Genomic DNA, 52,067 nt, shown 5'->3' on the forward strand with positions numbered 1-52,067 from the left:
GCACCGACCGGCCCCCGCAGCACACCGGTCGCACACTCACCGGCAAGCCGCTCGACCACCGCACCGGCACTCCAACCCGGATCGACGGCGACCGGCCGCCCGACCGCCCCGACCGATGGCCGGAACCCGACGGCCGCGCCCGTGCCGGCGGCGGTTCCCGCGTCGGACGGCGGGCCGCTCGCGACGGTGTTCGTCATCCGAGCACCAGGTCCCGGGTGAGGGCCTGGAGGTGGAAGCGGGCGGCGGCGAGGTTGCCCTCGGCGCGGTCGAGCCAGAGGTGGAGCACGAGTTGGCTGTCGAAGGCGGTGTCGATGAAGCAGAGCAGGTGGTAGCTGCTGCCGGCGGTCAGGATGATGTCCTGCACCGGCGCCTCGCGGTCCTCGGCGGCGGTGAAGGTCGCGGCCTCAACGGCCGCCCGTACCAAGTCGGTTGCTTCGGCGGCCGTGGTGTCGTGGTCGCCGGTCGGACTGACTCCGAGGCTGCCCAGGGCGAGCCCGCTGCTCCAGTCGATCAGACTGGCGGCGCGGGCCCCGGCGATCGCCATCGCCCGGGTCAGGCACTCGTCGATACCCGGCACTGGGGCTCCTTCTGAGGGTTCGGGGAGGAGACGGTATGGCGGGTGGGGCCACCGCATACCGGCTGGAATGCCACGACCGGTGGCATGTCCGACTCGGAAGGGTAATGGTGGATTCGCCGCCATGAACGTGCCAGTGGCATATTCACACCATAAGGACACACTTTCAGACACTCTCTGCAGATACGCCGGCTCCGCACTCCGGTCGAGGCGTCGGTCCCGGGCGGGGCCCGATCGGTGTGCGCAGGGGCAGCGACCGACGTGCCGCATGCGGACCGCCCGCTCGGGCGGGTCCACTGGTGGACGCCTTCGTCTCGGCCGCCCGGGCGGTGAGCGGGAGCCGCCCCGCGTTCGCGGCCGCAGGGCAGCCGGCCGCCGCCCGGCCGGCGGGCCGGTGAGCGGTCCGCTCGGACGCGGTCGTGAAACGCGTCCGGCGGGGATCGGTCGTGACGGCGTCGGTCAGCGCGGCGGGGCCTCCGGCAGAGGGAGGGGCGGAACCGCGCCGGTGGCCCGCAGATGCAGGTACGCGGTGGCCAGTTCCTCGTAGGCGCGGGCCATGGCGTCCCGGCGGGCGGCGTCCCCGTCGTCCGTGACGCGGCGGTCGGTGCGGCGCAGCGCGGCGGCTTCCCGATGGAACCGGCTGACCTCCGCGGCGAGCCAGGCGTCCGGGCCCAGGACGGTGACCGGGGTGCGGACGAAGCTGCGGGCGGCGGCGCTCCAGAGGCGGGCGGCACAGGACTCGGGCGAGCGCGCGCACTCCTCGTCGTTCTCCCGGTCGCCGGTCCGGTCACCGATCCGGTCGCCGGTTCGGTCGCCGGTCCGGGCGGCGTCGGCGAGGACCAGGGCGTGGGCGGTCAGGGCGCGGGCCATCTCGTCCAGGACCTCCAGCGCCTCGGCGCCGCCGAGGTCGGTGCTGACCTCGATGTGCTCGGGCTGCAGGCGTTCGATCCCGCTCAACGGGACGCCGCTGATCCGGCACACCTCCGCCGGGTCGAGGCCGGCCGCGAGCGCGCCCAGGACCAGCGGTTCCAGCCGGTCGGTGATCGCCTGCTGCTGGAGGAACCAGTCCCGCAGCGCGTCCCGGGCCTCGTGCCCGTCGCGGAAGTGCAGGGCGGGCTGCTCGGGTGCGTGCCGGGCGGTGCCGTGCTCGATCCGATCGGCCAACGTCCTTCCGTCGAAGGCGAGTCGGCGTTCGGCGGCGGACTCGTCGACGGACTCGTCGACGGGGTGGTCGACGAGGCGTCCCGCTCCGGCGCGGTCGCGGCGCAGCGGGTCCCGGGCGGTGGGCTCGGCGGTCAGGTGGTCGGGCGGGGGCGGCATGGCGGGCGAGCCTTCCGGGCGGACGGACGGTGAGGGGCCGGCGCGGCGGGGCCCGCCGGTACGGGGCGGGCCCCGGTGCGCGGCTGCCGCAGGTCGTCGCCGGGGCGGCTGCCGGGCCCGGTCGTCCACGGTCGACCTGCCGGGTGGCCTGCGGGCGTCACGCGGGGCGGACGGTCAGGCGCGGTCCGCGCCCGCGTAGTGGTCGGTCCACGCCAGCGGGGCCCCGGCGTACTTGGCGGCGCGGACGTCACCGGAGCGGGCGTGCCCCTCGAACAGCTCGACGCGGGCGGCCCGGCCGCACAGCTCCCCGAGGGCCGCGGACGACTTCGGGTCGCGGACCTCCTGGTACGTGACGGTGCGCAGGTACATGCCCACCCACAGGCCGCCGGTGTAGCGGGCCGCGCCGCGGGTCGGCAGGACGTGATTGGTGCCGATGACCTTGTCCCCGTAGGACACGCAGGTGCCCTCGCCGAGGAAGAGGGCGCCGTAGGCGTGCATCTTCTCCAGGGCCTCGCGGGGGTTCTCGGTGAGGACCTGGACGTGCTCGTAGGCGAAGGAGTCGGCGATGCGGTAGGCCTCGTCGAGGTCGTCGGCCAGGACGATCTGGCCGTGGTCGCGCCAGGCGGGGCCGGCGATGTCGCCGGTCTGCAGCCCGGGCAGGATCTCCTCGATGTGCCGCTGCACCGCGGTGGCGACGCGTTCGCTGGTCGTGATCAGGACGGCGGGGGAGTCCGGGCCGTGCTCGGCCTGCGAGAGCAGGTCGACCGCAGCGATGAACGGGTCGGCCGTGTCGTCGGCGACGACGAGGATCTCGGTCGGGCCGGCGAACAGGTCGATGCCGACCTCGCCGAACAGCTGGCGCTTGGCCTCGGCGACGTAGGCGTTGCCCGGGCCCGCCAGCATGTCGACGGGCGTCATGGTCTCGGTGCCGACGCTCATCGCGGCGATGGCCTGGACGCCGCCGAGGATGTGGATCTCGTCCGCGCCGGCCAGGTGCATCGCGGCGACGGTGGCGGCGGGGATCTCGCCGCGGATCGGCGGGGTGCAGGCGACCACGCGCGGTACGCCGGCCGCCTTGGCGGTCACGACGGTCATGTGCGCGGAGGCGGTCAGCGGGTAGCGGCCGCCGGGGATGTACGCGCCGACGGACCGGATCGGCACGTGGCGGTGGCCGAGGAGGACGCCGGGCTCGGACTCGATCTCGATCTCGGACATCGAGGCGCGCTGGGCCTCGGCGAACCGGCGGACATTGGCCTGGACGGTCTTGATGTCCTCGATGACCTGCGGGTCGAGGCTGTTCATGATCTCGGCGAGCTGCGCCTCGTCCAGCCGGAAGGACTCCGGTTCCCAGTGGTCGAAGCGCGCCGAGAGCTCGCGGACCGCCGCGTCGCCGCGGCTGCGGACGTCGGCGATCAGCTCGCGGACGGTCTGCGCGACGGCGTCGTTGCCGGAGGGGGCGGTGGACGGGGTGACAGCGGCCTTGATGGTGCGGGACACGCCGAGCTCCTCATTCAGGTGTGGATACGTATCCATTGGATACGTATCCACAGCATGGAAGGCGGATGACTCGATGGTCAAGGGGTGATTCATGAGCAGTTCGGAAACCGTTCACGCGAACAGGGCGCGGACGGTCCGCGCATCCGGTGGCCGGATGTGCCGCGGGACGGGGCGCGCCGCGGGGGCGGGCGCCCCGGGATCAGGCGGGCGGCGCCGTGGTGGAGCGCGGGACGAACTCCACCGGCAGGACCTCGTGCCGGTGCGGCAGGTCCGGGTGCTCCAGCCGGTCCAGCAGCAGCTCCACGCCGACCTGGGCGATCCGCTCCAGCGGCTGGCGCACCGTCGTCAGGTCGATGCGCTCCCACGCGGACAGCGGCACGTCGTCGCAGCCCACCACGCTCAGCTCCGCCGGTACCGCGACGCCCGCCGCCGCGGCCGCGTTCAGCGCGGCGTACGCCATCACGTCGTTGTGGCAGAACAGGGCCGTGGGCGGTTCGGCGCTCGCGAGCAGGCTGCGCACCGCGGCGTACGCGGTGGCGTAGTCGTAGGCTCCGTCGGCCTCCGCGAGGGCGACGCCCCCCGTCGCCGCCACCTTGTCGCGGAAGGCGCGGGAGCGCTGCTGGGCGGTGCTCGCCCCGGCCAGGCCGCGCACCATCGCGATCCGGCGGTGTCCGAGGTCCAGCAGGTGCCGCGCCGCGAGTTCGCCGGCGGCCGTGTTGTCGGCCTCGACCTGATCGGCCGGGAAGTCCGGGAGCGTGCGGTGGCACAGGACCAGCGGGATCCCGTGCGCCAGCAGCCGATGGGCGAGCGGATCCCGCTCGACCGCCGAGCTGAACACGACCCCGTCGACGCCTTCGCGGCGCAGGAGCGCCAGCCCCTCCTCGTCCGACATCACGTCGGTGACCAGCGACAGGCGCAGGCCGTGCTCGTGCAGGACGCGCTCGATCGCCTTGACCATCACGGGGTAGAACGGGTTCGTCAGATCGCGGATCACCACGCCGATCAGGCCGGACCGCGCGCCCACCAGGCTCCGCGCCGCCTGGCTGGGCTGGAAGTCGTACTTCGCGACCACCTCCAGCACGCGCCGCCGGGTCTCCGGGGCGACGCTCCCGCCGTTCAGGACGCGGGAGACCGTCGACTGTGCGACTCCGGCCTCCCGTGCGATCTGCACGCTCGTGACAGTGGGCCGTCGCGCCATGGGTTCCTACCTCCGGATCAGGTCGAGGCCAGCATAGGGATCCCCGTCCGGCCTTCGCTCCCGCGGTCGCGCGCCGGGCCCGGTCGCGCCGCCAGTGCGGCCGTCAACTCCCGTTCCGTACAAGCAAGTTGTGCGGGTCAGGAGACCGCATCGCAAAACCGGCCCCGGGTTTCTCGCATCGTGGAAAAGCATTGACGCATGATGGAAAACCCTGCTAAACGTTTCCCCCCCGGCCTTGAGTCGTACACCACGATGTACCCGAATGAGGAGGATCGTTGGGCTACTACGTCGGACGACGTCTGCTGGAAGTCGTCCCCACACTCTTCCTGATCGTGACGATCGTCTTCTTCCTCGTATTCATCGTGGGGGACCCGGTCGCGCTGATGCTCGGTGAGAACGCCACGCCCGAGCGGATCGCGGCGATTCGCGACGCGATGGGACTGGACGACCCGCTACCGGTCCAGTACTGGCATTACATCGTTTCCGCCGTCACCGGAGACTTCGGCGACTCGTACCAATACCATGAACCCGCCCTGGGAATCGTCCTGGAGCGTCTTCCCGCCACACTGATGCTCGCCATCGGGTCGATCGTCCTGGCCTTGGTCATCGCCATTCCGATGGGGGTTTGGGCGGCGATGCACCGGGGCGGTGCCGTCGACCACCTCGTTTCCTCGGTGTCGGTCGTCGCCAAGGCGGTGCCGAGTTTCTGGCTCGGCATTATGCTCATCATGCTGATCTCCGTGAACCTGGGCTGGCTCCCGGTCTCCGGCAGCGGCACCTGGGCCCACCTGGTGCTTCCCATGGTCACGCTCGGCACGGGCACCGCGGCCGAGATCACCCGGCTCGTGCGTTCGAGCATGGTGGAGATCCTCGGACAGGACTACATTCGAACCGCGTACGGCAAAGGCCTGCGTGAATCGTTCGTCGTCTTCAAACACGGCTTCAGCAACGCCTTCATTCCCGTCGCGTCGATCACCGTGCTCCAGTTCTCCGCGCTGCTCAGCGGCGCACTCGTCACCGAGGCCGTATTCGCGTGGCCGGGTCTCGGGCAGCTCCTGGTCAAAGCGGTGACCCAGCGGGACATGCCCATCGTGCAGGCGGCGGTCTTCGTCGTCGCGGTGATGGTCATCGGGCTGAGCATTCTGTCCGACATTTCCTTCAAGCTCGTGGACAGGCGGATCAACCTTGACTGAATCCCTCAGCCTTCCGCAGGCGCGCACCCGCGCGCGGACCGGGAAGGCCTTCCGGAACATTCCCTTTCCGGCCGTCGTCGGAATGGTTCTCGTGATCGTGCCGGCCGTCGTCGCGATATTCGCACCGTGGATCATGCCGCACGACCCCGCGGCGATCGACCCGTCGCGGGCGCTCATCCCGCCGCTCCCGTTCGAGGGGAGCGACCCGGCCTATCTGCTGGGCACCGACAACCTCGGCCGCGACATGCTCAGCCGCCTCATCGACGGCTCGCGCATCTCGCTGCTGGTCGGGGTGCTCGGTGTGGTCCTCGCCGGATCGATCGGCCTGGTGGCCGGCCTGCTCGCCGGCTACTACGGACGGTTCGTCGACGCGGCGATCATGCGCCTGGTGGACGCGCTCCTCGCCATCCCCGGCATCCTGCTGATCCTCGTCATCCTCGGCGTGGTGAAGCCCGGCCTGACGACGCTCGTCGTCGTGCTCGGCCTGACGAACTGGGTGGTCTACGCCCGTCAGATCCGGGCGGAGGTCCTGGAGATCCGCGAGCGCCTGTTCGTCGAGGCGGCGAAGAACTTCGGGGTGTCGCACACGCGGATCCTCGTCCGGCACATCACGCCGAACGTCATGCCGACGTTCATCGTCCTCTCCACGCTGAGCGTGGCGACCATCATCATCACGGAGTCGTCCCTCAGCTTCCTGGGCCTGGGGGTGCAGCCCCCCGACGTCTCCTGGGGGCTGATGCTCACCAGCGGACGCGACTACATCACCAACGCGTGGTGGCTCAGCACGCTGCCGGGCCTGGCGATCGCCGGCACGGTGCTCGGAATCCTGCTCCTCGGCGACTGGCTGCGGGACGCGCTCGACCCGCGACTGGGGGTGTGAACCATGCACGGAAACGAACCCATGCTCAGCATCCGCGACCTCCGCGTGAAGGCGGAGAAGCACGACCTCACGCTCGTCGACGGCGTGTCGCTCGACATCGGTGCCGGCGAACGGGTGGCCCTGGTGGGCGAATCCGGATCCGGCAAGAGCCTCACCTGCATGTCGATCATCAAGCTGCTGGCGAGGGGACTGCGGATCTCGGGCGGCGAGATCGCCTGGCAGGGCGAGGACATCACCCGGGTCTCCGCGGGCCGGATGCGGCAGCTGCGGGGCCGGGAGATCTCGATGATCTACCAGGAGCCGCTGACCTCGCTCAACCCGGTCCTCTCGATCGGGAACCAGCTGGGCGAGGCCGCCAAGCACGTCTCCGCGTCGCGCGCCGATGTGCTGTCGATGCTCGACCGGGTCGGATTCGACAAGCCGGAGCGGGTGCTGCGGCAGCGCCCCCACGAGCTGTCGGGCGGGATGCGCCAGCGCGTGATGATCGCGATGGCGCTGCTGGGCCGGCCCCGGCTGCTCCTCGCCGACGAGCCCACGACGGCGCTCGACGTCACGGTGCAGGACCAGGTGCTGAAGCTCATCTACGACATCACCGTCGAGACGGGCACCGCCCTGCTGCTGGTGAGCCACGACCTCAACGTCGTGCGCCGGATCGCGGACACGGTCGCGGTGCTGTACACCGGGCGGATCGCGGAGAGCGGGCCGACCGAACGGGTGCTGTCCGAGCCCAGGCACCCGTACACCGACGCCCTGCTGCGCTCGGTCCCCTCGCTCGGGTCGAAGGCCGACCGGCTCACCGCCATCCCCGGACGGGTGCCGACGCCCGGCGAGTGGACGGACGGCTGCCGGTTCGCCTCGCGCTGCGAACTCGCCACCGGGGCCTGCGCCGAGAAGCCGATGTTCACGGAGTTCCAGGCGCAGGCAGCGGCCTGCTGGCACACCGACAGCCTGATCGAGTCGAAGGGCGCACGATGACCACCGACACCGCGCTGCCGGACACGTCCTCGGACGCGGCCGTCCACGTCACGGCCCTGTGCAAGACCTTCCGCGTCGCGGACGGGTTCTTCGGCCGCAAGAAGGACTTCGCCGCGGTGCGCGACGTCGACCTGTCCGTGCCCAAGGGCGCCACGCTGGGCGTCATCGGGGAGTCGGGCTCCGGGAAGACCACGGTCGCCCGGATGCTGGCGGGACTGCTGACGCCGACCTCGGGTGACATCCTGGTCACCGGCGCACCGGTCTTCGACGCCAAGGGGCGTACGACGGCCGCGGGGCGCACCGCGGCGCAGATGGTGTTCCAGGACCCGTACTCCGCGCTGAATCCGCGGATGAACGTGCGCTCCATCCTCGCCGAGCCGCTGACCGTGGCGCCGCGCGCGAGCCGGCCGGAGATCGCCCGGCGGGTGGCCGAACTCACCGACCAGGTCGGCATGTCGGCCTCCGCGCTGGAGAAGTACCCGCACGAGTTCTCGGGCGGGCAGCGGCAGCGCCTGGTGATCGCCCGCGCACTGGCGCGCAAGCCCCAGGTGCTGATCTGCGACGAGCCGGTCTCCGCGCTCGACGTCTCGATCCAGAGCCAGATCCTCAACCTCCTCAAGGACCTCCAGGACGAGCTGGGCCTGACCTACGTCTTCATCGGCCACGGGCTGGAGAGCGTCCACTTCATGAGTGACCGGATCAGCGTCATGTACAAGGGCGCGGTCGTCGAGCACGGCACGGCGGACGACATCCTCCACCGCCCCGGCCACGAGTACACCCGGCGGCTCATCGAGTCCTCGCGGGCGCAGCCCTTCAAGACCCGCTGACCGTCCCACCGCAGCCGGGCCCGCCGGCCTCAGCGGGAGCAGACGAAACGTTTCGTGAAAGGACCGACCATGAAGAAGAGACTCACCGCGGCACTGGCCGTGGCCGCCCTGCCGATGGCCGGGTGCATGCCGGTGTCGAGCGGCGCGGCCGAGGGCGGCGGGCAGAAGGACACCCTCGTGTTCGCCCAGAACGTCGATCCGCGCAACCTCGACCCGCAGAACGCCGTGCAGACGTCGGCGGACCGCATCAACCGGAACATCTACGACCGGCTGTTCACCAGGGACCGGTCGATGAAGATCGTTCCCCAGCTGGTGACCGACTACAAGCAGGTCGACGAGGAGACCTGGACGTTCCAGCTCCGCCAGGACGTCAAGTTCCAGGACGGGTCGCCGCTGACCGCCAAGGACGTCGTGTTCACCATCCACCGCCTGAAGGACCCCGCGCTGCTGGAGGCCCGGTGGTACGAGCAGATCGCCGACGCCACGGCGGTCGGCGACCACGAGGTGCGGATCAAGACCAAGGGCGCGATGCCGACCCTGCTCGCGGTGCTGGCGAAGAGCGGCGCCGACATCGTCCCGTCGGCCTTCATCGAGAAGAACGGCATCGACGCGTTCGTGAAGGCCCCCTTCGGGTCCGGCCCGTACAAGTTCGTCGACTGGAAGCGCGACGACCGCGTCACCCTGGAGCGCAACGACGCCTACTGGGGCGGCGCCCCGAAGTGGAAGCGCGTCGAGGTCCGCACCATTCCCGAGAACTCCACGCGCGTCTCCGAACTCCTCACCGGTGGCGTCGACGTCGCGACCGACGTCCCGGTGATCGACTGGAAGCGCGTCGACGCGGGCAAGACCGCGATGGAGCTGGGTGAGACGACCCGGGTGATGCTGCTCGTCCTGCGCCTGGACGACCAGTACGCGACGAAGGACCCCCGGGTCCGCGAGGCGATCGACCTCGCGATCGACAAGAAGGCGATCGTCGACACGCTCTTCGGCGGCAAGGCGACGCCGGTGCGCACGCGCGCCCCGAAGACGGTGTTCGGTGGGGACCCGTCCCTCTACAACACCTCCGCGTACGACCCCGAGCGGGCGAAGAAGCTGGTGCAGGAGGCGGCCGCGGACGGCCGCGGCGTGAAGCTGCACTACAGCGCGTCGCGCGGAACCTACCCGATGGACGCCGAGCTCGCCGAGATGGTCACCGCGATGCTCAAGAAGGCCGGCTTCACCGTCGAGCTGGAGATCCTGGAGGGCGGCGCCTTCGGGGACATCTACAGCAAGTACACCAACAAGGACGTCTACCAGGTCGCCTTCGCGGACGGCCTGATGGACTCCTCGTACGCGCTCCAGGGCTTCTCCACCGTCCTGGGAAAGCCCCGGATGGGATACAGCAACCCGAAGGTCGACGAGCTGCTCGCCCAGGCCAACCGGACGATGGACGAGGCCCAGCGCAAGACGGCGTACTACGAGGTGCAGAAGATCATCGCCGACACGGACCGGCCGATGGTGTCCCTGTACACCCAGCCCGCGGCGTTCGGCGTCTCGAAGGACGTGAAGTTCACGCCGCGCGCCGACGACGGGTTCGTGTTCGACGACGTGGCGCTCGCGAAGTAACGCCGGGGATCCGGCCGGCGCGGGTGCCGTCCGGAACCCCCTGCCGAATCGATGTGGGAAGGAGAAATCACCATGGGGGCCATTGATTCGAACGGCGGTGGCCGGCGAACGCCCGGCGCCGTGCAGTCGATCAGCAGGGCGTTCGCGGTCCTGGAGGCCGTGGTCGACAGCGAGGACCCGATCGGGGTCTCCGACCTGGCCCGGTGCAGCGGCCTCCCGGTCGGCACGGTCCACCGCCTGGCCCAGACCCTCCACGAACTCGGCTACGTCCGCAAGGACGAGCACAGCAAGTACCTGCCCGGGCCGCGCCTGTTGAAGCTGGCCAAGAGCAACCAGCAGGCGATCGCGGTCGTCGCCCAGCCCTACCTCGACGACCTCGCCAAGCGCTACGGGGAGTCGGTCGCCGTCGGCACGCTGAACGGGGACTACGTCGTCTACCTGGCCAAGACGCCGGGGTCGCGGTCGATCAGGATCTACACGAGCCTGGACGAGCCCGTGTACCCGCATTCCTCGGCGATCGGGAAGATGCTGCTCAGCGAACTCGCCGAGGACCGGGTCCGCCTGATCCTCGGTCACACGCGGATGCCGCGCTTCACCGACTCGACCATCACCGATCCGAACGCCCTGCTCGCCGAGCTGGCCGCCGTGCGCGCCCGCGGGTTCGCCGTCAACGAGGGGGAGCAGGAAGCGGGGATGCGGTGCGTGTCCGTCGCCATCCCCTTCGAGGGGCAGCAACTCGGGTTCTCGCTCTCCGCCCCGACCCTGCGGATGTCCGACGCGGTGCTCGCCGAGATCGTCACGGGCCTGAAGCGGGCCGCCATCGCCCTCGCCGCGGAGCTGGACGGCGCACGAGGCCTTTCACAGAAGGAGATCCACGGCAAGTGAACAGCGTCACGACCACGAACAGCGTCACGACCACCAACAACGGCAAGGACACCTCGTCCACCGTCGTCATCGGCGGAGGGATCGCCGGTGTGACCACCGCCTTCCACCTGGCGCGCCGCGGAGCCCGGGTCACGCTCGTCGACGACGGCGGGTTCGGCCAGGCGACCGCGGCCAGCGCGGGGATCATCGCTCCCTGGGTGTCCTCCTCCGAGGGCGGCTTCTACGAGGCCTACGCCGCCGGCGGCAACTACTACCCCGAGTTCCTGTCGCAGCTGGAGACGCTCGGGATCCCCGAACTCGGGTACCGCCGATCCGGCGCGCTGATGGTGAGTGCGGACGCCGCCGAGGTCGACGCCGTCGAGGAGCGGATCGCCGGCCGCGTGCGCGACGCCGGACCGGTGGCGGGAACCGTCGAACGGGTGGACGGCGCCCGCGCGCAGCGGCTGTTCCCGGCGCTCGCCCCCGGGCTGAGCGGACTGCTGGTCACGGGCGGCGGCCGGGTCGACGGCCGGATCCTCCGTGACGCGGCCCTGACCGGGGCGATCGCGTTCGGCGCCCGGCACCTGGTCGACTCGGTCATCGGCCTCGACTCCTCGGCGGCCGGCTGGCGGGTGCGGACGACGACGGCGGACCTCGACGCCGACGCGGTCGTGGTGGCCGCGGGTGCGCGCGTCACCGATCTGCTCGGCAGGCTCGACCTCCGCGCCGGCATCAGCCCGCAGCGCGGGCAGATCGTCCACCTCGGCCTGCCCGGCGTCAACACCTCCCCGTGGCCGACCCTCCACCCGTTCGCCGACCACTACATGACGCCCTTCGACGGCGGCCGGATCGCCGTCGGGGCCACCCGCGAGACCGGAAGCGGATTCGACGCGAGGGTGACCGCGGCCGGGCAGCTGTCGGTGCTGAGCAAGGCCCTTGAGCTCGCACCGGGTCTGGCGGAGGCGACCGTGCTGGAGACCCGGGTGGGCATCCGCCCCATGTCGGACAGCCAGCTGCCGCTGGTCGGCCGGGTGCCCGGCGAGGACGGCCTCTGGCTGGTCGCCGGCTACGGCGCGGGCGGGCTGACGATGGGTCCGCTGCTCGGCGACGCCGTCGCGCGCGACGTGCTGGGCGAGGCGGCCCCCGAACTGGACGCCTTCACCGTGGCGGTGGAGCGGCGGGCCGGTGGGGGACGGGCCCGATGACGATCGCCTCGCACGAGTACCGCCGGTCGTGGGTCGAGGTCGCGGGCGGCCGGTCCACGGTCGGGGTGTGGGAGCCGGTGGCGCCCCCGCCCGGACCGGTGCCCACCGTCTGCGCGATCCACGGCATCACCTCGAACCACCTCTTCCTCGCCGGCCTCGCCGCCGCACTGCCGGGCGTCCGGGTCATCGGCCCCGACCTTCGGGGGCGGGCGGGTTCACGGCACCTCGGCGCCCCGTACGGGATGCGGGCGCACGCGGAGGACGTGCTGGCCGCGGTCGAGGCCTTCGCCGAGCCCGGGGCGGTGACCCTGGTCGGCCACTCCCTCGGGGGGTTCGTCGCGATGACCCTCGCGGGGCTCGTCGCCGGGGAGCCCGCGGCCGCGGAGCACCGCTTCCCGGGGCTCGTCCTCATCGACGGGGGGCTTCCCCGGCCGCCCCGGACCGCCGGGGCGGCCGCCGCCGAGAACCTGCTCGCCGCCGTGGGGCCGGCCGCCCGCCTCTCCATGGTGTTCGCCGGCGCCGACGAGTACCTGGACTTCTTCCGCGCCCACCCGGCCTTCGCCGACGGGGTGGACCCGGTGGCGCGGGAGAGCTTCGGCTACGACCTGGTCGCCGAGGAGGGTGGCGGCTACCGCGCCTCCACCTCGATCGAGGCGATGCGGGCGGACTCCGACGACGTGTACGGCGCACCGGACTTCGGCCGCGGCGTGGAGCGCGTCATGGGGGACCCCGCCCGCCGGCGCGACGTCCACCTGATCGTCGCGGAGAGCGACCTGGTCGCCGCCCGCCCCGGCCTCTACACGGCCGAGATCCTCGACGGCTACCGGCGGCGGTGGCCCGGCGTACGGATCACCGAGGTCCCGGACACCAACCACTACGACATCCTGCTCTCCGGCCACGGCATCCGCGCCTGCGCCGAAGCGGTGCTCGCCACTTTCGCCACTCCCGGCGACGACCGCGGCTGATCCTCCAGCCGCCCACCGGGACGCGGCCGGCACCGGCGACCGCCTCGCCGGGCACCGCCGGCGGCCCGCGACCACCGCGCGCCGCGACCACCGCGCGCCGCGACCACCGCGCGCCGCAGGCCCCGTGACCAACCGTGCCCGGGCCCCTGCCGACCGGTCCCGCGTCCCCGGCCCGATCTTCCGGCGACACCCGCCGGACCACCGCAGCGGACAACGCGCTGCCCAGAAAGGAACACCGCACATGCCTCTCTTCGACCCTGCCACCACCGCCCTCGTCTGTATCGACCTCCAGGGGGCCAACCTCTCGCACGGGGCCGCGCCGTACTCCCCGGAGGAGGTGCTCGACCAGAGCCTGCGGCTGCTGGCGGCCGCGCGCGCCGCCGGATCGCTGGTGGTCCACGTCCGCACCTCCTTCCTCCCCGACGAGTCGGACTCGCTGCAGCCGCTGCGCATCGAGCAGATGCGCCCGGCGCGGCCGCACCGCGAGCCGGGGTGGGACCAGCTGCTGCCGGAGGTCGCGCCCACGCCGACCGAGCCGGTGATCGCGAAGCGCAGCTGGAACGCGTTCCACGGGTCCGACCTGGACGTGCAGCTGCGCCGGCACGGGATCACGACGATCGTCCTGGCGGGGATGTCCACCAACTTCGGCGTCGAGGGCACCGGTCGAGCCGCCTACGAGCACTACTACAACGTGGTGTTCGCGAACGAGGCGATGTCCTCGGTCACGGCGGAGGGCCATGAGTTCTCGGTGGCGAACATCCTGCCGCTGATCGGCGTGGTGCGCTCGGTCGACGAGGTCGTCGGCGCCTTCGCGGGCAGCAGGGTGAACGACGAGGTCGCCGTCTGACCCCGGCCCCCGCCGGTGCGAGCGCCTGCCCGAAGGCCGCTCGCCCTTGAACGAGCCGCGCCCGGTTCCAGCACCCCACCGGGCGCGGCTCACCCCGGTCCGTGCGTCCGCCCCCGGCGCGCCGCCCTCCAGCGGCGGGTTCCGCCCGAGGGGGCCTGCGCCGCCGGGCAGGGCCGGGCCTGCGGGGAGGCGGTCTCCCGGGCTTCAGCCGCGCAGGGCGGCGACGGCCTTCTCGATGCGCCGCCGGCGCGTGTCGGGCCGCTTCGCGCTCTCGACGGCGCGCACGTGCTCGCGCTTGCGGCTCTGGGTGAGGTTGTCGTAGGCGGCGCGGGCGACGGGGTCGTCGTCCAGGGCCCGGGCGAAGTCCGGGGGCTCGACGGCGACGCGCGGCAGGGTGTCGAGCTCCACCTCGACCTCGACCTCGTCGCCGATCGCGACACCCGCGGCCCGCCGGTCGGCGTTGCTGAGGCCGAGCAGGTGGCGGCCGCGCAGCAGGGCGACCCGGCTGTTCCAGGAATGCCCGTTGAGCGTGATCGTCACCGGCGGACGCGCGCCCCCGCCGAGGGCCGCCACCACCTCGGGCGGAACCTCCAGGCCCCGCATGGGCTCGGGGGGCTCGACCTGGGCGCGAAACTTCATGGTCCTTCTCCTGGTGTTCCATCGACTCGCCGCGGATCCGGGACCCGCGCCGTGCGCCGGGACGGCACGGTAGGCGCCGTCCCGGGCGGCTGCGGGGCAGGGGGTTCGGCTACTCGGCGTAGGGCTGGTCGGTTCCCTGGGCGCTGTAGCCGAGGCTCCAGACATAGCCGTCCGGGTCGGCGAAGGTGCCGCCGTACCCGCCCCACGGCAGCGCACCGGCGGGCTTGAGGACCGTGGCGCCGGCCTCCTGGGCCTCCGCCATGATCTCGTCGACCCGGGCCTCACTGCGGACCACGTAGGTCAGGACCAGCCCGCTGAAGCCGCTGCCTTCCGGGTCCGTGCCCACCTGGCCGGCCAGGCCCTTGCGGTCGTAGAAGCCGACCGGCGAGGCTCCGTCCGACTCGAAGAACACCGAGATGCCGTAGTCGTTCTGGATCTTCCAGCCGAGCCCCTCGGTGTAGAACCGCTTGGCCCGGTCCATGTCCCGGACACCGAGGAGGATCGAGCTGACGTGCGCCTTCATGACGTGCTCCTTGCACTGTGGATGTGTTGTACACCCGCCGCATGCGGCGGACCGGCGGATGCCCGGCCCGTCCGGGGTGCGGCGGAAGGGGTGGTTGCCGTGGTCATCACGCTAGGGGCGGCGTGGTGGCCGGGGCTTCTCGATTCCTGACCGGTCTTGCGACCTGCTTCGCCACGCACGCCGGCATCCCCGCCAGCGTGACCGCCGCGCCCGCGTGGCGGGTCGGCCCGGCGCTGTCGGCGCGGTCGCTCTCCGTGGCCGCGGTGTCCGCCGTGTCCGCCGCAGCCGCCTCCTCCGCAGCCGCCTCCTCCGCCGCTTCCGCAGCCTGGCGGCGGAAGGCCCCGGGCGGCATGCCGACCAGCTCGGTGAAGCGGGTGGTGAACGTGCCCAGCGACGCGCAGCCGACCGCGAAGCAGACCTCGGTGACGCTGAGGTCGCCCCGCCGCAGCAGCGCCGTCGCCCGCTCGATGCGGCGCGTCATCAGGTACGCGTACGGCGACTCGCCGTAGGCGGCCCGGAACTGCCGACTCAGGTGTCCGGCGGACATGCAGGCCTCGCGGGCGAGCGCCTCCACGTTCAGCGGCTGCGCGTACTCCCGGTCGATCCGATCGCGGACGCGGCGCAGCCGCGCGAGATCCGCCAGGCGCTGCGCCTGGACGCGTGCACGCCGCCATTCCGGCTCACACATGAGAAGTCCCCCTCTGCCTCTCGTCTCTTCCCGGACCGGCCGAGCAGGCCCCTCCGCCCCTCAGCGCAGCTCCTGGATGCGGACCAGGTTGCCCGCGGGGTCGCGGAAGGCGCAGTCGCGGACGCCGTACGGCTGCTCGGTCGGTTCCTGGACGACCTCGGTGTCACCGGCCTGCACCTTCTCGAACACGGCGTCGAGGTCGGGGGTGGCCAGCAGGATCCAGCCGTAGGTGCCCTTGGCCATCATCTCGGTGACCGTGCGGCGCTCGTCCTCGGTGATGCCGGGATCGGAGGCGGGCGGCGCCAGCAGGATCGAGGTGCCCGGCTGACCGGCCGGGCCGACGGTGATCCAGCGCATCCTGCCCTGCCCGACGTCGCTGCGGACCTCGAAGCCGAGGACGTCGCGCCAGAAGGCGACCGACGCGTCCGGGTCGTCGTGCGGAAGGACCGTCGTGTGAATGGTGATCTCCATGACGAGAACGCTAGAGGCAACCCTGTGGACCGCGCTTCTCGATTCCTGATCGATCCGGACGCGCCCCGGCAGTCCGCCGAGGGAGGGTGGCGGACCGCGGCGCGGGGTCATTCCACCAGGGCGGCGGCCATCCGGCGGACCAGGTCGCGGCGCTGCGCGGCGTCGGCGAGGTCCACCACGGTCAGCACATCCGGGTTGGCCGCCGGCCACAGCATCGCGAGGTGGACGAGCAGGGCGAACAGGACCTGGGGTTCGAAGCGGGTCGAGACCGCGCCCCTGGCCTGCGCCGCGGCGATGGCGGCGCTCCTGGTGCGCACCTCGGCGACGCCGAGGTCGGTGAGCGCGCCGTCGTGCTCCAGGCGCTGCCAGGTGATGATCCGGGCCATGTCCGGGTCCCGGGCGTAGAGGTCGCTCAGGTCGGCCGCGAAGCCGGGCAGGTCGTCGGCGTCGAGCGGCACGCTCGTGACGACGCGCTCGACCAGTTCGTTCCAGACCGCGTCGAACAGCCCGGCCTTGTTCCCGAAGTAGTGGTAGATCTGCGCCTTGTTGCTCTGCGCGGCGGCGGCGATGCGGTCGACGCGGGCGCCGTTCAGCCCGTGCGCGGCGAACTCGGCCCGGCCGGCCGCGATGAGTCTCCGCCTGGTGGCCTCGGCGTCGCGCTCCATGTGCCCTGCTCCTCACTCACTGAGCATGTACTTGACTCGTTCACGATCACCCAGTCTAATCAACTAACCGTCTAGTTGAGAGCGGCCGCGGTCGCACACCTTGCGGGCAGGGGAGGGAACCGGTCATGGAGCCGGGTGTGGTGAGGGTCGGTCAGGTCGGGGGCGGTCGGAGCGCTCCCTCGGCCGCGGGCCTGATCGGCCGGGAGGACGAACTGTCCCTGCTGTCGGCCTTCGTGACCGCCTCCGAGGGGCGGGCGCTGGTGCTGCGCGGCGAGGCGGGGGTGGGCAAGAGCGCCCTGGTCGGCCACGCGGCCGCGCTCGCCGTCCGGGAGGAGCACGTGCTGATCCGGGCCACGGGGGCGGAGGCCGAGGCGGAACTGCCGTTCGCCGGGCTGCACCAGTGCCTGTACCCCGTGCTGGACCGCGCCGCCCGCCTCGACGCGCGGCACCGGGCCGCCCTCGACGTGGTGTTCGGGCACGGCACCGGCGAGCCGCCGTCCGTCATGGCCCTGGGCATCGCCGTGCTCGACCTGCTCTCCCTGGTCAGGGCCGGGCGGCCGCTCACGCTGCTGATCGACGACGGCCACTGGATGGACGACGCCAGCGCCGAGGTGTGCGGGTTCGTCGCCCGCCGGCTGTCGGCCGGTCCGGTGCGGATGCTGATCGCCCTGCGGGCCGAGGAGCGCTCCGCCTTCGACAACGCCCGCCTGCCCGAACTGCCGGTGGTGCCGCTGTCGGACCGGGCCGCCGAACGGCTCCTGGAGCTGCACCGTCCGCAGCTCGACGCACGCGCCCGCCGTACCGTCCTCGACCACGCCCGGGGCAACCCGCTGGCCCTGCACGAGCTGCCGGCCCGCCCGGCCGCGCCGCACCCCGGAGGCGACCTGCCGGGGGACACCGGCGTCCCGCTGCCCCGGCGCATCCAACTCCTCTACAGCGCCCGGATCGAGCGGCTGGCACCCGCTGCCCGCGCCGAGCTGCTGCGGGGCGCCCTCGACGGCACCGCGGGGCGGCCGGCGGGCCTCGACGAGGGCGTCCGGTACCGGATGCGCGAGGTCGGGCAGGCCGTCGCGTCCGGTCTGCTCGACCTCGACGCGGCCGGCGGCGACCCCGTCTTCCGGCACCCCCTGGTGCGCTCCGCCGTGGTCCAGCTGGCGACGCCCGAGCAGCGCCGCGCGGCCCACGCCGAACTGGCGGGCGTCCACCGGGCGGACGTCGAGCGGCACGCCGGCCATCTCGCCGCGGCGGCCGTCGACCCCGACGAGACCGTCGCGGCGGCGCTGGAGGCGGCGGCCCGCTCCGCGACCCGGCGCGGTGGCGCAGCCGCCGCGGTCAGCTGGCTGACCCGCGCGGCCGAGCTGAGCGAGCGGCCCGCCCTGGGCGCCCGGCGGCTCGCCGACGCGGCCTACATCGCCGGCCAGGCGGCCCTGTTGGACGAGGCCCAGCGGCTGCTCCACCGCTCGGACCCGCGTCCCGGCGCCGCCGAGCCACTGGCGGCCGTCCTCACCTCCGCACACGCCGACTTCGTCCAGTCGGGAGCGGTCCGGCCCGCCTTCCACCGGCTCGCGGCGGCGATCGAGCGCGGGCCGGACGGCGCGGAGCACACCGCGGAGCACACCGGTGACGAGACCCTGGCCCGCGCCGCCGACGCGCTGGTCACCATGGCCCACTACGCGGGCGACCCCGCCCTGTGGCAGCGGACCGGGCGCATCCTGGAGGCCCTCGGTGACCGGGTCCACCCGCTGACCGCGATGTACCTGGACGCGAGCGCCGTGGCGCGCAGCGGTGTCGGCCTGCGGGCGCGCGTGGAGCAGGCGTTCGCCGACCCGGCGAACCAGGCGCCCTGGGACCTGGCCCGGCTGGGGGTCTGCGCGTCCCACGTCGACGTCCTGTACCAGTACCGCACCCAGCTGGGGCGCGCCGTCGAGCGCGAGCAGGAGGCCGGCGCGGTGTCGAGCGTCATGGTCCTGCTGCGGATGCTGATGATGGACCGGATGTACTCGGGGGAGTGGGAGGAGTCGCGCCGGACCGCGCAGCGGGCGCTGGAGCTGGCCGTCGCGCACGGCCACGTCCTGCTCGCCTACCACGCCCGCGCCTGCCTGGGGCAGCTCGTGGCCCGGCAGGGGCGGCTCGACGAGGCGCGGGAGCTCCAGGCGGCCGTGGACGCCTGGGCGCGGCCGCGCGGCGTGGGCCTGCTCACCCAGATCACCGAGGCGATCGCCACCGGGGTGGCGCTCACCGAAGGCGACTTCGAGGAGGCCTACCTGTACGCCATCGGCATGACGCCGCCGGGCAGCTTCGACCGCCACGCCCATCAGATCGCTCCCCGGGCGCTGCTCGAACTGGCGGAGGCCGCGCTGTACAGCGGCCGTCGCGACCAGGCGCGCCGGCACGCGGTGGCGGCGTGCGAGGCGGGCCTGCCGGAGGCGTCGCCCCGACTGGCCCTGTCCACCTACGGCGCCCTCGCGATGACGGCGGACGACCTGGCGGAGGCCGCCGAGACCTACGCGCGCGTCGAGGCCTACCCCGAGGCCCGGAACTTCCCCTTCGAACTGGCGCGGATCCGACTGGCGCACGGCATCAGGCTGCGGCAGCTGAGGGCGCCTCGGGCGGCCCGGCAGGCCCCGCTGCTGCTGGCCGCGGAGGAGTTCAACCGGCTCGGGGCGAAGGCCTGGGAGGAGCGCGCCCGCGTCGAACTGCGGGCGATCGGCCTGCCCCTGGGCCCGGCGACCCCGGAACTCGGGGTCCTGACCTGGCAGGAGCGCCAGATCGCCGAACTCGCCGCGAGCGGCCTCACGAACAAGGAGATCGGCGAGCGGACCCGGACCTCCCCGCGCACCGTCAGCTCCCACCTCTACCGGGTCTTCCCCAAACTGGGCGTCACGTCGAGGGCCGCGCTGCGCGACGCGCTGAACCGGGCACCCGCGGCCGACGGGACCGCCGGGCGCGGGTGAGGGCCCGGGAGGCGGCCGGCCTCCTCCCCCCCCGCCCGGAGCGTCGCGGTCGGCTGATGGCCGAGCGGGTCCAGCGCCTGTCGAAGGACACGCCGGCCGACCGGGAGGCCCGAAGGCCTACACGGTGGCGGCGATCCAGCCGACGGTCTCGGTGGTGTGGGGGCCGTCGGACAGGACGGTGCCGCGGCCGACGAGTTCGTTGAGGCGGATCTTGAAGCCGGTGGTGGTCACGTCGGCGATGCGCAGGCCGGGGGTGTCGGGGCCGTTGAAGGTCTGGACGAACGGGATCACGATCACCTCCGTGCCGTTGGGGAAGGGGGTGGGGAAGGTGACCTGGGTGAAGGTGGAGGTGTCGCCGCCGGTGGTCGCCGAGCGGCTGTTGGAGTTCAGCTGCAGCCTGCCCGTCTGGATCATGCTCATGGTCTCCCGCCTTTCGTTGCGCCGGTGTCCCGTCCGGGGACCAAGGGGGAGTTGCCCGTATTGATCCTGGTTTAGAGCACAAGTCGCCGATAAGGGCGAACTGTTCTTGTGCGACTTGTCAAGAGCGGTGCGGCGGGCTAGCTCGCGTTCCCCCGAACGGACGGATTGTCAAGCCCGCACCGGATTCGCCCGTTCAGCAGTAGCCTCGGCGGTAACGACGGGCGTGGAGGCGTGAATTGGAGGCGACGGTGGCCGACGGGGGCCAGGGCGACGGTCCGTTGCACGAGCGCGAGGCCGAGATCCGGTCGGCCGGGCGGGCGGTCGAGGCGCTGACCCGGCCCGCCGGGGCGGCGCTCGGGGAGCTGCTGGTGTACACCGGCGCGGCGGGGCTGGGCAAGACGGCGGTGCTGACCGAGGTCCGCCGGGAGGCGGGCCGGGCGGGGTGCACGGTGCTGTTCGCCCGGGGCGGGGAGCGGCAGCGGCACGAGCCGTTCCGGGTGGTGCGCCAACTGCTCCAGCCGGTGCTGGCGGCCCTGTCCGACGAGGACCGGGCGCACGTCCTCGGGCCCTGGGAGGACATCGTCGGTCCGGCGGTGGGCCTGCTGCGGCCGGCCGGGCAGCTCGATCCGCAGGGGGTGCGGGACGGGCTGGACTTCGTCCTCACCCGCCTCGTCCAGCGCCGATCGCCGTTGGTCGTGATCGTCGACGACCTGCACTGGGCGGACGCGGAGTCGCTCGGCTGGCTGGCCGGCTTCGCGGTGGGCGCGCGCGAACTGCCCGCGCTGCTGGTGCTCGCCTGCCGGGACGAGTTCCCCGACGAGGCGCTCACGCTCCAGCGCGGCCTCGTCGGCCGGGCCGACCGGCGGCACGACCTGCGGCCGCTCCAGCCGGCCTCGGTCGCCCGGCTGGTCCGCGCCGCGCTGGGCGCGGGGGCCGAGGACGCCTTCTGCCGCCACGTCTGGGCGGTCACCGCCGGCAACCCGTACGAGACCACCGCCCTGCTGCGCGAGGTGGCCGACCAGCGGCTCGACCCGATCGAGGAGAGCGCCGCCCAGCTGCGCGAACTCGCCGCGGGCACGCGCGGGATGACGCTCCGGCACTGGCTGGAGAAGATCGGCCCGACCGCCGTGCGGTTCGCCTGGGCGGCGTCCATGCTGGGCACCGACATCCGCCCGGACCTCGCCGCCGTGATCTGCGCCCAGGGCCCGGAGACCGCCGCCGAGTCCGTGCGCGAGCTGCGCCGCCACGGGGTGCTGGTCGGTACCGCGGGCGGCCGGCTGGAGTTCGTCCACCCGCTGATCGCCACCTCGGTCTACCAGTCGATGCCCTCCGCCACCCGCACCGGGATGCACGGCGTCGCCGCCGTCGAGACCGAGAACGCCGGACTCGGCCTGCTGACGGCGTCCCGGCACCTGCTGGAGACGCTGCCGGAGGGGGACGGCGCCGTCGTCGGCAAGCTGCGCCGGGCGGCCCGCGAGCACCTGGCCATCGGCGCCCCCGAGGCGGCCCAGCGCTGCCTGCGCCGCGCCATGAGCGAACCGCCCGCCGACGAGGACCGGGCCGAGGTGCTCTACGAACTCGGCTGCTCGGCGCTGCTCACCGACCCGGCGACCACGGTCAACCAGCTGCGCCTGGCCCTCGCGGACCCGCACGGGCTCGGCCCCGAGCGCCGGGTCGACGCGACCTTCCGGCTCGCCCAGGCCCTCGCCCACAGCAACCGGCTCGGCGACGCCGCCGCCGTGTGCGCGGAGGCCGCCGCCCGTACCTCCCCCGGCCCGGGCCGCCTGCGCCTGGAGGTCGCCCACTTCATGTTCGCCGCCTTCCAGTCCGAGGACGCGGACGGCCCGGGCCGCTCCCGCAGGCTCGCGGAGTTCGACCGGATGCTGGAGACGGTCGGCATGGCGTTCGGCGACGTCGCGGCGGACGGCTCGGCCGCCGCCGGGACCGCCACCTCCACGGGCCCCGCCGCCGGGACGCGGGGCGGACCGCTCCCGAACAAGGCCCTCTTCGAACAGAACGGCCTGGCACAGGCGGTGGCCGTCCTGCGCTGCTGGGACCTCACGCTGCGCGGGGTGGACCGCGAGGAGGCGATCGCCTTCGCCGACTCCGCGCTGCCCGGCGGCCGCCTGCCGCTCAGCCTCGGCTGGACCAACACCGTCTGGGGCTTCGAGCTGCCCGGGATCCTCGGCATCAGCTACCTCTACGCCGACCGGGTCGACCGGGCGGAGGAGCTGTTCACCGAGGCGGTCCGCGCGTACGAGGTCGCCGGGTGGAGCGGCGGCCACCTCGGCTTCGCCTACCTGCTGACCGGCATGCTCAGGTTCCGCTGCGGCGCCCTGGCGGAGGCGGAGGACTACCTGCGCCGGGCGCTGCGGATCGCCGAACGGATCGGTCCTGGCGTACCGCTGCACTGGGACGCGGTCGGGGCGCTGGCCGAGACCGTGGCCGCGCGCGGCCGGGTGACCGAGGCGCTGGAACTCGCGCACGAGCACGCCTTCGGCCCGCCGTACCCGACGGTGATGGTGCTGCCCGACGCCCCCACCCTGTACGGCCGCCTCCTGCTGGCCCGGGGCGACGCGGCCGGCGCGGCCGAGACGCTGACCGCCGCCGGTGCGGCCCTGGACGCGCGCGGGTGGCGCAACACGGTGTGGGCGCCGTGGCTCGGGCACCTGGCGCGCGCGATCGCCGCCGAGCAGCCGGACCGGGCCCGCGACCTCGCGGGGGAGGCCGTCCGCCGGGCCCGGGAGTCCGGGACGGACTCGGCCATCGGCAGCACGCTGCGGCTCTGCGCGGCGGTGCACGACCGGCCGCGCGCGGCCGAGCTGCTGGCCCGGGCCGTCCGGCACCTGGAGCGCTCACCCGCCCGCTACGAGCGCGCGATCGCCCTGGTCGACCTGGGGGAGGCGCTGGGCGCCACCGCCGAGGCCCGCCGCGCCCTCACCCGGGGACTGGAGCTGGCCGCCCACTGCGGCGCCGACGGCCTGGCCGCCCGCGCCGGCGACCTCCTGCACGCCGGCGCGGCCGGCTGACACCCGCCCCGCGCCCTCGACGGACCGTCAGGACGGCGTCCCCCTGGCGGTCTCCGCGAGGTTGAGACGTCTCAGCTTTCCCCGCACCCGCAGTCCCATCGCCGCAGCCCGGCGGCGGTGAGACGGCGGACGCGACGCGTGAGACGGCCGCCGTCCGCGGTGACGGGGGTGCTGCCGGGCCCCGTCCGGTCGCTAACGTCCCTCCCCAGTGATCGACACGAAACGGGGAGGATGTCGATGAACGTCATGGCCACGATCGGCAAGGGGGCCGCGGCGCTGGCGACAGCCGGCGCATCGGTGCTGGGTCTCACGGGCAGCGCGAACGCCGTGCCCGGTGCCGCCTACCTCGGATACGGCCACACCACGTCCGGCACCGGCGTGTGGTGCGTGCAGCACCTGGTCAACGACTACCTGCGGCTGGGCGGCCGGGCGACCATCGCCGAGGACGGCCAGTGGGGTCCGAAGACGGACGCCGCCGTGCGGTCCTTCCAGCAGGGCGTCCTCGGCAGCGGCCAGGCGGACGGCGTCGTCGGCCCGCAGACGGGCAGCAAGCTGATGAACGTCGACTGGACCGACCCGTACGCCGGGCCCAACGGCCACTGCCTGCCGTACGTCCCGACCTACTGACCCGGGGCCCCGCCCCGCCGCTCCGCCGGACCCGGCGGACGAACCCCCCTGCGAAGAAGAGGAACACCATGCGCAACGGCATCAAGAAGCTGGCGGCGACGGGCGCGGTCGGCGCCTCCCTGCTCGGCCTGTCCCTGGTCGGCGCCACGGGCGCGCAGGCCGACTCCCAGGACGGTTGCCCCTACCCGTACGTCTGCGTCTACGACGACTACACCAACGACGCCAGGATCGTGGCCCAGTTCCGGGACATCACCGGCTACTACCAGAGCACCTACCACGGTCCGGGCTTCAGCGTCGTCAACACCCGCAACCAGGACACGGTGTGGATCCGCATGAACTACGGCGCCGGTGACATCTACCGGTGCCTGTCCAACGCGACCCAGGGCTACAACAGCATCGGTTCGATGGGCACGATCACGGGCATCAAGATCACCTCCAACACCAGCTGCTGACGTCACCGCGGCGCGAGGCCCGCCCCGGGAGAGCCGGGGCGGGCCTCGTCGTGCGTGCGGTGCCGCCGGGCCCGCCGGAGCGGGCTGCCGGGGATGCCGGGTCCGCCGGAGCGGGCGTCAGAGGAAGTAGAGGCGGTTCAGGGACACGGCCTCGGCAGGTTCGGAGCGCAGCGCGGTGCCGTCGAGGCTGACCGTGCCGCGGCGGGCGTCGACGAGGACCTCGCCGAGGCGGGCGTTGCGCACCAGGTCGCGCGGGCCGATGCCGCGGGTGTTCCGGACGCCGACGCGGCGGCGCCGGGTGGTCATGGTGTCGTAGGGGCGGGCGGTGCTGCCGGCCTCGGCGGCGGCCTGGCTGGTGAAGGCGACCGAGAGGTCGGCGGGGGTGGCGCCGTGGGCCCCGAACAGCGGGCCCAGGACCAGGGGCTGGCAGGTCTCGGTGGCGGCGTTGGGGTCGCCGGTGACCCCGTAGGCGGGGAAGCCGGCCTTGAGGACCAGCTGCGGCTTGGCGCCGAAGGAGGCGGGCCGCCACAGCACGATGTCGGCGAGCCGGCCGACCTCGATCGAGCCGACCTCGTGCGAAAGCCCGTGTGCGATGGCGGGGTTGATGGTGAGCTTGGCGATGTAGCGCAGCACGCGCTCGTTGTCGTCGTCCGGGCCGTCGCCCTCCAGCGGGCCGCGTTCGGCCTTCATCTTGCCGGCCATCGCGAAGGTGCGGCGCACGGTCTCGCCCGCCCGGCCCATGCCCTGGGCGTCGGAGGAGGTGATGCCGATGGCCCCGAGGTCGTGCAGGACGTCCTCGGCGCCCATCGTGCCGGCCCGGATGCGGTCGCGGGCCATCGCGGCGTCGCCGGGAAGATCGGTCTTGAGGCCGTGGACGGAGACGATCATGCCGTAGTGCTCGGCGACGGCGTCCCGGCCGAACGGCAGGGTGGGGTTGGTGGAGGAGCCGATGACGTTCGGCACGCCCGCCATCTTGAGCACGTTGGGCACGTGGCCGCCGCCGCAGCCCTCGATGTGGAAGGCGTGGATGGTCCGGCCCTCCAGGACGCGCAGGGTGTCCTCGACCGACAGGCACTCGTTCAACCCGTCGGTGTGCAGGGCCACTTGGACGTCGAAAAGCTCGGCGACCGACAGTGCGGTGTCCAGCGCGCGGGTGTGCGCGCCCATGTCCTCGTGCACCTTGAAGCCGCAGGCCCCGCCCTCCGCCAGGGCCTCGACGAGCGGGGCAGGGTGGGAGGAGGAGCCGCGGCCGAGGAAGCCGATGTTGACCGGCCAGGCGTCGAAGCTGTTGAAGGCGTGCCGCAGCGCCCAGGGCGAGTTGACGCCGACGCCCCAGGCCGGGCCGAACTCCTGGCCGATGATCGTGGTGACGCCGGAGGCGAGCGAGGCCTCCATGATGCGGGGGGACATCAGGTGGACGTGGGTGTCGATGGCGCCGGCGGTGGCGATCAGGCCCTCCCCGGACACGATCGCCGTCCCGGTGCCGACGACCACGTCGACGCCGTCCAGGGTGTCGGGATTGCCGGCCCGGCCGATGGACGCGATCCGGCCCTCCCGGATGCCGATCGAGGTCTTGCGGATGCCCTGGACCGCGTCGATGACGAGCACGTTGCTGATGACGAGGTCGCAGGTGTCGCGCACGGCGGCGGCCTTGAGGTGAAGGCCGTCGCGGGCGGTCTTGCCGAACCCGACCAGGAACTCGTCGCCCGGCCGCTGGGAGTCCGACTCGACGCGGACCACCAGCCCGCTGTCCCCGAGCCGGACCCGGTCGCCGGCCCGCGGGCCGTGCACGGCGGTGTACTCGGACGCCTCGATGCCGCTGCTCATGCCCGGTCCTCCTGTCGGTCGTCGTCGTTCGCCCCGAGGTAGCCCTGCTCGGCCGCCCGGCGCAGGGCCTCCCGCCGGACCGGGGGTGCGTCCAGCGGGCCGTCCACCAGCCCCGCGAAGCCGATCGCGACCCGCCCGCCGCCGATCGGCACCAGGCCGACCTCGACGGTGGCGCCCGGGTCGAAGCGCACCGAGGATCCGGCCGGGACGGCCAGGCGGGTGCCGTAGGCGGCGGCGCGGTCGAAGGCCAGCCGGGGGTTGGCCTCGAAGAAGTGGAAGTGCGAGGTGACCGAGATCGGCACGTCGGCGGTGTTGCGGACCGCCAGGGTGCGCACCGCGGCCGGCCCGGGGTCGACGCGGTCGTCGAGGAGGACGGCGCCGGGTGCCGCCGGGCCGAGGCCTCCGCCGCCGAACGGGTCGGCGACGACGGCGAGCCGGGTGCCGTCCTCGAAGACCGCCTCGACGTGGATCTCGGTGACCAGGTCCGGTACGGCGGGCAGGACGTCGGCGGGGGAGAGGACGGAGCGTCCGCGGGCCACGGCCTCGGCGAGCCGCAGGCCGTCCCGGGCGGCCTCGCAGACGGTGTCCGAGATGACCGCGGTCGCCTCGGGGACGTTGAGGCGCAGGCCGCGGGCGCGGCGGGCGCGGGCGAGTTCGGCCGCGGTGAAGATCAGCAGCCGGTCGCGTTCGGTGGGGGTCAGCTGCACGGGGGTCCCTTCTCCCTCGGTGCTGGGCGGTGCTGGGCTGGGCGCTGCGTGGTGCGTGGTGCGTGGTGCTGGGCGGGGTGGCGGGGCTCGGGGTCAGCCGGCGGGCTGGTCGTGGGTGGAGCAGTGGATGCCGCCGCCGCCGGAGGCCAGGGTGTCGATCTGCACGGGGACGATCTCGCGTCCGGGGAACAGCTCCCGGAAGACGTCCTGGGCGTGGTCGTCGGCCCGGGGGTCGCCGAACAGCGGCAGGTAGACGCCCTTGTTGCCGACGTAGAAGTTCATGTAGGAGGAGACGAAGGCGTCACCGCGGCCGGTGATCTTGTCCGGGTCGGGCTGGGCGACCTCGATGACCTTGAGCTTCTTGCCGGTGGCGTCGGTGGCCTCGGCGAGGACGGCGCGGGCCTGGTCGGCGGAGCGCGACCAGACGTCCGCCGGGGTGCCGGGGAAGGCCCGGTCCAGCAGGACCACGCCGGGGGCGGCGAAGCGGGCCAGACAGTCGACGTGGGCGTCGGTGATGTCCTCGCCCTTGACGCCGGCGAGCCAGATCACCTTGTCGAGGCCCAGTGCCGCCTTGAGCTCCGCCTCGATCCGGTCGCGGGTGCGGCCCGGGTTGCGGTTGTCGTTGACGATCGAGCTCTCGGTGATCAGCAGGGTGCCCTGGCCGTCGGTCTCGAAGGAGCCGCCCTCGGCGATGAGCGGGGTCTCGATCCGTTCGAGCCCGTACTTCTCCAGGACGGTGCGGGCGACCCGGCTGTCGCTGCCGTGCTGCTGCTTGCGGCCCCAGCCGTTGAAGTTGAAGTCGACGCCCTTGACCTTGCCGCCCTCCTCCACGAAGACCGGCAGGGTGTCGCGGGCCCACAGGTCGTCGACGGGGACGGCGAGCAGCTCGACGGCCTTGCCGCAGGCGCTGCGGGCGGAGGCCTCCTGGCCGGGGCGGACGAGCAGGACCACCGGCTCGCGCTCGCCGATGGCGCGGGCGACCGCGGCGATGTCCTTGCGGACGCCCGCGAGCTGGTTGCCCCAGACGTTCTCGGAGGCGGGCCAGGCCATGAAGGTCCGCTCGTGCTTCTCCCACTCGCCGCCGAGCCGTCGTCCCCGCGCGGGAATGGGCGCGGGGGCGGGGCCGGCCGGGGCGCCGGGCTCGGCGGTGGCGGAGGCGGACGGGGAGGAGGACGGGGAGGAGGACGGCGCCGCCGGGTCGGCCGGGTCGGCCGGCTCGTCGAACCCGGGCAGGCAGGCGCTCGCGCCGAGGGCGATCAGGCCGGCGCCGGCGAGGGAACGCAGCACCGTGCGGCGCGCGAGGGGGGAGTGGGACACGGTGGCCTCCGGTGGGGCTCGGGGTGGATCGGTCCGGCGCGGGGGCGGAGCTCCGGGGGAGCGGTGCGCAGGGCGCCGGGGCCGGCGGCGGACGAACTCGCCCGGCATCGCCTGACCTGAACTCTTGCACTGACTGAAAAATCAGTCAAGCCCGGTCTCGGCGCTGCGCACCACGGTCGTGCGGGGTGCGCAGCGCGGGGGGCGCTCAGCCCTTGCGGCGGTAGCGGTCCAGCGAGACGGTGACCGGTCCGTCCGGACCGGCCGTCGACAGCACCCGGACGACGGCGAGGTCCCGCCCGTCGGCGGAGCGGACGCAGAAGGCGCCGCGCGACCCGAGGGCGCCGAAGGGCACCTGCCGGCCCGGACGGCTGCCGAGCCCCTGGAGGCAGTCGGCGACGCCCAGGCCGGCGTCCCGGCCGACGAAGGTGCCGGCGGTCTCCGGGACCAGGAACTCGCCCTCGCCGCGGCCGACGTACCAGGTCGCGCTGTCGGCCGGGACCACGGTGCCGGTGGCGAGGTCGAACTCGTAGCCGGAGTCCGCCGAGGTCAGCTCGACCCCGCGGGAGACGGCGGCGTAGTCGGTGGCGGTCGGTCCCGTCGGGGCGGCGGGCGCGGTGGCGGTCGGCGGGGCCGTCGGCGCGGTGGCCGTCGGGGCGCCGGGCGCCGACGGGGCGGGGGCGGGCGATCCGCCGGGCGCCGGGGCGCCGGGCGCGGCGGAGCCGGACACCGGGGCCTCGGCGGCCTCCACGGCGTCCAGGTCGTCGAGCAGGAACAGGGTCGCCGCGGCGCCGACGGCCAGCGCGACGCCGGCGGTCAGCGCCGTCCGGCCCAGGGAGCGTCTGCGCCGGCCCTTCCCCCGGTCGGCGGCCGGCGCCCCGGGCACCGGCCGCGCCCCGGCCGGGGGCGTCGCGGACGCCAGGGCAGTGGGTGCCAGGTCGGTGGGCGTCAGGGCGGTGGCGGCGAGGCCGGTGGGTGCCGCCGCCTCCCCGGCCGGTACCAGCGGCAGCTCGGCGTGTCGGGTGATCTGGCTGGTCAGCGGGTGCGGCAGCCAGTCCTCGCCGAACCGCAGCCGCCCGCCGACGGCCGGATGGTCGCGGGCGGCGGCGATCACCTCGGCGGTGGTGGGCCGCTCCTCGGGCCGCTTGGCGAGGCAGGCCAGGAGCAGTGGGTGCAACGACTCCGGGACCCGGCCGAGGTCCGGTTCCTCGTGGACCGCCCGGTAGAGCGTGGCCGCGTCCGGGCCGTCCCCGAAGGGCGGGGCGCCGCCCGCGACGTGCACGGCGAGCGCGCCGAGCGCGTACACGTCGGTGGCCGGGGTCGCGGGCCGGCCCGTCGCCTGCTCGGGCGCCATGTAGGCGGGTGAGCCGATGTGCAGCCCGGTGCCGGTCAGGGCGGTGGCGTCGGCGGCCCGGGCGATGCCGAAGTCGATCACCCGGGGGCCGTCGGGGGCGATCAGCACGTTGCCCGGCTTGAGGTCGCGGTGCACCACCCCGGTGGCGTGGATCGCCTGCAGCGCCTCGGCGATGCCGGCCACCAGCAGCAGCACCGTCCGTTCGGGGAGCGGGCCGAAGTGCCGCACCACCTGCTGGAGGGACGGGCCGGGTACGTAGGTGGTGGCCAGCCACGGCGTGGTGTCGTCCACCCCGGCGTCGACCACCTGTGCGGTGTACAGCCCGTGGATGCGCCGGGCGCTGGCCACCTCCTGGGCGAAGCGGGCCCGGAACTCGGGGTCCCCGGCCAGCTCGGGCCGCACCACCTTGAGCGCCACCGGGCGGCCGCCGGGGGTGTAGGAGAGGTAGACCCGGCCCATGCCGCCGGCGCCGAGCCGGGCGTACAGCAGATGGCCGCCGACCTCGCGCGGGTCGTCCTGGGCCAGGTCCTGGAAGACCGGCTGGAGGGTGGCGGGGGATCGGTCAGCGGACATGCGGGCTGCCTCTCTCGGCGGTCGGGGGCGGGCGCGCGGGGGCGGTCGGCCCGGCGATGGGCGTGCGGGTGCGCGGCCCCGCCGAGTTTAGAGGTTTTGTCAGGATCGGCCGAATCCGGTCCCGTGCCGGCCGGATCCGTTCCGGCGCCGGCCGGGTCCGCGACCGCCGGGCCCGCCGGGCTGCCCCGCTAGGCGCGCTCCAGCTCCGCCGCGACGGCCTCGCGCAGCAGACGGCGGGCGTGCTCGGCCGGCAGGGAGTCGCTGAGCCAGCGCACGCTCAGGCCCTCGACGAGTGCGGTCAGCCGCTCGGCGGCGGCCGCGTGCGCCGGGGCGGTGCCGCCGGGGTCCGCCCGGGCGAGCAGCTCGGCGATGTCGTGCACCCAGGTGTGGGTGGTCCGCGCGAGGTCCTCGCGCAGCTCCGGCTCGAACACCGCCGTCGCCCTCAACTCGCCCCAGGCGGTGCTGTTCTCGCGCACCTCGACGGTGTCCTGGAGTTCCCGCAGCAGTACCTGCTCCAGATCGGCGCGAGGGTCCTCGGTGCGGGGGGCGGGCGCTTCCTCGTCGGTGTAGTGGTCGGCGCGGTCGCTGATGAAGTCCAGCGTTCGGCGCAGCAGGCCGGCCCGGTCGGCGAAGTGGTAGTAGATCAGCGAGGTGGACACTCCGGCCTCGGCGGCCAGCTCGCCCACGCGCAGTCCGCGGACCCCGCGCCGGGCGATCACGCGGGTGGCGGCCTTGAGTATCTCTGTCCGACGGTCCGACATGAGCGCCCACTCTAGAGGCTCCCCGGCCGCCGGGGCCAGCATCCTGATGATCTTTTCAGTCTCACCCTACGATCTGTTCCCCAAGTATTGACTGAATTTTCAGTTCGATGGAGGATGCGGGGCAACTCCGGCCCGCGCACCGACCGCGCCGGGCCCGACCGCCCCCGAACGGAAGAGGGATCCCGTGACGTACCGCATGCCCGCGGAGTGGACCGAGCACGAGGGCTGCCTGATGGCCTGGCCCGTGCGGCCGGACCTGTGGGGCGACACGCTCGACGAGGTCAAGCACGAGTACGCGGCGGTCGCCCGCGCCGTCGCGGAGTTCGAGCCGGTCACCATGGTGGCGCCGCCCGGCCACGGCGAGGAGGCGCGCGCCCACTGCGGCGGCGACGTCACCGTCCTGGAGCTCCCCCTGGACGACTCGTGGTTCCGCGACTCCGCGCCGATCTTCGTGCTGGACGCCGACGGCCGCCGGGCCGGCGTCGACTTCCGCTTCAACGCCTGGGGCCGCAAGCACCACCCCTGGGACGCCGACGACCGGATCAGCGGCCTGCTGCTGAAGCACCTGGGTACCCCGGCGATCCGCTCCGAGATGATCCTCGAAGGCGGCGCGATCACCGTCGACGGCGAGGGCACGCTGATCACCACCGAGCAGTGCCTGCTGCACCCCAACCGCAACCCCGGGATGACCCGCGAGGAGATCGAGGCCGAACTCAAGGCGCGCCTCGGCGTCACCAAGGTGATCTGGCTGCCCTACGGGGGCGCGCTGGACACCGAGACCGACGGCCACGTGGACGGCGTCTGCGCCTTCGCCGGGCCCGGCCGGGTCGTGGTGCAGCTCCCGGCCGACCCCGAGCACCCGGACCACGCGCGGATGCGGGCGAACCGGGCCGTGCTGGAGCACTCCACCGACGCCCACGGCCGGCCCTTCGAGATCGTCGACCTGCCGCAGGCCGCCTTCGTCGAGGTCGACGGCCACCGGGTGGAGGTCGGCTACCTGAACTTCTACCTCGCCAACGGCGGCGTCGTCGTCCCGGTCGCCGACCACCCCGAGGACGCGGGGGCACTGGCCGTCCTGGCCGGGGCCTTCCCGGACCGCGAGGTCGTCGGCGTGCGCGCCCGGGTGATCGCCCACGGCGGCGGCGGCGTCCACTGCATCACCCAGCAGCTCCCGGCCGCCCGGGCCTGACCCCTCGCCAGCGAACGGAGAACACCCTCATGACTCCCACCGCATCCGCGAGACGCCGGCCGCCCCGGCGGCGCCTCGCCCTGACCACCGCCCTGCTCTCCGCCGCCGCCCTGGCCGCGGCCTGCGCCGGACCGCCGCGAACCGACGCCGACCGGGCCCCGGTCCGGCTCTCCGCAGACACCCCGCCGGCCAGGGGCGAACTCGACTCCTTCAGCTGGGCCTCCTACGCCGAACCACCCACCCTCGACTACCTCCAGGCCTTCGACTACCCGCAGAACACGGTGCTCGCCAACGTCTGCGAGAGCCTGATGCGCTGGACCCCCCAGCTCACCCCGGCCCCCGGCCTGGCCGAGCGGGCCACCAACCCGGACCCCCTCACCTGGGTCTACGACCTGCGCTCTGGCGTGCACTTCCACGACGGATCGGTGATGACCGCCGACGACGTCGTGTACAGCCTCGGCCGCCAGATGAACCCGGACAACGCGGCGGCCTGGGCCCAGGCGTTCCAGAACGTCGAGTCCGTCGACCGGACCGGCCCGCTCCAGGTCACCGTCAGGCTCAAGCGGCCCGACTCCCAGTTCCCGCAGTACATGGCCACCGCCGCCGGCACGGTCGCCGCCAAGGCCGGCGTGCAGGCCGAGGGCCGGGACTACGGCACCGGCGGCGGCCTCCACTGCACCGGCCCCTTCGCCCTCGGTGACTGGGCCAAGGGCCAGTCGATCGAACTCCGGCGCTTCGACGACTACTGGGGCGCCAAGGCCAAGGCGAAGAAGGTCGTCTTCCGCTTCCTCACCGACCCGTCCGCCCGCACCAACGCCCTCCTCACCGGCGACGTCGACGGCGGCTACCTGATCCCGACCGAGAGCTACGACCGGCTGCGGGCCGGCGGCGCGGGCACCCTGTACTTCGGCGAGGGCCTGAGCACCGTCAACCTCAACGTCACCAGCATGGACGGTCCGCTCGGCGACCTGCGGGTGCGCCGGGCGCTCTCGCTGGCCCTCGACCGCTCCGGCTTCGTCCGCACCGGACTCGCCGGAGCCGGCACGGTCACCGGCTCGCTCACCACCAGGGCCGCCTGGGCCGGCGCGCCCGAGGACGTCCGGACGGCGGCCTTCGCGCACCTCACCCCCACCACCCAGGACCTCGACCGGGCCAAGGCGCTGGTCAAGGAGGCCGGTGCCGAGGGCGCCACGCTCACCGTCGCCACCAGCACCATCGGTCAGGACGTCTCCCTGCTCGCCACCGCCGTCCAGGCCGCCGGAGCGAGGATCGGCCTGGACGTCCGGCTGCGGACGATCGCCCCCAACGCCTTCACCGCGCTGTTCACCGACCCCCAGGCGCGGGTCGGCCTGGACGCCTTCCCCGAGACCTACTACGACTCCATCACCGACCCGCTCGACCTGCTCGCCAACTTCAGGACCGGCGCGTACCAGAACTTCGCCGGCTTCAGCGACCGGGGCTACGACGACCTCGTCGACCGGGCCACCGCCGCGTACGACCCGGCCGAGCGCGGCGCGCTCACGGCGGAGCTCCAGCGGACCGCCTCCGAGAAGCTGCTCTGGATCCCGGTCGCCGAGTGGCCCACCACCGTCTTCCTCAACAAGCGCGTCACCGGTGCCCCCACCACCATCGCGTACCTGTACTACCCGTGGGCCGCCGATGTGGGGGCCGCTCAGTGAGCTTCCTGCGCTTCGCCGCCCGCCGGCTGGCCGAGATGGCCGCCACCCTGCTCGCCGCGTCCTTCGTGGTCTTCGGCGCGATGTACCTGGCGCCGGGCAGCCCGGCGGGCTTCCTGCTGTCCGGCCGCTCGGCCTCGCCGGCCGCCCTGCAGGCGATCAACGACCAGTACCACCTCGACGACCCCTTCCTGCTGCGGTACCTGCGCTGGCTCGGCCAGGTGCTCCAGGGTGACTTCGGGCGCTCCCTCACCTACCGGACCGACGTCTCCACGCTGCTCGCCGACCGGCTGCCCGCCACCCTGACCCTGGTGGCCATGGCCCTGCTCGTGGTCGTCGTCATCGGCCTCGCCCTCGGCTGGGCCGGCGCGGTGCGCGGCGGCGTCACCGACTCGGCGATCCTGCTCTCCACCGCGCTCGCCGTCGGCACCCCCTCCTTCGTCGCGGCGGTCCTGCTGCAGGGGCTGTTCGCGGTCAGGCTGGGCTGGTTCCCCACCGGCGGCACCGGCGACGGCTTCGGCGACCTGCTGTGGCACCTCACCCTGCCCGCGATCGCCCTCGCCCTGTACCTGATCGGCATGCTCGCCCGGGTCACCCGCTCGGCGATGCTGGACGCGCTGGAGGGCGAGCACGTCACCGTCGCCCGCAGCCGCGGCGTGCCCGAACGCGAGGTGATCCGCCGCCACGTGTTCCGCAACTCGCTGGGCACCGTGCTGACCACCGGCGGGCTGATCGTCTCCACCCTGCTGGTCTGCACGGTCCTGGTGGAGTCCGCGTTCGGCGTCGGCGGCATCGGCCAGCTCCTCGAACTGTCCACCACTACCAAGGACTTCCCGACCGTCCAGGCCATCTCGCTGATCGTCGTCGCGCTGTTCATGACGGTGAACCTGGTGGTCGACCTGCTCCAGCCGCTGGTCGACCCCCGGGTCACCCTCGGGACCGGGAGGGCCGGGGCATGAGCGCCGCCCTCACCCGCCGGCCCGGCCTCGCCGGGATCAGGGCCGCCCGCGCGCCCCTCCACCTGGCCTGCCTCGGCATCGCCGCCCTGGTGGTGCTCGCCGCACTGCTCGCCCCCTGGCTCGCACCGGACGACCCGAACGCCGTCGACCTCGGCGGCGCCCTGGCCGGCCCCTCGCCCGAGCACCCGCTCGGCCTCGACGCCGCCGGCCGCGACACCCTCGCCCGGCTGCTGATCGGCGCCCGCGCCTCGCTGCTCGGCCCGCTCGGCGTGGTCGTCTTCTCCACCGTCGCCGGCGTCCTCGTCGGCCTCCTGGCCGGCTGGCGCGGCGGGTGGCTCGACTCCCTGCTCTCCCGGGCCACCGAGCTGGTCTTCGCCTTCCCCGGCATGCTGCTCGCCATCCTGATCGTCTCGGTGTACGGGGAGGGCCTGCTCGCCCCCGTCACCGCCCTCGCGATCGCCTACCTGCCGTACGTCTCCCGGCTCACCCGCTCGCTGGTCGTCGCCGAACGGGCCCGGCCGTACGTCGCCGCCCACCGCGTCCAGGGCCACTCCGGCACGCAGATCTGCCTGCGGCACGTCCTGCCCAACATCGCCCCGGTCGTCCTCGCCCAGTCCACCATCAACTTCGGATACGCCCTGATGGACCTCGCCGGCCTGTCCTTCCTCGGCCTCGGCGTCCCCGCGCTCACCCCCGACTGGGGACGGATGGTCTTCGACGGCCAGACCGCGATCCAGCACGGCTACCCGCTCTCCGCGATCCTGCCCTGCGTCCTGATCGTGCTCACCGTCGTCGCCTTCAACGTCGTCGGCGAGCGCTGGGCCGACCGCGTCGCCCGGAGGACGCCATGACCTCGGAGGAGCCCGTGAACGCCCTCGACATCCGGGGCCTGCGGCTGCGCCTGCCCGGCACCGCCCGCCCCGTCCTCGACGGCGTCGACCTCAGCGTCGCCCCCGGCGAGACCGTCGCCCTGGTCGGCGAGTCCGGCTCCGGCAAGAGCCTCACCTCGCGCAGCGCCCTCGGCCTGCTGCCGCCCGGCGCCACCGTCGAGGGCAGCGTCCTGGTCGACGGCGAGGACGTCCTGGCGATGGGCCCCGACCGGCTGCGCGCCCTGCGCACCGGCCGGGCCGCGATGATCTTCCAGGACCCCCGCGCCGCCATCAACCCGCTGCGCCGCGTCGGCGACTTCCTCACCGAGGGCGTCCGCCTCGGCGGCCGGACGGGCGCGGCCGACGCCGAGCGGCGCGCGGCCGGACTCCTGGACGCCGTCGGCCTCGGCCCGGAGCTGCTGCGCCGACACCCCGGGCAGCTGTCCGGCGGCATGCTGCAGCGCGTCATGATCGCCGCCGCGCTGATGGGCGACCCGGTCCTGCTGCTCGCCGACGAGCCCACCACCGCGCTCGACGTCACCAGCCAGGCCGAGGTCGTCGCGCTGCTCGGCCGGCTGCGCGAACGCTTCGGCACCGGCCTGCTGTTCGTCACCCACGACCTCGGCCTCGCCGCCGCCATCAGCGACCGCGTCCACGTCATGTACGCCGGCCGGATCGTCGAGAGCGGCCCCGCCGGGCAGCTGTTCGAACGGCCCCGCCACCCCTACACCGCGGCGCTGCTGGCCGCCACCCCCGGACTGGACGCCCGGCCCGGCCGGCTCGCCGCGATCGAGGGCCGACCGCCGGACCCGAGCCAGGAACTGACCGGCTGCGCGTTCGCCGCCCGCTGCCCGTTCGCGACCGCGCTGTGCCGCACGGAGACCCCCGCGGCGCACCCGGTCGCCTGCCACCACCCGCTCGAAGGGAGCCGCGCCGATGCCTGAGGCCGTACTGGAGGTCACCGGGCTCTGCCGCGCCTTCGGCACCGTGCGGGCGGTGGACGACGTCTCCTTCACCCTCGCCGCCGGCGGATCGCTCGGCATCGTGGGCGAGTCGGGCTCCGGCAAGACCACCACCGCCCGGATCGTCGTCGGCCTCGAACAGGCCGACGCGGGCCGGGTCCTGGTCCGCGGCCGGGAGCGCGGCGGACGGGCCCGCGGGAGGGCCGAGCGGCTCGCCCGCGCCCGCGAGGTGCAGATGGTCTTCCAGGACCCGTACCTCTCGCTGGACCCGCGCACCAGCGTGGCGGCCGCGCTCCGCGAGACCCTGCGCCTGCACGCCCCCGGCACCGACCACGAGGCCCGGATCCGGGAGCTCCTCGACCAGGTCGGCCTCGGCGGCCGGGCGGCCGACGCGCTGCCCCGGCAGCTCTCCGGCGGCCAGCGCCAGCGCGTCGCCGTCGCCCGGGCGCTCGCCGTCGAGCCGGCCGTGCTGGTGCTGGACGAGGCGGTGGCCGCGCTGGACGTGTCGGTGCAGGCGCAGGTCCTCAACCTGCTCGCCGACATCCGCGAACGGACCGGCGTCGGCTACCTGTTCATCACCCACGACCTCGGCGTGGTCCGCTGCGTCACCGAGGACGTGGTCGTCATGCGGCACGGGCGGATCGTCGAATCCGGTCCCACCGCCGAGGTCCTCGACTCCCCGCGGCACCCCTACACCAGGCTGCTGCTGGACTCCGTCCCCCGGCCCGGCTGGGATCCCGACCGGATCGCCGCCGCGCGCCGCGCCCTGTGAGGGCGGCCCCGGTCCGGCAGGCGGTGGGACCTGCGGGGCCGGGGCGGTCGGCCGACGGCCGGGGGATTCCCCCCGAACGGCGGATGCGTGCCGCGCCGGGTCCTGACCCGACGGTCAGTAGCGTGCGGATCCGAACCCCGCCCCACCTACCGGAACGAGGCTCCATGGCTCAGCCCCGGCCCTCCCGTCGCTCGCTCCTCCGGTCCGGGGCGGCGCTCGCCGCCCTGGCCCTCGCCGGCGGCTGCTCCTCCGACGGCGAGGAGCAGCCGTCCGGCGCCGGCGCCACCGCTCCGGCCGGCGGTCCGGCCACCGCGCCGGCCGCCTCCCCGTCCGGCGGACCGGCGGTGAGCAGGCCGACCATGCCGGCCGAGTCCGCCCCGCACACCCGCACCTTCATGGCCTGGCCGGCCCTGGAGGAGGTGTGGGGCGACCAGCTGCCCGGCGTCCGGCAGGACATCGCGGGCCTGGCCCGGGCCGTGGCCGGCTTCGAGCCGGTGGTGCTGCTGGCCCGTCCCGACCAGGCCGACCAGGCCCGCCGGTCCTGCGGCTCCTCGGTGGAGGTGCTGGACCTGATGGTCGACGACCTGTGGGCCCGGGACACCGGACCGACCTTCGTCATCGGCCCGCAGGGGCTCGCCGGGGTCGACTTCAACTTCAACGGCTGGGGCGGCAAGCAGACCCACGCCAACGACGGCCAGGTCGCCCGCACCCTGCTGGCCCACTACGGCATCACCCGCGTCCAGGCACCGGTCACCGGCGAGGGCGGCGGCATCGAGGTGGACGGGGAGGGCACGCTGATGGCCACCGAGAGCTCCTGGGTCAACGAGAACCGCAATCCCGGGGTGTCCCGCGACCGGATCGAGGCGGCCTTCAAGGAGCTGCTGGGCGTCGAGAAGGTGATCTGGTTCCAGGGCGTCGCCGGGCAGGACATCACCGACTGCCACGTCGACGCGCTCGCCCGCTTCGCCGAGCCCGGGACCGTCCTGCTGCACCGCCCCGCCGCCGACACCCCGCCGGACGTCTGGACCACGGCCTCGGCGCAGGCGCGGCAGGTGCTGGAGTCCGCGACCGACGCCAGGGGACGCAGGCTCCGGGTGGTGGACCTGCCCGAGCCGGACTTCGAGCTGATCCAGGGCGCCGGCAAGGACTTCCTCGCCACCTACATCAACTACTACGTCTGCAACGGCGGCGTGATCGTCCCGCGCTTCGGGGACCCGGCCGCCGACGACCACGCGGCCGCCGTCATCGGCGACCTGCACCCGGGGCGCACGGTCACCCAGGTCGACATCCACCACATCGCCGGTGGCGGCGGCGGGATCCACTGCGCCACCCAGCAGCAGCCCGCCGTACCCGGCCCGACCCCGTCGTGAGCGCGCCCGGGCCGGTCACACGGTCGAGGCGAGGGCGTCCAGCAGCGTCCGCAGCACCCGCCGGGCGTCCACCGCCGCGTCCAGCGACCCGATGGCGGCGAGTCCGTCCACGGCCGCGGCGAGGGCCTCACCCAGCGGGACGGGGTCGGCGGCGCTGCCCCGCTCGTCGGCCAGGCACCGGAACAGGCGGACGAAGGAGGACCGCCAGCGCGCGTACTCGGCCTCCAGGCTCGTGTGGACGCGCTCGTCGTTGAGGGCGAGCCAGTGCAGGGCGGCGTGCAGGCGGGCCAGGTCGGGGCTCTCCGGCCGGGTGAGCAGGTCCAGCACCCGCTCCGCCCGTTCGGCGTGCCCGCCGGGGCCGCCCACCGCCTCCTCCAGCGGGGTGATCCACTCCGGGCGGATGTCCGCCACCACGGCCACGATCAGATCGGTGCGGTCGGCGAAGTGGTAGTGGCACATCCCGTGCGACACCCCGCACAGCGCGGCGACGTTGCGGGTGGTGAACCGGCCGGCGTCGCCGCCCGCGAGCAGGGTGCGGGCCGCCGCGATCAGCCGCGCCCGGGTCTGCTCGCCCTTGGCGGACGCCCGCGCGCGGCCGGTGCCGCGCGGTCCGGAGGCCGTTGCCGGAACTGTGCGTGTCGCCCGAGTCGCCATGGGCGCCACTGTAACGACCGGGGGAGCGCGGCAGGGGCGGTTCGGGGCCGATCTCCGTCCGAAGTATTGACCGAGCGCTTGGTCAGTTCTAGCTTTTCGGTCAACTGCTCGACGAGCACAGCACTTTGAGAGGGAGGCAGTAATGGACGAACGCTCCGGAGCCGGGACGCCGCTCACCCGGGACCTCGGCCGCCGCCGGTTCCTGACGGCCGCCGGGCTCGCCGTCGCCGGGACCGCGCTGGCCGGTGCCGCCGGCGGCACGGCGCAGGCGGCCGAGCGCCGGACCGCCGCCGCGGGCCAGGGCGCCGCCGGGGGCTTCCGGGTGCCGCTGGACACCGTCCGGCACACCCGGACCTGGATGGCCTGGCCGGACAGCAGCACCATCTGGCGCGGCCGGCTCGCCGCGGTCCAGGCGAACATCGCGCTGATCGCCAGGACCGTCGCGAAGTACGAGCCGGTGACCGTGTGCGCCAACCCGGCGAGCGTCGCCAAGGCCCGGTCGATGTGCGGCGCGGCCGTCACCGTCATCGGGGACATCCCGGTGGACGACTGCTGGATGCGCGACACCGGCCCGGTCTTCCGCACCGACGGCGCGGGCGGCCTCGACACGATCGGCCTCAACTTCAACGGCTGGGGCAACCACCAGAACCCGCACGGCAACGACGCGCTGGTCGCCCCGCGCCTCGCGGCCCGCCTGGGGCTGCCGTTCACCGCCGCCGGCCTGGTCGCCGAGGGCGGCGGCGTGGAGACCGACGGCGCCGGGACGCTGATGGCCACCCGCAGCAGCGTCCTCAACGCCAACCGCAACCCCGGGATGTCCCAGGCGCAGGCCGAGGCCGCGCTGTGCTCCGCGTTCGGCGCGTCCAAGGTCATCTGGTTCCCGGGCATCGCGGGCCAGGACGTCACCGACGACCACGTGGACGCCACCTCCCGGTTCACCGGCGGCGGGGCGGCCGTGGTCCAGAAGCCCCTGGCCCGCGACACCGACGTCTGGTCCGAGGACCAGCGCCAGCAGTACCGGGCCCTGACCTCCGCCACCAGCGCCCAGGGGACGCCGTTCGCGGTCAGCCAGATCCAGGGCCCCGACTACAACCTGATCCGCTCCACCGACCCGAACGTCGTCGGCTCCTACGCCAACTACTACCTGTGCAACAACGCGGTGATCTCCGCGCAGTTCGGCGACACCAGGGCCGACAGCGCGGCCAGGGCCACCCTCGCCAGGCTGTTCCCCGGCCGGACCGTCGAGCAGCTGAACATCGACGCCCTCGCGGCGGGCGGCGGCGGGATCCACTGCGTCACCCAGCAGCAGCCCGCGGTCTGAGGCCGCGGCGCCGGGCCCGGCGCGCGCACCGGGCCCGGCCCCACGGGGCTACGGCAGCGGCTCGTGCATGGTCGAGCAGTGGATGCCGCCGCCCCCGGCCATCAGCCGGTCGACGTCGATCTGCACCACCTCGCGGCCGGGGAAGGCCGCGGCGAGCGCCTCCCTGGCGGCGGCGTCCTTGTAGGGGTCGCCGAACTGGGTGGTGACGACGCCGCCGTTGACGAGGTGGAAGTTGAGGTAGGAGTCGACGAACTTCGAGCTGCGGGAGCGCACGGTGTCAGGGCCGTGCACGGGGACGACCTGGAGGCGGCGGCCCCGGGCGTCGGTGGCGGCGGACAGCAGGGCGAACTGCTCGCGGGCGTCGCGGGCCCAGACGTCGTCGCGGTCGGCCGGCGGCAGCTGGACCATCACCACGCCGGGGCGCACGAAGCGCGAGGTGACGTCGACGTGGTCGTCGGTGATGTCCTGGCCCTTGATGCCCGGCAGCCAGATCATGGTGTCCGCGCCGTAGGCGTCCAGGACGGCGTCCTCGATCTCGTCCCGGCTCATGCCGCGGTTGCGGTTCTTGTTCACCAGGCTGCTCTCGGTGGCCATCACGGTGCCGTCGCCGTCGGTCTCGATCGCGCCGCCCTCGCCGACGAAGTCCGCGTAGGAGTGGCGCAGCCCCCGGTGGGCGGCGAGCCGCTCGGCGACCCGGGCGTCGTCGTGGTGGACCTGCTTGTCGCCCCAGCCGTTGAAGTTGAGGACCACGGCGTCCAGGCCGCCGTAGCCGTCGCGGCGGAACACCGGGGCGATGTCGCGCATCCACAGGTCGTCGGTGGGGATCGCGGTGATCACCTCGACGCCGGAGCCGCACTGCGCCCGGGCCTTGCCCGCCGTCCAGTCGTCGGGGGCGCACATCACCACCGGCTCGAACTCGGCGATCGTCCGGGCGATCAGCGCGATGTCCTGCTGGACCCCGCCCAGCCGCAGCCCCCACACGCCGCGCCGGGAGGGCCAGGACATCCAGGTCCGCGCGTGCGGGACGTCGTCGGCCGGGACCCAGGAGAAGGGCTCGGCGGGCCGGTCGTCGCGGTAGTGGCTCATGAGGGTCTCCCGATCGTGCGGCGGTGCCCGGGCGGGGCGAGGGGCCCGTCCGGCCGTTCCAGCGTCGCACTGACTGAAAAGTCAGTCAAACCGACGGGCCGAAGGCGACGTATCGTGCAGCGGTGGTGCACGCACTGTGGCGGATCCGCGGCCGGCGGCCCGGTTCCCGGGTCAGGACCCGAGCCGGGCCACCTCGGCGTCGATCGCGTCGGTCATCAGCGTCCGGGCGTGCGCCAGCGGCAGGCTGCCGCTCAGCCAGCGGGTGCTCAGCCCCTCCAGCAGCGCGGTCAGCCGCTCCGCCGCACCCGCCAGTGCGACCGCCGAGGACATCGGCCGCACCGTGCCGAGCAGCTCGGCCACCTCCTGCACCCAGATCCTGGTCGCCCGCGCCAGGTCCTCGCGCAGCGTCTCGTCGAACACCGCGCTCGCCCGCAGCTCACCCCAGGCGGTGCTGTTCTCCCGCACCTCCACGGTGTCCTGCAGCTCCAGCAGCAGGGTCTGCTCCAGCTCCTCGCGGGCTGTGAGCGGCGGCGCGTCCGCGGCGCGCTCGGTGGTGTACCGCTCCGCCCGGTCGTTGATGAACTCCAGCGTCTGCTTGAGGATCCCCGTGCGGTCCTTGAAGTGGTAGTAGATCAGCGCGGTGGACACCCCCGCCTCGGCGGCGAGCTCCTCCACCCGCAGCCCGCGCACCCCGCGGCGCGCGATCACCCGCGCCGCTGCTTCCAAGATCGACGTTTTACGACTGGCCATGATCCGCCACCTTACCCGGGTCCGGTCTGGGGTGCGCCCGCGGGCTGAAAGTCCTGTCAGGTGACGGCCGGCCGGACGGCGACGGGACGGCGGAGGGTCAGTCGTAGATCCGGGCGTAGAGCTCCTCGATCTGGGCGGCCGTGGGGATCGCGGGGTTGTTGGCGGGGGAGCCCGAGGCCAGGGCCTGTTCGGCCATCAGGGGGGTGAGGCGGGTCCAGCTGTCGTGGGCGATGCCGTAGCTGCGCGGGGTGGGGACGTCCAGGTCGCGGCAGAGGGTGCGCAGCGCGTCCACGAGCAGGTCGGCGGCCGCCTCGTCGGGGTCGGCGGCGGTCGCGGCCCCCAGGGCGCGGGCGCAGTCGGCGTACCGGGCGGGCGCGGCGTGGACGGAGAAGGCGGTGACGGCGGGGAACAGCATCGCGTTCGACAGCCCGTGGGCGACGTGGAAGTGGGCGCCGATCGGGCGGCTCATGCCGTGCACCAGGGCGACGCTGGAGTTCGAGAAGGCGATGCCGGCCTGGGTCGCGGCGAGCATCATGGCCTCGCGCGCCCCGGTGTCCGAGCCGTCCGCGTAGGCGCGGCGCAGCCGGCGGCCGATGGTGCCGATCGCGGTGAGGGCGAGGCCGTCGGAGAACGGGTTGGCCTTGCGGCTCACGTACGCCTCGACCGCGTGGGTGAGGGCGTCGATGCCGGTGTCGGCGGTCAGCCGGGGCGGCATCGACATGGTCAGCTCGACGTCGATCACGGCGGCGACCGGCAGGAACGCCGGCCCCGGACAGAGCATCTTCTCGTCCGTGGCGCTGTCGGTGATGACGGTGAACCGGGTCGCCTCCGAGCCGCTGCCGGCGGTGGTCGGGACGGCGATCACCGGCAGCGCCGGCCCGTGGTTGACGTGCGGCGCCTTGTAGTCGCGCATCCGGCCGCCCTGCACGCCCAGCAGGGCGAGCGCCTTGGCACTGTCCATCGGGCTGCCGCCGCCGAACCCGATGACCGAGTCCGCGCCGTGGGCGCGCAGTGCCTCCAGGCCCGGGACCAGCGAGTCGGTGGTCGGATCGGGCACGGTGTCCGCGAACAGCCGTGGCTGCAGCCCGGCGTCCAGCAGTGTCGCGGTCAGCCGCTCGGCCGCGCCGCTGCCGACCAGGAAGGCGTCCGTGACCAGGAGCGGGCGGCTGAGCCCCAGTTCCCGGAGGACGTCGCCGAGTTCGGCGGCGGCGCCGCGGCCGACACGCATGATCCGCGGCAGGGCGAGGTCGGCAACCATGGGGAACCCCTCAACGCTGGGAGGGCGGTGGCCGGGCGCCCCCGCCGGGAAGGTTCGACTGTGCCGCCCGCGCGGGTGTGCGTTCAAGCGCCAATCACGCAGACCCGGTGTGCGCGGATGCAGATAGGGTGAGGCCGTGCCTTCCCGTCCCCGCCCGCTCGGCGACCGGCTCCGCGCGGACGACCTGCGCCACCTGCTCGCGGTCGCCCGGACGGGGCGGCTGGTGACCGCCGCCGACGCGCTCGGCGTGGACCACACCACCGTGTCCCGCCGGATCGCCGCACTGGAGAAGAGCCTGGGCGTGCGGCTGCTGGAACGCGGCACCGAGGGCTGGGCCCTGACGGAGGCCGGGAAGGCCGTCTGCGAGAGCGCCCACGCGATCGAGGACGCCCTCGTCCGCGCCGTCGACGCGGTGTCCGGGCAGGACGCGCCGTCCCTGCACGGCACCGTCCGGGTGAGCGCGCCGGACGGCTTCGGCACCGTCTTCGCCACCCCGGCGCTGGCCCGGGTGCGCCGGAACCACCCCCGGCTGCAGGCCGAACTCATGACGGCGACCAGGCAGTTGACGCTGCGACCGGCCGGCTTCGACCTCGCTCTGACCATCGGCAGGCCGCCGCGAAGCCGGCTGGTCACGGAGCACCTCACCGACTACGCGCTGGGGCTGTACGCCGCCGACGAGTACCTCGCGCGGTGCGGGGCGCCCGACACGGTCGGCGCGCTGCGGGAGCATCCGCTGATCTTCTACATCGAGTCGATGCTCCAGGTCGGCGACCTCGACATCGAACGCCATCTGCCGGGCAGCACACCCGCGTTCTCCTCCACCAACGTCTTCGCCCAGGTGGAGGCGGCCAGGCTGGGGGCCGGTATCGGCGTGCTGCCCGCCTTCCTCGCCGAGCGGGCCGGACTGCGGCGGCTGCTGGCCGAGGAGGTCGACATCCGACTGCCGATCACCCTGGCCGTGCGGCGCGAGGCGGTGACGCGGCCCGCCGTCCGGGCCGTGCGCGACGCCCTGCACCGGGAGGTCGCCGAGCGCGCCGCCGAGCTGCTCCCCCGGGGAGTGCCCGAGCGCGCCCGCAGCGACGCCCCGGAGGGCCTCGGCCACTGATCCGTCCGGACGCCCGAGGGCGCCCCGACCGAGCACAGACGGTCGGGGCGCCCTCGGGTCCGCGCCGGGGACCGGTCAGGCGGCCGGGGTGGCCGTGCCGCCGCCGCGACGGCGCAGGTAGACGACGCCGAGGCCGACGGCCACGGTCGCGGCGCCGGTCGCGGAGGCGACCTGGGCGTTGATCATGGGAACGGGGGTGGCGGGCGACGCGCCGCCGCACTGGGCGTGGCCGATGATCAGGTTCGCGCCGTTGAGCGCGGGCAGCAGGATGAAGTGGACGGCGTTGACGGTCAGGACGCCGTCGGCGTCGGTGCTCTGCTCGTTGAGGATCACCTGGCCGATGCCGGGGATGCTGACCGAGGTGTTCTGGGGGGCGTTGGCCTGCAGGGTGACCGGGGGGAGCGGGGCCGGCAGGGTGACCGTGCCGCCGGCGATGGTGCCGTTCCCGGTGGCGCCGCTGGGGGTGGCGTTGCAGGTGGCGTTGACGCCGGTCAGGGTCGCGCTGCCGACGGGGCCGAAGTTGACGCCGATGCTGTCGACGGTGGCGGAGGCCGAGGAGGTCCCCGTGGTCGGGTCGCCCGCGGTGGTGGCGGTCAGCGTGGAGTCGGTGGCGTAGGGCCCGGCGGTGAGGCCTACCAGGGTGGAGGTGCCGCCGGGCGGATAGGTGGAGGTGGGGGTCGGCGGTACGGCGGCCAGGTTGCCGAAGGCGTCGGCGGAGACGACGTAGGCGTTGGCCTCGGGGGAGGTGAGCGCGGCGAACGCCGGGCCGGCCACCGAGGTCAGGATGCCTGCGGCGAGGGCGGTACCGGCCAGGAGGCGGGTGCGCATGCGTGTTCTCACGGGGAGGGGGGCCTTTCCTGGGGAAGGGGGTGAGGGCCTTACCAGCGTGCGCATGCGACGACCGGGTTGTCTGATTTTCGTACGTGGCGCGAGGGGGTTTTCCGGAATTCCGCTCGCGCGGCCCATCCCCGGGTCGGCCGGCGGGGAGCTCAGGGGGCGAACTCGCCGACCGCGGCCGACCGGTCGCGGTGGTCGAGGTGGTCGATGCGGTCGATGTGATCAAGGCGGTCGAGGGGATCGACGGGGTGCGGCAGCGCGGTGCGGGCGGTCTTGTGCCAGGAGTCCTTGCGGCGCAGGATCCGCCAGAACGCGCGGACCGCCACGACGTAGGTGGCGGCGGCGTAGAGGGCCAGGGCGAGGCCGTAGCCGAGCGCGGCGCGGAGGCTGATGTCCGGTTCGCAGCGCCGCCGGTACAGCGGCCCCCACAGTGCGAACTCGCCCACCCCGATCAGCAGGTAGATCAGCAGCAGCGGGGCGCCGCCGTGCTGGAGGAAGTCGAGCGTGAACTGCGGGTAGGTGACGGCGTTGTAGGAGAACACCAGGATCGGCACCAGGTAGGCGACGAGGCCGACGAGCTGGAGCCAGGGCTGGGCCATGAAGTACAGGACCTCCAGGAAGCCGAGGGTGGTGAACTCGCGGGAGCCCCAGATCGAGCGCATGTAGCGGGCGCACTGCATGGAGCCCTGGGCCCAGCGCACCCGCTGGGTGAGCAGCTGCCGCATGCTCCACAGGGCCTCCTGGTCGACCCAGGCGTCGGTGGTGTAGCCGTTGCGCCAGCCGGCCAGCATCAGCCGCAGGCCCAGTTCGAAGTCCTCCAGCAGGGCCTTGCCCCACGGCTGTTCGTCGTCGAACCCGATGGAGTCCAGCGCCGACAGCCGGGTGAGCTGGCCGTTGCCGCCGACGTTGACCGTCCCGGTGTGCCGCCGGGTGATCTGCATCGCCGAGATCGGCCCGCGGAACTCCAGGTCCTGGAGGCGGGCCAGCAGCCGGGCGCAGCGGTTGGCGACCGGCCCGCGCCCGGGCAGCGGCGTGGCGACGTCCCGGTTGGACATCCGGACCTCGACCTGGACGCCGCCGATCCTCCGGTCGCCGAAGTAGGCCTGGCCGGAGCAGACCTCGAACAGGTTCGGGGAGGGGCGGCCGTCGGCGTCCAGGACGCAGACGATCACCCGGTCGGCGTCGGTGCCGTGCCACAGCTCGGCGTTCAGCGCCCGGTAGGCGGCGTTGAGCGCGTCGCCCTTGCCGGTCCGCGCCTCGGGCAGGTGCCGGGAGACGAGGTGGACGGGCCGGCCGGCGTGTTCCCGCACCAGGACCAGCTCGGCGGTGCCGTCCGTGGAGTGGTCGTCGACCACCCACACGGTGGCTTCGGGGAAGTGCTCGTCGAGGTGGTCGAGGGTGGCGCCGATGACGGCCTCCTCGTCCCGGCAGGGGATGAAGAAGTGCCAGTCGAAGGCGGCCGGATCGCCGGGCGGCAGGGAACGGGCGCGCAGGTAGTTGCGCACGATGACCGCGACGTAGGCCAGGAAGCTGATGCCCAGGACGAAGGAGAGCGAGACCGAGGTGTCGAGGAGGGTCACTGCTCGGGCTCCTTGCCGTCGGGCGCGGTCCCGCGGGCGACGATGCGCAGGTAGAGCAGGAAGGCGGCGAGTGCGGCGGCCATCATCAGGACCGATCCGAACAGCACGTGGGCCCAGCCGAAGCCCTCCTCGCCGAGGTGGTGCTGCATGGCGACGATCAGCGTGATCCGGCCGAGGTTGGTGGCCACCAGCAGGGCGGCGGCCACGGCGAACGCCAGCAGCAGCCGAACGGGTCGGCGGGTGCTGAAGAGCAGCAGCAGGCCGGTCAGCAGGGCGAACGGGGCCATCAGCAGCGCGCTGCTGCAGCCGGCCGTCAGCGCGATCCCGCGGTGCAGGCCGGCGTCCGTGCCGGCGTAGAGGACCGGGGCGCTCGGCCCGGCCAGGAGCATCGTGCGCAGGCCCAGGAGGCGTCCGACGAACCACGCCGCCGAGGCGAGCTCCTGGTGGCGGTAGGCGTGCTCGCCGGCGACGAGCAGGCCGGTCGTGCCGAGCAGCACGGGCCCGAAGACCCGGCCGAGCACCGTGGTGCGGCCCGCCGCGGGCCCGCTCCGGCGGGTCGTCCAGGACGACGCCCCGGACAGTGAAGAGGTCTCAGTGGTCACAGCGGGACTCCCGGGACGAGGGGCGGGAAGCGGGGCCGCCGAGAAGAAACGATTCTCCTTGGCGGCCCGCGCTCGTTGAACGGTTCACCCTCGGCCGCGCTCCTGATGGCCCTGCTCCCGGGCGTCGGCGGCCAGGTGGCCGCGGCGGATCAGCGCGACACCGGTCACCACCATCACCACCGCGACGGCCGCCGCGATCCCGAGGCCGGGCGTCCCGGTGGCGGCCAGGGCTCCGCCGACTCCGGCCGCCGGCGGGATCCCGCCGTGAATGTTTCCGTACACCAGGACTCCTCCATCTCCACCGGGTGGTCGACACCGCCGGGCGGCGTCGGCCAGGACTCCCGTATGGTGCTGGCCCGCCGCGGCCGGAGCGGCGACGCCACGCGTCGCCCGGGGCGATTCCACCCGCACGCCGCATCCCGCGGAACCCGCGGCCGGGCCCGGCCGCCGGCGTCCGCCACCGCTGCGCCGTCCGGGAGGGCGTTGGGCCGACAGGGGGGCCTTGCCGAGGTCCGGGCGCGGATTCCCCGTGTCCCGCGGCGGTGCCGTGTCGATACTGCACCAGCCCTACCGACACATATGACAATCGGAGAACAATGCCTTCCGCCGACATCGCGCTGGTCTTGGGAACCCGACCGGAAATCGTCAAACTCGCCGGCGTCGCCCGTCGCCTCGGGCCGCAGGCCAGGATCGTCTGGACCGGCCAGCACTGGGACGCCGGCCTCACCACCTGCTTCTTCGACCAGTACGGCCTGCCCCGTCCGGACCACCTCCTCAAGGGCGTCGGCGGCGAGGCCCGCGGCCGGCAGATCGGCCGCATGGTCGCCACCCTCAGCGACCACTTCACCGAGCGCCCCCCGGCCGCCGTCGTCGTCCAGGGGGACACCAACACCGCCGCCGCCGGAGCCCTGGGCGCGCACTGCGCGGGGATTCCGGTCGTCCATGTGGAAGCGGGCCTGCGCTCCTTCGACAACGAGATGCCGGAGGAGACCAACCGGCGCCTCATCGCCCCCGTCGCCGACCTGCACTGCGCCCCGACCCCGACGGCCGCCGCCCACCTGCTGCGCGAGGGCGTCGAGGCCGGACGCGTCCTCGTCACCGGCAACACCGTCGTCGAGGCGACGCTGGAGACGCTCCCCACGGAGAGCGACGCCCGCGGCGTCCTCGCCCGGTACCGGGTGGCCCGGGACGCCTACGTGCTCGCCACCGTCCACCGCCCGGAGAACACCGACGACCCCGCGCGCCTGGCGCAGCTGCTCGACCAGCTCGCCGCCCTCGACCTGCCCGTGCTGATGCCGCTGCACCCGCGCACCCGGTCCGCCGTCGACCGGTTCGGCCTGCGCCACTCGATCGTCCGGCTGCGGCAGATCCCCCCGCTCGACCACGCCACCTTCCTGGCCCTGGCCCGCCACTGCCGTCTGCTGGTCTCCGACTCCGGCGGCGTGCAGGAGGAGTGCACCGTCCTCAAGCGCCCCCTGATCGTGGTCCGCAACTCCACCGAGCGCCCCGAAGCCGTCCGGGCCGGCTTCGCCCGCCTGGCCCAGCCGGGCCACCAACTCGCCCGAGCCCTAAGGGAGATGCTCGACGACGCGACGCTCGCCGGCCGACTCGCCCAGGTCCCCTCCCCGTACGGCGACGGCAGCGCCAGCGCCGACATCGTCGCCGCCATCCGTGCCCGCTACCTCGGTCGCGAGCAGGCCTTCGGCCCTCAGCTGCCGGCCCCCGGCCAGGCCGCGGACCGGGACCGCGCGGTGACGGCCCGCCACCCCTGAGGGCCGGGGGTCCGTCCGGTCGTCGCGCCGACCCCGATGGCGCACGTGACGGCTCGCCAGAATGACAGATAGTAATATTATGTGCACATATTGTTTCCATGACAAGAGACCTTTGCGGTCCGTCGCGCCTTCTGGAGCGCACGGCCCGCCTCGTGACGACAGCAACGCTGCTGGGAATGCTCGGCGCCGGCCTCACCGGATTACCGGCACAGGCCGAACCGGCCTCCCGGCAGGCGCCCGCGAGCACCGGCGGGCGCGTCCTGGCCACCGGCACACCACTGCTCCAGGAGACCTTCACCGGGGCCACGGCGGACCCCCGCTTCACCGCCGTCGGCTCCGCCTGCCTCACCGGCGCGCCCGCCGGGACCCTCACCCCCGGCGGCCATCCGCTCGGCGGCTGCCCTGCCCTTGAGGTCGGGCCGGTGCCGCCGCTGAACGCCGCGCCGCACGGCTACCTCCGGATCACCGACGCCTCGAACGACCAGAGCGGCGCCGTCCTGTTCGACCAGGCGCTGCCCGCCGGCAACGGCCTGGACGTCACCTTCGACCAGTGGCAGTACGGCAGCACCACGCCCGCCACCCCCGCCGACGGCATCTCCTTCTTCCTGGTCAACGGCGACACCTCGCTCACCCATCCGGGCGCCTTCGGCGGCAGCCTCGGCTACGCGCAGAAACTCCCCGACGACAACCCGAGCCTCACCTTCCTGCCCGGCGTCGACCGCGGCTACCTGGGCGTCGGGCTGGACGTCCTCGGCAACTACTTCGGCGACTGGGAGCAGCGCGGCAACGGCTGCGCGACCCGCTCGCCGGCCGGCACCGGCTTCCGCATCCCCGCGCCCGGCTCGAACATGGTCACCGTCCGCGGCCCGGGCGACGGCACCACCGGCTACTGCTTCCTGACCGCGACGACCAGCAACTTCACCACCACCGGCCCGTGGCCCTCGACCCTGCCGGGCCAGCTGCAGGGCCCGCTGACGGTGATGCCGCCGCTGGCGACCCCGGTGCAGGCGGAGACCCTGCTGGAGCCGTCCCGCCGCCAGGTGAACGTGCACCTGACCCCGGCGCCGTCGCCGGTGCTGACGATCAGTGTGGACTTCAACGACGGCACCGGCCCGCACCAGGTGCTGTCCACCCCCGCTCCGACGCCCGTCCCGTCCACCTACAAGTTCGGCTTCGCCGGGTCGACCGGCCTGTTCACCGACGTCCACCTGATCCGCAACGTGGTGGTCACCACCGACCAGCCGCTGCCCGCGCTGAACCTGGTGAAGCAGGTCCACCAGCCGCTGCCCGGGCTCATCACGGTCGGCACGCCCGTCCCGTACGACTTCGTGGTGACCAACTCCGGGAACGTGGCGATCGACAACCTGGGCGTCACCGACCCCAAGGTCGGGCCGGTCAGCTGCCCCGTCGTCACCCTGAACCCCGGCGAGACCGTGACGTGTACGGCCACCTACCTGGTGACCGCCGCCGACGCAGCGGCCGGCCAGATCGCCAACACGGCCGTGGCCACCGGCACCGCCGAAGGCGCCCCGATCGAGTCCCCGCCGGCCTCGGAGAACGTGCCGGTCGTGGCACCACCGGGCATCAACCTCACCAAGCACGTCGACGCCCCCGGCCCGTTCGCGGTCGGGGACACCGTGCCCTACAGCTACCTGGTCACCAACACCGGCGGTGTCCAGGTGAACGCCGTCAGCGTGACCGACGACCGGGTCACCGGCATCACCTGTGACGCCACCACGCTGGCCCCGGCCGGCAGCCCGGGCGACAGCACCACCTGCCACGGCAGCTACGTCGTCACCCAGCCGGACGCCGACGCCGGCCAGGTCGTCAACAACGCCCTCGCCCAGGGCACGGCCGACGGAGCGCCGGTCACCTCCCCGCCGGCCCAGGCCACCGTCCCCGTGGTCTCGACGTCGAGCCTGGGTCTGACGAAGCAGGCGAGCACCCCCGGCCCGGTGAACGTGGGCGACACCGTCACCTACACGTACACGGTCACCAACACGGGCGCGACGACGCTGAACAGCGTGAAGGTCGCGGACGACCACGTCACGCCGGTGAACTGCTCCGAGACGACGCTCGGTCCCGGGCAGAGCACGACGTGTACCGGTACCTATGTGGTGACGGCCGCCGACGCGGTGGTGGGCCATGTGCTCAATGTGGCGACGGCGAACGGCCTCAACCCGCAGGACGTGCCCGTCGAGAGCCCACCGGCGCAGGCCACGGTCGAGGTGGTGGGTGTCGCGGGTCTGTCGCTGACGAAGCAGGCGAGTACCCCGGGTCCGGTGAACGTGGGGGACACGGTCACCTACACGTACACGGTGACGAATACGGGTACGGCTGCGTTGCACAAC

At 73.8% G+C, this 52,067-nt stretch carries 47 protein-coding genes and 1 pseudogene; 24 read left to right on the plus strand and 24 right to left on the minus strand.

The genetic code is table 11. The annotated features are described in order from the left end of the window. The 5 genes from ACFVFS_RS19455 to ACFVFS_RS19475 all read right to left on the minus strand — a co-directional run. Positions 1–197: hypothetical protein (locus ACFVFS_RS19455; protein ID WP_380625731.1), on the minus strand; the 197-nt coding region annotated here is incomplete at its 3' end. After that, on the minus strand, positions 194–577 hold the full coding sequence (locus ACFVFS_RS19460; RefSeq protein WP_380625734.1) for a hypothetical protein: 384 nt from the start codon (positions 575–577) through the stop codon (positions 194–196). The genes ACFVFS_RS19460 and ACFVFS_RS19455, both read right to left, overlap by 4 nt. Positions 578–1,033: 456 nt before the next feature. Beyond that, the gene (locus tag ACFVFS_RS19465) at positions 1,034–1,894 is read right to left on the minus strand and encodes a hypothetical protein (RefSeq protein WP_380625736.1); all 861 of its coding nucleotides are present in this window, start codon (positions 1,892–1,894) and stop codon (positions 1,034–1,036) included. Positions 1,895–2,068: 174 nt separating this feature from the next. Beyond that, positions 2,069–3,391: a histidinol dehydrogenase gene (hisD, locus tag ACFVFS_RS19470; protein ID WP_380625739.1), complete on the minus strand. Its 1,323-nt coding sequence runs from the start codon at positions 3,389–3,391 to the stop codon at positions 2,069–2,071. Positions 3,392–3,590: 199 nt separating this feature from the next. Beyond that, positions 3,591–4,562, minus strand: a complete 972-nt coding sequence (locus ACFVFS_RS19475) for a LacI family DNA-binding transcriptional regulator (protein WP_380625741.1) — start codon at positions 4,560–4,562, stop codon at positions 3,591–3,593. A gap of 302 nt (positions 4,563–4,864) precedes the next feature. Between ACFVFS_RS19475 and ACFVFS_RS19480 the strand changes: the two genes are divergently transcribed. From ACFVFS_RS19480 to ACFVFS_RS19520, 9 genes are all read left to right on the plus strand, one after another. Then, positions 4,865–5,782 carry an ABC transporter permease gene (locus ACFVFS_RS19480; protein WP_380625743.1) on the plus strand — a complete coding sequence of 306 codons (918 nt, stop codon included), beginning with the start codon at positions 4,865–4,867 and terminating at the stop codon, positions 5,780–5,782. An 82-nt stretch (positions 5,783–5,864) separates the two neighbouring features. Further along, on the plus strand, positions 5,865–6,662 hold the full coding sequence (locus ACFVFS_RS19485; protein WP_380625745.1) for an ABC transporter permease: 798 nt from the start codon (positions 5,865–5,867) through the stop codon (positions 6,660–6,662). Between the two features lie 21 nt (positions 6,663–6,683). Next, a complete protein-coding gene (locus ACFVFS_RS19490) occupies positions 6,684–7,637 on the plus strand; it encodes an ABC transporter ATP-binding protein (RefSeq protein ID WP_380625747.1) in 954 nt (317 codons plus the stop codon). Continuing rightward, complete coding sequence (locus ACFVFS_RS19495; RefSeq protein ID WP_380625750.1) at positions 7,634–8,464, plus strand: ATP-binding cassette domain-containing protein; 831 nt, start codon at positions 7,634–7,636, stop codon at positions 8,462–8,464. The genes ACFVFS_RS19490 and ACFVFS_RS19495 overlap by 4 nt, the downstream gene beginning before the upstream one ends. Before the next feature lie 69 nt (positions 8,465–8,533). Further along, positions 8,534–10,069, plus strand: a complete 1,536-nt coding sequence (locus ACFVFS_RS19500) for an ABC transporter substrate-binding protein (RefSeq protein WP_380625752.1) — start codon at positions 8,534–8,536, stop codon at positions 10,067–10,069. A gap of 72 nt (positions 10,070–10,141) precedes the next feature. Next, positions 10,142–10,954 carry an IclR family transcriptional regulator gene (locus ACFVFS_RS19505; protein ID WP_380625754.1) on the plus strand — a complete coding sequence of 271 codons (813 nt, stop codon included), beginning with the start codon at positions 10,142–10,144 and terminating at the stop codon, positions 10,952–10,954. Continuing rightward, positions 10,951–12,138, plus strand: coding sequence for an NAD(P)/FAD-dependent oxidoreductase (locus tag ACFVFS_RS19510; protein WP_380625756.1), 1,188 nt, complete (start codon positions 10,951–10,953; stop codon positions 12,136–12,138). The genes ACFVFS_RS19505 and ACFVFS_RS19510 overlap by 4 nt, the downstream gene beginning before the upstream one ends. Beyond that, on the plus strand, positions 12,135–13,103 hold the full coding sequence (locus ACFVFS_RS19515; RefSeq protein WP_380625758.1) for an alpha/beta fold hydrolase: 969 nt from the start codon (positions 12,135–12,137) through the stop codon (positions 13,101–13,103). Before ACFVFS_RS19510 ends, ACFVFS_RS19515 begins: the two co-directional genes overlap by 4 nt. A 241-nt stretch (positions 13,104–13,344) precedes the next feature. Next, the gene (locus tag ACFVFS_RS19520; protein ID WP_380625760.1) at positions 13,345–13,950 is read left to right on the plus strand and encodes an isochorismatase family protein; all 606 of its coding nucleotides are present in this window, start codon (positions 13,345–13,347) and stop codon (positions 13,948–13,950) included. Positions 13,951–14,154: 204 nt separating this feature from the next. On the opposite strand, the gene ACFVFS_RS19525 is transcribed toward ACFVFS_RS19520, so the two are convergent. From ACFVFS_RS19525 to ACFVFS_RS19545, 5 genes are all read right to left on the minus strand, one after another. After that, on the minus strand, positions 14,155–14,589 hold the full coding sequence (locus tag ACFVFS_RS19525; RefSeq protein WP_380625762.1) for a YdeI/OmpD-associated family protein: 435 nt from the start codon (positions 14,587–14,589) through the stop codon (positions 14,155–14,157). A gap of 109 nt (positions 14,590–14,698) precedes the next feature. Then, the gene (locus ACFVFS_RS19530; protein ID WP_380625764.1) at positions 14,699–15,112 is read right to left on the minus strand and encodes a VOC family protein; all 414 of its coding nucleotides are present in this window, start codon (positions 15,110–15,112) and stop codon (positions 14,699–14,701) included. Positions 15,113–15,218: 106 nt separating this feature from the next. Then, positions 15,219–15,800: a helix-turn-helix transcriptional regulator gene (locus tag ACFVFS_RS19535; protein WP_380625766.1), complete on the minus strand. Its 582-nt coding sequence runs from the start codon at positions 15,798–15,800 to the stop codon at positions 15,219–15,221. 60 nt (positions 15,801–15,860) lie between these two features. After that, a complete protein-coding gene (locus ACFVFS_RS19540) occupies positions 15,861–16,271 on the minus strand; it encodes a VOC family protein (protein ID WP_380625768.1) in 411 nt (136 codons plus the stop codon). Between the two features lie 107 nt (positions 16,272–16,378). Further along, positions 16,379–16,936: a TetR family transcriptional regulator gene (locus ACFVFS_RS19545; protein ID WP_380625770.1), complete on the minus strand. Its 558-nt coding sequence runs from the start codon at positions 16,934–16,936 to the stop codon at positions 16,379–16,381. Positions 16,937–17,076: 140 nt separating this feature from the next. Between ACFVFS_RS19545 and ACFVFS_RS19550 the strand changes: the two genes are divergently transcribed. After that, positions 17,077–19,890 carry an AAA family ATPase gene (locus tag ACFVFS_RS19550; RefSeq protein WP_380625772.1) on the plus strand — a complete coding sequence of 938 codons (2,814 nt, stop codon included), beginning with the start codon at positions 17,077–17,079 and terminating at the stop codon, positions 19,888–19,890. Between the two features lie 117 nt (positions 19,891–20,007). Here ACFVFS_RS19550 and ACFVFS_RS19555 read toward each other — a convergent pair whose 3' ends face one another. Continuing rightward, positions 20,008–20,310 carry a hypothetical protein gene (locus ACFVFS_RS19555; protein ID WP_380625774.1) on the minus strand — a complete coding sequence of 101 codons (303 nt, stop codon included), beginning with the start codon at positions 20,308–20,310 and terminating at the stop codon, positions 20,008–20,010. A gap of 236 nt (positions 20,311–20,546) precedes the next feature. On the opposite strand from ACFVFS_RS19555, the gene ACFVFS_RS19560 reads away from it, so the two are divergent. From ACFVFS_RS19560 to ACFVFS_RS19570, 3 genes are all read left to right on the plus strand, one after another. Next, positions 20,547–23,339, plus strand: a complete 2,793-nt coding sequence (locus tag ACFVFS_RS19560) for an ATP-binding protein (protein ID WP_380625777.1) — start codon at positions 20,547–20,549, stop codon at positions 23,337–23,339. A gap of 237 nt (positions 23,340–23,576) precedes the next feature. Beyond that, positions 23,577–23,966, plus strand: a complete 390-nt coding sequence (locus ACFVFS_RS19565; RefSeq protein WP_380625779.1) for a peptidoglycan-binding protein — start codon at positions 23,577–23,579, stop codon at positions 23,964–23,966. A gap of 68 nt (positions 23,967–24,034) precedes the next feature. Next, on the plus strand, positions 24,035–24,418 hold the full coding sequence (locus tag ACFVFS_RS19570; protein ID WP_380625781.1) for a hypothetical protein: 384 nt from the start codon (positions 24,035–24,037) through the stop codon (positions 24,416–24,418). A 117-nt stretch (positions 24,419–24,535) separates the two neighbouring features. Here ACFVFS_RS19570 and ACFVFS_RS19575 read toward each other — a convergent pair whose 3' ends face one another. The 5 genes from ACFVFS_RS19575 to ACFVFS_RS19595 all read right to left on the minus strand — a co-directional run bounded on the left by ACFVFS_RS19575 (position 24,536) and on the right by ACFVFS_RS19595 (position 30,954). Continuing rightward, positions 24,536–26,245: an urease subunit alpha gene (locus ACFVFS_RS19575; RefSeq protein ID WP_380625783.1), complete on the minus strand. Its 1,710-nt coding sequence runs from the start codon at positions 26,243–26,245 to the stop codon at positions 24,536–24,538. Continuing rightward, a complete protein-coding gene (gene ureA, locus ACFVFS_RS19580) occupies positions 26,242–26,952 on the minus strand; it encodes an urease subunit gamma (protein WP_380625785.1) in 711 nt (236 codons plus the stop codon). The genes ACFVFS_RS19575 and ureA overlap by 4 nt, the downstream gene beginning before the upstream one ends. Before the next feature lie 93 nt (positions 26,953–27,045). Next, positions 27,046–28,269, minus strand: coding sequence for an agmatine/peptidylarginine deiminase (locus ACFVFS_RS19585; protein ID WP_380625787.1), 1,224 nt, complete (start codon positions 28,267–28,269; stop codon positions 27,046–27,048). 205 nt (positions 28,270–28,474) lie between these two features. Next, positions 28,475–30,193 (minus strand): serine/threonine-protein kinase, encoded by a 1,719-nt coding sequence (locus tag ACFVFS_RS19590; protein WP_380625789.1) that lies wholly within the window; start codon positions 30,191–30,193, stop codon positions 28,475–28,477. A gap of 188 nt (positions 30,194–30,381) precedes the next feature. Then, the gene (locus ACFVFS_RS19595) at positions 30,382–30,954 is read right to left on the minus strand and encodes a TetR/AcrR family transcriptional regulator (protein ID WP_380625791.1); all 573 of its coding nucleotides are present in this window, start codon (positions 30,952–30,954) and stop codon (positions 30,382–30,384) included. Between the two features lie 184 nt (positions 30,955–31,138). Here ACFVFS_RS19595 and ACFVFS_RS19600 point away from each other — a divergent pair, with 184 nt between their 5' ends. The 7 genes from ACFVFS_RS19600 to ACFVFS_RS19630 all read left to right on the plus strand — a co-directional run bounded on the left by ACFVFS_RS19600 (position 31,139) and on the right by ACFVFS_RS19630 (position 38,751). Then, complete coding sequence (locus ACFVFS_RS19600) at positions 31,139–32,143, plus strand: agmatine/peptidylarginine deiminase (protein ID WP_380625793.1); 1,005 nt, start codon at positions 31,139–31,141, stop codon at positions 32,141–32,143. Between the two features lie 29 nt (positions 32,144–32,172). Continuing rightward, entirely contained in the window at positions 32,173–33,822 is a 1,650-nt protein-coding gene (locus tag ACFVFS_RS19605) for an ABC transporter substrate-binding protein (RefSeq protein ID WP_380625795.1), read from the plus strand. After that, a complete protein-coding gene (locus ACFVFS_RS19610) occupies positions 33,819–34,778 on the plus strand; it encodes an ABC transporter permease (protein ID WP_380625797.1) in 960 nt (319 codons plus the stop codon). The genes ACFVFS_RS19605 and ACFVFS_RS19610 overlap by 4 nt, the downstream gene beginning before the upstream one ends. Next, the gene (locus ACFVFS_RS19615; protein ID WP_380625799.1) at positions 34,775–35,629 is read left to right on the plus strand and encodes an ABC transporter permease; all 855 of its coding nucleotides are present in this window, start codon (positions 34,775–34,777) and stop codon (positions 35,627–35,629) included. The genes ACFVFS_RS19610 and ACFVFS_RS19615 overlap by 4 nt, the downstream gene beginning before the upstream one ends. Then, positions 35,626–36,591: an ABC transporter ATP-binding protein gene (locus tag ACFVFS_RS19620; RefSeq protein ID WP_380625801.1), complete on the plus strand. Its 966-nt coding sequence runs from the start codon at positions 35,626–35,628 to the stop codon at positions 36,589–36,591. The genes ACFVFS_RS19615 and ACFVFS_RS19620 overlap by 4 nt, the downstream gene beginning before the upstream one ends. Then, positions 36,584–37,381, plus strand: a complete 798-nt coding sequence (locus tag ACFVFS_RS19625; RefSeq protein WP_380625803.1) for an ABC transporter ATP-binding protein — start codon at positions 36,584–36,586, stop codon at positions 37,379–37,381. The genes ACFVFS_RS19620 and ACFVFS_RS19625 overlap by 8 nt, the downstream gene beginning before the upstream one ends. A 164-nt stretch (positions 37,382–37,545) precedes the next feature. Further along, on the plus strand, positions 37,546–38,751 hold the full coding sequence (locus tag ACFVFS_RS19630) for an agmatine deiminase family protein (RefSeq protein WP_380625805.1): 1,206 nt from the start codon (positions 37,546–37,548) through the stop codon (positions 38,749–38,751). Positions 38,752–38,766: 15 nt separating this feature from the next. Here ACFVFS_RS19630 and ACFVFS_RS19635 read toward each other — a convergent pair whose 3' ends face one another. Further along, positions 38,767–39,405 carry a TetR/AcrR family transcriptional regulator gene (locus ACFVFS_RS19635; RefSeq protein ID WP_380625807.1) on the minus strand — a complete coding sequence of 213 codons (639 nt, stop codon included), beginning with the start codon at positions 39,403–39,405 and terminating at the stop codon, positions 38,767–38,769. Between the two features lie 142 nt (positions 39,406–39,547). Between ACFVFS_RS19635 and ACFVFS_RS19640 the strand changes: the two genes are divergently transcribed. After that, entirely contained in the window at positions 39,548–40,726 is a 1,179-nt protein-coding gene (locus ACFVFS_RS19640) for an agmatine/peptidylarginine deiminase (protein ID WP_380625809.1), read from the plus strand. 48 nt (positions 40,727–40,774) lie between these two features. Here the strand turns inward: ACFVFS_RS19640 and ACFVFS_RS19645 are convergent, their stop codons facing one another. From ACFVFS_RS19645 to ACFVFS_RS19655, 3 genes are all read right to left on the minus strand, one after another. Next, positions 40,775–41,812, minus strand: coding sequence for an agmatine/peptidylarginine deiminase (locus tag ACFVFS_RS19645; protein ID WP_380625811.1), 1,038 nt, complete (start codon positions 41,810–41,812; stop codon positions 40,775–40,777). A 171-nt stretch (positions 41,813–41,983) separates the two neighbouring features. After that, on the minus strand, positions 41,984–42,562 hold the full coding sequence (locus ACFVFS_RS19650) for a TetR/AcrR family transcriptional regulator (RefSeq protein WP_380625813.1): 579 nt from the start codon (positions 42,560–42,562) through the stop codon (positions 41,984–41,986). A gap of 97 nt (positions 42,563–42,659) precedes the next feature. Continuing rightward, complete coding sequence (locus tag ACFVFS_RS19655) at positions 42,660–43,820, minus strand: iron-containing alcohol dehydrogenase (protein ID WP_380625815.1); 1,161 nt, start codon at positions 43,818–43,820, stop codon at positions 42,660–42,662. Positions 43,821–43,956: 136 nt separating this feature from the next. On the opposite strand from ACFVFS_RS19655, the gene ACFVFS_RS19660 reads away from it, so the two are divergent. Further along, positions 43,957–44,925: a LysR family transcriptional regulator gene (locus ACFVFS_RS19660; RefSeq protein WP_380625817.1), complete on the plus strand. Its 969-nt coding sequence runs from the start codon at positions 43,957–43,959 to the stop codon at positions 44,923–44,925. Positions 44,926–45,000: 75 nt separating this feature from the next. On the opposite strand, the gene ACFVFS_RS19665 is transcribed toward ACFVFS_RS19660, so the two are convergent. The 4 genes from ACFVFS_RS19665 to ACFVFS_RS19680 form a co-directional block, all read right to left on the minus strand. Beyond that, complete coding sequence (locus ACFVFS_RS19665; protein ID WP_380625819.1) at positions 45,001–45,753, minus strand: choice-of-anchor P family protein; 753 nt, start codon at positions 45,751–45,753, stop codon at positions 45,001–45,003. 161 nt (positions 45,754–45,914) lie between these two features. Further along, positions 45,915–47,342 carry a glycosyltransferase gene (locus ACFVFS_RS19670; RefSeq protein WP_380625821.1) on the minus strand — a complete coding sequence of 476 codons (1,428 nt, stop codon included), beginning with the start codon at positions 47,340–47,342 and terminating at the stop codon, positions 45,915–45,917. Further along, entirely contained in the window at positions 47,339–47,944 is a 606-nt protein-coding gene (locus ACFVFS_RS19675; RefSeq protein ID WP_380625823.1) for an archaeosortase/exosortase family protein, read from the minus strand. The genes ACFVFS_RS19670 and ACFVFS_RS19675 overlap by 4 nt, the downstream gene beginning before the upstream one ends. Before the next feature lie 84 nt (positions 47,945–48,028). Continuing rightward, positions 48,029–48,226 (minus strand): hypothetical protein, encoded by a 198-nt coding sequence (locus ACFVFS_RS19680; protein ID WP_380625825.1) that lies wholly within the window; start codon positions 48,224–48,226, stop codon positions 48,029–48,031. Between the two features lie 341 nt (positions 48,227–48,567). Between ACFVFS_RS19680 and wecB the strand changes: the two genes are divergently transcribed. Together wecB and ACFVFS_RS19690 are read left to right on the plus strand one after the other, a co-directional pair. Beyond that, on the plus strand, positions 48,568–49,716 hold the full coding sequence (gene wecB, locus ACFVFS_RS19685) for a non-hydrolyzing UDP-N-acetylglucosamine 2-epimerase (protein ID WP_380625826.1): 1,149 nt from the start codon (positions 48,568–48,570) through the stop codon (positions 49,714–49,716). A 422-nt stretch (positions 49,717–50,138) separates the two neighbouring features. After that, positions 50,139–52,067: pseudogene (locus tag ACFVFS_RS19690) on the plus strand (hypothetical protein); the annotation flags it as partial.

The sequence above is a fragment of the Kitasatospora sp. NPDC057692 genome, assembly GCF_042799475.1.
In the GTDB taxonomy this organism is placed as follows: Bacteria; Actinomycetota; Actinomycetes; order Streptomycetales; family Streptomycetaceae; genus Kitasatospora.

Coding starts and splice junctions, on each gene's coding strand:
- ACFVFS_RS19605 (WP_380625795.1), top strand. CDS start 32,173: ATGACTCCCACCGCATCCGCGAGACGCCGGCCGCCCCGGCGGCGCCTC.
- ACFVFS_RS19620 (WP_380625801.1), top strand. CDS start 35,626: ATGACCTCGGAGGAGCCCGTGAACGCCCTCGACATCCGGGGCCTGCGG.
- ACFVFS_RS19535 (WP_380625766.1), bottom strand. CDS start 15,800: ATGTGTGAGCCGGAATGGCGGCGTGCACGCGTCCAGGCGCAGCGCCTG.
- ACFVFS_RS19495 (WP_380625750.1), top strand. CDS start 7,634: ATGACCACCGACACCGCGCTGCCGGACACGTCCTCGGACGCGGCCGTC.
- ACFVFS_RS19570 (WP_380625781.1), top strand. CDS start 24,035: ATGCGCAACGGCATCAAGAAGCTGGCGGCGACGGGCGCGGTCGGCGCC.
- ACFVFS_RS19655 (WP_380625815.1), bottom strand. CDS start 43,820: ATGGTTGCCGACCTCGCCCTGCCGCGGATCATGCGTGTCGGCCGCGGC.
- ACFVFS_RS19615 (WP_380625799.1), top strand. CDS start 34,775: ATGAGCGCCGCCCTCACCCGCCGGCCCGGCCTCGCCGGGATCAGGGCC.
- ACFVFS_RS19465 (WP_380625736.1), bottom strand. CDS start 1,894: ATGCCGCCCCCGCCCGACCACCTGACCGCCGAGCCCACCGCCCGGGAC.
- ACFVFS_RS19650 (WP_380625813.1), bottom strand. CDS start 42,562: ATGGCCAGTCGTAAAACGTCGATCTTGGAAGCAGCGGCGCGGGTGATC.
- ACFVFS_RS19640 (WP_380625809.1), top strand. CDS start 39,548: ATGGACGAACGCTCCGGAGCCGGGACGCCGCTCACCCGGGACCTCGGC.
- ACFVFS_RS19490 (WP_380625747.1), top strand. CDS start 6,684: ATGCTCAGCATCCGCGACCTCCGCGTGAAGGCGGAGAAGCACGACCTC.
- ACFVFS_RS19630 (WP_380625805.1), top strand. CDS start 37,546: ATGGCTCAGCCCCGGCCCTCCCGTCGCTCGCTCCTCCGGTCCGGGGCG.
- ACFVFS_RS19545 (WP_380625770.1), bottom strand. CDS start 16,936: ATGGAGCGCGACGCCGAGGCCACCAGGCGGAGACTCATCGCGGCCGGC.
- ACFVFS_RS19555 (WP_380625774.1), bottom strand. CDS start 20,310: ATGAGCATGATCCAGACGGGCAGGCTGCAGCTGAACTCCAACAGCCGC.
- ACFVFS_RS19590 (WP_380625789.1), bottom strand. CDS start 30,193: ATGTCCGCTGACCGATCCCCCGCCACCCTCCAGCCGGTCTTCCAGGAC.
- ACFVFS_RS19635 (WP_380625807.1), bottom strand. CDS start 39,405: ATGGCGACTCGGGCGACACGCACAGTTCCGGCAACGGCCTCCGGACCG.
- ACFVFS_RS19500 (WP_380625752.1), top strand. CDS start 8,534: ATGAAGAAGAGACTCACCGCGGCACTGGCCGTGGCCGCCCTGCCGATG.
- ACFVFS_RS19485 (WP_380625745.1), top strand. CDS start 5,865: ATGGTTCTCGTGATCGTGCCGGCCGTCGTCGCGATATTCGCACCGTGG.
- ACFVFS_RS19505 (WP_380625754.1), top strand. CDS start 10,142: ATGGGGGCCATTGATTCGAACGGCGGTGGCCGGCGAACGCCCGGCGCC.
- ACFVFS_RS19665 (WP_380625819.1), bottom strand. CDS start 45,753: ATGCGCACCCGCCTCCTGGCCGGTACCGCCCTCGCCGCAGGCATCCTG.
- ACFVFS_RS19520 (WP_380625760.1), top strand. CDS start 13,345: ATGCCTCTCTTCGACCCTGCCACCACCGCCCTCGTCTGTATCGACCTC.
- ACFVFS_RS19595 (WP_380625791.1), bottom strand. CDS start 30,954: ATGTCGGACCGTCGGACAGAGATACTCAAGGCCGCCACCCGCGTGATC.
- ACFVFS_RS19565 (WP_380625779.1), top strand. CDS start 23,577: ATGAACGTCATGGCCACGATCGGCAAGGGGGCCGCGGCGCTGGCGACA.
- ACFVFS_RS19525 (WP_380625762.1), bottom strand. CDS start 14,589: ATGAAGTTTCGCGCCCAGGTCGAGCCCCCCGAGCCCATGCGGGGCCTG.
- ACFVFS_RS19645 (WP_380625811.1), bottom strand. CDS start 41,812: ATGAGCCACTACCGCGACGACCGGCCCGCCGAGCCCTTCTCCTGGGTC.
- ACFVFS_RS19540 (WP_380625768.1), bottom strand. CDS start 16,271: ATGGAGATCACCATTCACACGACGGTCCTTCCGCACGACGACCCGGAC.
- ACFVFS_RS19625 (WP_380625803.1), top strand. CDS start 36,584: ATGCCTGAGGCCGTACTGGAGGTCACCGGGCTCTGCCGCGCCTTCGGC.
- ACFVFS_RS19530 (WP_380625764.1), bottom strand. CDS start 15,112: ATGAAGGCGCACGTCAGCTCGATCCTCCTCGGTGTCCGGGACATGGAC.
- ACFVFS_RS19515 (WP_380625758.1), top strand. CDS start 12,135: ATGACGATCGCCTCGCACGAGTACCGCCGGTCGTGGGTCGAGGTCGCG.
- ACFVFS_RS19575 (WP_380625783.1), bottom strand. CDS start 26,245: ATGAGCAGCGGCATCGAGGCGTCCGAGTACACCGCCGTGCACGGCCCG.